Raw genomic sequence first — 54,812 nt, 5'->3', positions numbered from 1 at the left:
CCTCGATCCCTCTCGACGCCGGTGCGCCGACGGGATCGTGGGACGGCTTTTGTTGCGGCGGGCGTCCCGTCCTCCCGGGGGTCGCGCGCGTCGCTCCGGCATCGTCCGACGCAGCCCGTCCGGCCACGGCCGGCACCGTGCTCCTCGGAGCGGCGCCGGAACCGCTGGACCGCCCCGCCGGATCGCCGTCCGCTGCACTCGTCCGGTCCGCGGCCTCCGGGTCCGTCTCCGGCCGGTCGGCGCTCGCCGTCGCTCCTCCGCTCGACGCCGGCGCAACCGCCTCGGCCGTTGCGCGCTCGTCCACCCGCGCGGAGGCGTCCTCCGCCGCCACGAGCGCGCCGCCCCCGTTCCCGGACAGCAGCACCGCCGCGCTGACGACTCCCGCGACCGCGAGTGCCGCCGCAGCGGACGCGGCGACGACCACTCCTGTTCCACTGCCCGCTCTCGACGCTCGGACCGCGCTCGACGCTCGAACCGCGCTCGACGCCCGGACCGCGCTCGGCAGCGGACCGGAGGCCGCGCCGGAGCCCCCGCCCGCCGCCCAGGCGGCCGCACCGCTCACGCCGGCCGAGAGCGGCAGCAGCACCGACGCGAGGCGGCGCGCAGTGCTCTCGGCCTCCGCCAGCGCCTCCCGGCAGGAGAGGCACCCGTCCAGGTGCCGGTCGATGCGGTGCCTGTCCCGGACGGGGGCTCGTCCTCGCGCGTACGTCCCCGCCCGCTCGAGCACCCACTCGCACTCGCCCGTCGCCGAGGCGTCCGCCACGTGCTCCCGGATCCACCCGGAGCGCAGCCCCTCCCTCGCCCGCACCCCGAGCGCTGCGACCGCGTTGGGCCGCAGGCCCATCAGCGGCGCGGCGGCGGCGGGGGACAGGCCCTCCACCTCCGTGTACCAGAGCACCTCCTGCCAGCGCGGCGGCAGCGCCCGGAACGCGCGCGCGCCCAGGTCGCGCTCGAGGGCGGCGAGGGCGTGCGCCTCGGGATCGGGGCCGGCAGAGGGGAGGGCGCGGTCGGCCTCGTCGAACGGCCGCTCGTGCCGGTCCCGCCGGGCCCAGGACCCCGCGACGTTGCGGACGGCGGTGAAGAAGTAGGGGCGGAAGGCGCCCTCGGGTCCGCCGCCGCGCTCGATCGCCCGCAGGACGCGGAGGAACGCCTCCGAGACCAGGTCGTCGGGGTCGGAGCTGCTCGCCCACGCCCGGGCCACGGTGCGCCCGGCCGAGGAGTGGCGGCGCCAGAGCTCGGAGACGGCGTCGGTGCGGCCCTCCCGGACCAGCGCGACGAGCTCCTCGTCGCTGCGGCCGTCGACGCGCTCGGAGCGGCGTCGAGGACCCACGGCGACGCCCTCCCTCCCGGTCCCGCGCCGGGACCGCCCGAGGGATCGTCGCACGATCGCGCGTGCCCGCCCCCGACTGGCGCGACTCCCGCGCCACCCGGCCCGCTTGCTAGAGTGAGCCCGCCGCGACTGGCGTTCGGATGGGTGACCATCAGGGAGCGGCACCTCCTCCGGGGCAGCGCCCCGGACACTTTTCCCGCCGCACGCCTGGGCTGGAACGGATACCGTAGATCGGGTCGCCCGAACGAGCCGTGTCGCGCCGCAGCGACCTGCCGGGCCCCTTCCGTTTCCCAGCCAAGGAGCGTCCGTGTCCTCTTCCCCCGCCAGCCCCGGCGTCGCCGCCTCGTTCGACCAGCCCGTGTCGGTGGTCGACCCCGAGATCGCCGCCGTGCTCCAGCAGGAGCTCGACCGCCAGCGCGGCTACCTCGAGATGATCGCGAGCGAGAACTTCGTGCCGCGCGCGATCCTCGAGTCGCAGGGCTCCGTCCTGACCAACAAGTACGCCGAGGGCTACCCCGGCCGCCGCTACTACGGCGGCTGCGAGTACGTCGACATCGCCGAGCAGCTCGCGATCGACCGCGCCAAGGCCCTCTTCGGCGCCGAGTTCGCCAACGTCCAGCCGCACTCCGGAGCCTCCGCCAACGCCGCGGCGCTCGCCGCGCTCGTGCAGCCCGGAGACACCATCCTCGGCCTCGAGCTCGCGCACGGCGGCCACCTGACCCACGGCATGAAGCTGAACTTCTCGGGCAAGCTCTACAACGCGACCGCGTACGGCGTCGACCCGCAGACCTTCCGCATCGACATGGACGCGGTCCGCGAGAAGGCCCTCGAGGTCCGCCCGCAGGTGCTCATCGCCGGCTGGTCCGCCTACCCCCGTCAGCTCGACTTCGAGGCGTTCCGCGCCATCGCCGACGAGGTCGGCGCGAAGCTCTGGGTCGACATGGCCCACTTCGCAGGCCTCGTGGCGGCGGGGCTGCACCCGTCGCCGGTGCCCTACGCCGACGTCGTGACCACCACCGTCCACAAGACGCTGGCCGGCCCGCGCTCGGGGCTCATCCTCGCGAAGCAGGAGTACGCCAAGAAGCTGAACTCGGCCGTCTTCCCCGGCCAGCAGGGCGGCCCGCTCATGCACGTGATCGCCGCGAAGGCGACCGCGTTCAAGCTCGCCGGCGAGCCCGAGTTCGCCGATCGCCAGGCACGCACCATCCGCGGCGCGCAGATCCTCGCCGAGCGCCTCACGGCGGCCGACTCGAAGGCCGAGGGCATCGACGTCCTGACCGGCGGCACGGACGTCCACCTCGTCCTCGCCGACCTGCGCGACTCGCCGTTGGACGGCAAGCAGGCCGAGGACCGCCTCCACGAGGTCGGCATCACGGTCAACCGCAACGCCGTGCCGTTCGACCCCCGCCCGCCGATGGTCACCTCGGGCCTGCGCATCGGCACGCCGGCGCTCGCGACGCGCGGCTTCGGCGATACGGAGTTCACCGAGGTCGCCGACGTCATCGCCGAGGCGCTCAAGCCCTCGGCCGACCTCGAGGCGCTGCGCGGCCGTGTCGCCCGCCTCACCGACGACTTCCCGCTCTACCCCGGGCTGTAGTCGATCCGCTGCACCACCCGCGCGGCGGAGGACGGGGCACCGCCCCCCTCCGCCGCGCCACGACCGAGGAGCCCGAGATGACGGCACAGGTACTCGACGGCGTCGCGACGGCGACGGCGGTCAAGACGGAGATCGCGGAGCGGGTCGCCGCTCTGCGCGAGCGGGGCATCGTGCCCGGGCTCGGCACGCTGCTGGTGGGGGACGATCCCGCCTCCCGCTCGTACGTCGCGGGCAAGCACCGCGACTGCGCGGAGGTCGGGATCGAGTCGATCCGCGTGGACCTCCCCGCGACCGCGTCGGCGGACGACATCCGCGCCGCCATCCGGCAGCTCAACGACTCGGAGGCCGTGACCGGGTACATCATCCAGCTCCCGCTGCCGAAGGGCATCGACGAGAACGCGATGCTCGAGCTCATGGATCCGGACAAGGACGCCGACGGCCTGCACCCCACCAACCTCGGCCGCCTGGTGCTCGGCGTCGAGGGTGAGCTGGCCAGCCCGCTGCCCTGCACGCCGAACGGGATCGTCGAGATGCTGCAGCGCCACGGCATCCCGACCTCGGGCCGGCATGTCGTCGTCGTGGGCCGCGGGCTCACCGTCGGCCGTCCGCTCGGGCTCCTGCTCACGCGGAAGGGCCTCGACGCCACCGTGACCCTCACCCACTCCCGCACGGCCGATCTCGCCGCGGAGGTGCGCCGCGCCGACATCGTGGTGGCCGCCGTGGGCGTGCCCGGGCTCATCCGCGCCGACTGGGTGAAGCCCGGCGCCGCCGTGCTCGACGTGGGAATCACGCGGGTCGAGAACCCGGAGACGGGCCGCGCGAAGCTGACCGGCGACGTCTCACCGGAGGTGGCGGAGGTCGCGGGCTGGCTCTCGCCCGTGCCCGGCGGCGTCGGCCCGATGACGCGCGCGATGCTCATCCACAACGTGGTGACGGCGGCCGAGCGCGCCCTGCGCTGACCGGTCCCGCGCCACAGGACCCGCGCCGGACCGCGCTCGGGGGCGACGTCCAGTCGCCTGCCGGTAGCGTGGCCCGGCGCTCTCGCGTCCCCCACCCCGTCGGACACGTCCTCGGAGCGCGCCCCGCCCTACGAGGAGAACCCATGCTCACCGTCACCGCCTACGCCGCCCCCTCCGCGACCGAGCCGCTCGTCCCCACCACCATCGAGCGCCGTGACGTCGGACCGCACGACGTGCTCATCGAGATCGCCTACTCCGGCATCTGCCACTCCGACATCCACACCGTCCGCGGCGACTGGGGTCCGGTGGCGTACCCGCTGACCGTCGGCCACGAGATCGTCGGCGTCGTCGCCGAGGTCGGCTCCGAGGTCACCAAGCACTCCGTCGGCGACCGCGTCGGCGTCGGCTGCATGGTGAACTCCTGCCGCGAGTGCGAGAACTGCCTCGCGGGCGAGGAGCAGTACTGCCTGAAGGGCAACACCGGTACCTACGCCTCCGTCGACCGCGACGGCACCATCACCCAGGGTGGCTACTCCACGCACGTCGTCGTCGTCGAGGACTTCGTGCTCCGCGTCCCGGAGTCGATCCCCTACGAGGCAGCCGCCCCGCTGCTGTGCGCGGGCATCACGACCTACTCGCCGCTCTCGCACTGGGAGGCGGGCCCCGGCAAGCGCGTGGCCGTCGTCGGCCTCGGCGGGCTCGGCCACATGGCCGTCAAGTTCGCGCACGCGATGGGCGCCGAGGTCACCGTGCTCTCGCAGACCCTCAGCAAGAAGGAGGACGGCCTCCGTCTGGGCGCCGACCACTACTACGCGACGCGCGACGAGGCGACCTTCACCGATCTCGCGAACACCTTCGACCTGATCGTCAACACGGTCAGCGCGCCCCTCGACCTCGACGCCTACCTGGGGCTCCTGCGCCGCAACGGCACGATGGTGAACGTGGGCGCTCCGGCCGAGGCGCTGCCGTTGCACGTCTTCACGCTCTTCGGCGCCCGTCGCTCCTTCGCGGGCTCGGGCATCGGCGGCATCCGCGAGACCCAGGAGATGCTCGACTTCTGTGCCGAGAAGGGCATCGCGAGCGAGGTCGAGGTCGTCTCGGCCTCGCAGATCAACGAGGCCTACGAGCGCGTCCTCGCCTCGGACGTCCGCTACCGCTTCGTGATCGACGCCTCCACGTTCGAGAAGTGAGCGCGGCCGGGGCGCTAGCCTCGGCGGCATGAGCGAACGGAGCCACCCGGCCGTCGACCGCGTCCTCGCCGACCTCGACCGGCACGGCGTGCACCCGACCGTGCGCTGGCTCGATTCGGCCGCGTCGACGGCGGCACTGGCGGCCGAGGCGCTGGGCGTCGACGTCGGCCAGATCGCCAACTCGCTCGTGTTCCTGATCGACGGTGCGCCGCTGCTGGTCCTGACCAGCGGCGGCCACCGCGTCGACACCGCCTGGCTGGGCGTGCAGCTCGGCGGATCGATCACCCGGGCGCCGGCCGCGGAGGTGAAGTCCGCGACGGGCCAGACGATCGGCGGGATCGCGCCGGTGGGCCATCCCGCGCCGCTGCGCACCGTGGTCGACACGGCCCTCGCCGCCTACGACGTGGTCTGGGCTGCGGCCGGGCACGCGCACACCGTCTACCCGACGAGCTTCGCCGAGCTGGTCCGGGTCACCGGGGGAGAGGCGCGCGCTGTCGTTCCGCCGGATCCGGCGCCGTAGCGGCTGGACGAGGAACGCCCCCTGCGACGCGAGGTCGCAGGGGGCGTCGACGGAAGCAGAGGTCAGAGCACCCGACCCGCGCCGTCGGCGGCCGTGACCAGGAAGAGCTCCGGAGTCGTGAAGCCCTTCTCGGCGAAGGCGGCGAGGACCGCGGCGCGGACCTCCTCCTCCTTCTCCACCGGGGTGAGGGCGATCGCGGAGCCGCCGAAGCCGCCGCCGGTCATCCGGGCGCCGATCGCTCCGGCGCCGCGCGCCGCCTCGACGGCGGTGTCGAGCTCGGGCACCGAGATCTCGAAGTCGTCGCGGAGGGAGACGTGGCCGGCGTCGAGCAGATCGCCGATCGCCCGGGGACCGTGCTCGCGCAGGGTGCGGACGGTCTCGAGCACGCGGGCGTCCTCGGTCACGACGTGCTTCACGCGCCGGTAGGTGACGTCGTCGAGGAGCTCCTGGGCGCGCGGCAGGTCGTCGACCGTCAGCTCGCGGAGCGACGGCACGCCGAGGGTCGCGGCGCCGAGCTCGCAGGAGGCGCGCCGCTCGGCGTAGCCGCCGGTGGCGTGCGCGTGCTCGACGCGCGTGTCGACGACGAGCAGGACGAGGCCGGCCTCCTCGAAGCCGAGGGGGACGACCTCGGTGTCGAGGCTGCGGCAGTCCAGGAACACCGCGGCGTCGCGCTTCCCGAAGAGGGAGGCGGACTCGTCCATGATCCCGGTGGGGGCGCCGACCGCGACGTTCTCGGCGCGACGACCGACGCGGGCCATCGTCGCGCGGTCGAAACCGAGGTGCCAGAGCTCGTCGAGGGCGACGGCCATCGCGCACATCAGCGCCGCCGAGCTCGAGAGCCCCGCGCCGACCGGCACGTCGGAGCCGACGTACGCGTCGAAGCCCGAGCGGGAGCCCAGGTCGACGCCGTACTCGGTGAGCGCCCAGACCACGCCGAGCGGGTAGGCCGACCAGCCGGTCACGGCGCCGGGGCCGAGCTCGTCGAGAGCGACCTCGACCACTGTGGGGGAGAATGCGCTGCTGATCCGGATCAGGCGGTCCTCCCTCGGAGCGACGGCCATCGCCGTGGCGCGGTCGATCGCGAAGGGGAAGACGAAGCCGTCGTTGTAGTCGGTGTGCTCGCCGATCAGGTTCACGCGGCCGGGGCCGGCCCAGACGCCGGCGGCGGGGCGGCCGAAGGTGCGCTCGAAGGCGGAGGCCGCGCTCTCGGCGACGGCGGTCAGGGAGGCGGGAGCGGTGGTCATCGGTTCTCCTCGGCGATGTCGGCGGCGGTGGTGGCGGGAGTGGCGGCGCCGCCGGGAAGCGAGTCGTCGCTGTGCGCGGCGACCGGCAGGGCCGCGCCGGGGCGCTGTGCGACCCCGGCCTCGAGCACGGCCGCGTCGGCCCGCCCGATCGCCGCGCGCAGGGCCGCGGCGCTCGTCTCGGGAGCGATGTCGCCGATCCAGGCGCCCATCGCGGCCTCGCTCCCCGCGAGGTACTTGAGCTTCGTCTCGGCGCGGCGGGGCGAGGTGATCTGGAGCATCAGGCGCACCTCGTCGCGGCGCTCGTGCACCGGGGCCTGGTGCCAGGCGGCGATGTAGGGCGTCGGGGTGTCGTAGAGGGCGTCGATGCCGCGGAGCAGGCGCTGGTACATCACAGCCAGCTCGTCGCGCTCCTCCGGGGTCGTCGCCGCCAGGTCCGGGACGTGGCGGTGCGGCAGGAGGTGCACCTCGACGGGCCAGCGCGCGGCGAACGGCACGAACGCGGTGAAGTGCTCGCCGCGGAGGAGGACGCGCTCGCCGGCCTGCTCGAAGGCGAGGACGTCGGCGAACATCGACGGCCCGTAGCTGTCGAGCGAGGCGAGCAGGCGGGTCGTGCGCGGCGTGACGTAGGGGTAGGAGTAGATCTGCCCGTGGGGGTGGTGCAGCGTGACGCCGATCGCCTCGCCGCGGTTCTCGAACGGGAAGACCTGCTGCACACCGGGAAGGGCCGAGAGGGCGCCCACGCGGTCGGCCCAGGCCTCGACCACGGTCCGGGCGCGGGAGGCGCTGAGCGTGGCGAACGAGCCCTCGTGCTCGGGGCTGAAGCAGACGACCTCGCAGCGGCCGACGCTGGTCAGCGTCCGGCCGAGCCCGAGAGTGCGCAGGTCCTCCAGGGAGGCGGGCGCGTCCGCGTCCTCGAGGAGCGGGCCGAAGGAGGGGGAGCGGTTCTCGAAGACGGCGACGTCGTACCGGCTGGGCACCTCCGACGGGTTCGTCGGCGACGCCGGGGCGAGCGGATCGAGCTCGGCCGGCGGCAGGAACACGCGGTTCTGGCGCGACGCGGCGATGGAGACCCACTCGCCGGTCAGCACGTCCTGGCGCATCCGCGCGGTGGCGGGGCGGGGGTCGAGGTGGCGTGCGTCGGCGGCGCGCTCCGGGGGGAGGGTCGTGTCGGCGTCGTCGAAGTAGAGGAGCTCGCGGCCGTCGGCCAGCGTGTGCGGGCGCTTGACGACGCCGGCGGAGAGTGTGATCGCTTCGTTCATGGCAGGAGTCAGACTAGGGCCGCATCTTCGAAAAGGAAAGCTCGTTTTCCCTTTGACAAGTCCACCGGCCCGCGGGCACGATGGGCGGATGAGGACGGACGGCGAGCAGGAGTCCACGTCGGCGATCGAGCGCCGGCTGCGGCTGCGTCTGGCCGCCGAGAGCTCGGGCTTCGTCGGGGTCGCCCCGATGGCCGACATGCTCGGGGTCTCGGTCGTCACGGTCCGCTCCGATCTCGCCCTGCTCGCGAGCGAGGGCGTCCTCCAGCGGGTGCGCGGAGGGGCGATCCCGGCGCCGAGGCCCACCGGTGAGCGCTCGCTCGAGGAGGGCCTGAGCGCCGCCTCCGACGAGAAGGCCGCGATCGGCGAGGAGGCCGCCGCCTCCGTCTCCTCCGGGCAGAGCATCGTGCTCGACGTAGGCACCACCCCGCTCGCCATCGCGCACGCGCTCGTGGCGCGGGAGGAGCTGCGCGACGTCACGGTGATCACGAACGGCCTCTCCACGGCGCTGGCGCTCGAGCCGGCCGTCCCGCGCTTCACGGTCGTCGTCACCGGGGGCACTCTGCGGCCGCTGCAGCACTCGCTGGTCGAGCCGCTCGCGTCCGAGCTGCTCGAGCGGATCCGCGCCGACATCGCCTTCATCGGCTGCACCGGCGTGCACCCCGAGGCCGGCGTCACCAACGTCAACCTCCCGGAGGCGACCCTGAAGCGCCGGATGCTGCAGGCGGCGACCCGCCGGGTCGTGGTCGCGGACTCCTCGAAGCTCGGAGTGGTCGACCTCGGCCGGGTCGCCGCTCCCGACGAGTTCGACCGTCTGCTCACGGGGGCGGGGGCCGCCGACGGAGTCGTCGCCGCTCTGGAGGAGGCGGGGCTCGCGGTCACCCGCTGCCGGACGCTCGGCGAGCGCGTCAGTCCGTAGGATCGAGGAATGGCCGACTTCACCCCCGCCCCCGCCACCGGGCGCCAGTTCTCGCTCGACCTCACCGCCGAGGGACGCACCCTGCACGCCGTCGTGACGGAGGTGGCCGCAGCGCTGCGCCACCTCTCGGTCGACGGAGTGGAGATCACCGCCTCCTACCCGGAGAGCACCGTCCCGCCGTTCGGCTCGGGCATCGTCCTGATGCCCTGGCCCAACCGCGTCAAGGACGGGCGCTGGCACCACCGCGGCGAGACGCTCCAGCTCGCGATCACCGAGCCGAAGTACCACAACGCCATCCACGGCCTCCTGGTGAGCACCCCGTACCGCCTCGTCGACCAGGGCCCGTCCTTCGTCGAGCTGGCCGCGCCGGTCGTGCCGCAGGCGGGCTACCCGTTCCACCTCGAGACCTCGGTCCGCTACGAGCTGCAGGCCGACGGGCTGAAGGTCGTCCACCGCGTCGTCAACGTCGGAGCCGACGAGGCGCCCGTCGCCATCGGCACGCACCCCTTCCTCGCCATCGGCGACGTCCCGACCGACGAGCTCGAGATCACCGTCGACGCGGCGGTGCACATCGAGGTCGACGAGCGCCTCAACCCCACCGTGCAGAACCCGGTCGAGGGCACCGAGTGGGACCTCCGCTCCGGCCGCCGCATCGGTGACCTGGAGCTCGACGACGCCTGGGCCGACGTCCGGATGGTCGACGGCGAGAGCGTGCACGGCCTCCGCGCCGCGGACGGCCGCCGCGTGCTCCTCTGGGCCGACGCCTCGCACAACTTCATCCAGGTCTTCATCACCCGGATCTTCCCCGACGGCGACGACGTGAAGACCGCGATCGCCGTGGAGCCGATGACCGCTCCGGCAGAGGCGTTCAACAGCGGGCAGGGCCTGCGCTGGCTCGAGCCGGGCGAGGAGTGGACCGTCGCGTGGGGCATCCGCCACGAGGGGTTCCCCACCGCGTCATGACCTCCCTCGCGGCCGTCGGGCGCGACGACGAGGCCAAGCGCGTCGCCCTCGTCCGGATGAAGCGGCTCGCCACGGGCCTGCTCGTGGTGATGGCCGTCGTCTTCGCCGTGTCGTTCGCCCTGCAGGAGCGCTACCCGTGGCTGCAGTGGGTCCGGGCCGCGAGCGAGGGCGGGATGGTCGGCGCGCTCGCCGACTGGTTCGCCGTGACCGCGCTGTTCCGGCGGCCGCTGGGCCTGCCGATCCCGCACACCGCGATCATCCCGACCAAGAAGGACGAGATCGGCGCGAGCCTCGCGCAGTTCGTCGAGGAGAACTTCCTCCGCGGCGCCATCGTGCGCGAGAAGCTCGACTCCTTCGGGATCGCCCGGCGGGCGGGGCTGTGGCTCGCCGAGCCGGAGAACGCGCACCGGGTCGGCGGCGAGAGCGCCGCGGCCGTCCGCTCGGCGATCGCCCTGCTGGACGACTCCGACGTGCAGCGCGTGATCGAGGCGCTGGCGCGGCGCCACCTCCTCGACCCGCAGTGGGGCCCGCCGCTGGGCTCGCTGGTGGGCAGCGTGGTCGAGGCGGGCCACCACCGGCGCCTCGTGGACACGCTGGTGGAGCAGGCGGAGGCGTGGCTGACCGCGAACCCGCAGAGCTTCACCCGCATGGTCAGCGGCCGCCTGCCGAGCTGGCTGCCCTCCGCGGTCAGCCGAGCGGTGGACGAGCGGCTGTACCGCGAGGCGCTCGTCTTCGTCGCCGCGGTGCGCGAGGACCAGGTGCACCCGTTCCGGATCGCGATCGACGGCTACCTCGCCACGCTGGCGCAGGATCTGGGCACCGACCCCGACCTGATCGCCCGGGTCGAGGAGATCAAGAACCGCGCCTTCGACAGCCCGCGCGTCCGCGAGCTCGCCGGGGACGCCTGGGAGGCGACGAAGGCCTCCCTCCTCGGCGCGATGGACGACCCGTCGAGCCCCCTCCGCGGCAGCATCGAGTCGATCGTGGTCGATCTGGGCCGCCGGCTCTCGACCGACGCCGGTCTCGCGGCGACCGTCGACTCCTGGATCGGATCGGTCGCGGCCAACCTGGTCGACCGCTACCGCACCGACATCGCCAGCATCATCGGCGACACCATCCACCGCTGGGACCCGCGCGAGACGTCCGAGAAGCTCGAGCTGCAGGTCGGGAAGGACCTCCAGTTCATCCGGATCAACGGCACCGTCGTGGGCTCCCTGGCCGGGCTGGTCATCTTCACCGTCGCGCACGCGCTGCTCGGCTCGTGAAGCGGGGCGCCCGGGCCCGCTCCGCAAGCCCTCGTCGGCGTCGGTGGTCGGGCGTACGGTCGCACCATGAGCGATGACAACACCACCGATCCCGATGTCAAGACCGAGGGCGACGTCCTCGGCGCCCGTGCCGACGACGGCAGCGACACCAGCGCCAGCAAGGACCCGTCCGACTGGGTCACCGGCGATGAGCCGATGACCGGCCCGCAACGCAGCTACCTCGACACCCTCGCGCGCGAGGCGGGCGAGACCCTGCCCGCCGACCTCACCAAGGCCCAGGCCTCCGAGCACATCGACCGCCTGCAGTCCTCCACGGGCCGTGGCGACGGCAGCAACGGGCACGACTGATCCCGCCGGGGCGCCCCGGGGCTGAGCATCAGTCCCCGTCGGCGCCCCCGTCCGGGGCGCGCACACCGCGCCCCGGCGTCCCTAGGGTTCCGTCATGGCGATCTCCCGCACCACGCGCAACGCCCTCGACCTCATCGACGCGATCCGGATCCCCGGCCGCATCGATCCCCGTCTGGCCCGGCAGGTGACCCTGTCCCTCCGCCAGCTCCTCGAATCCGGAGCCTTCGGCCCGAGCGAGCGGCTCCTCCGCCGCCGCGCGAGGAGGCTCCGCTCCCGCACCCGCGAAGCGGCCGCGTTCCGGCAGACGCGCTCGGCCGGCTGCACCGTCCACCCCTGAGCCTGCTGAACGGAGCCGCTCCGCTGTGACCGGCGACGGGACAGACACCGTCCGCGCGGTCGTCTAGAGTTCCTGGCATCCGGTCCGCCGGATGCCCGCCGCAGTCTCCCGGCCGGTCGACAACGGAGTCGTCCCGGCGCGGGTCATCCCCCCGTTCGCGCGTCGAACGCTCCGCTGGTTCCAGCACCCCGCTCCCTCCTCGAGAAGGGACTCCCGCGATGACGACTCGCGTCTCGCACACTGCGACGACCGTCCGCCTCGTCCGCTGGTACCGGATCGACTCCGACTGGCTCTCGGAGGTCGTCACCGGCCGCCTGCTCGAGCACCAGGACGGCCGCTGGCGCCTGCTCGTCGGCGAGAAGGTCCGTGACTACCCGGACGAGGTGTGGTCGCTCTGCCACGAGTGACGTCGTCGCGGAGCACTGCGGCCCGGACGAGGCGTCAGAGGTAGAGGTAGTACGTCTTCGCGCAGTCCGTCGAGCAGAACGGGTCACGGCGGCGGGCCGGCCGGACGCGGCACGCCTCGCACAGCCGAGGCCGGCGCAGGAGGACGCGGAGGACGGTCAGCACCTCTGCACGGTAGTGCGGCGACCTGGCTGCGCCCTGGCACTGTCCGGAAAGCGCGACCAGGCGGTCGTGTGGTGGGCCCCGTCGGGCTCGAACCGACGACCCGCGGATTAAAAGTCCGCTGCTCTGCCAACTGAGCTAGAGGCCCGCGCGCTCCAGGGTAGCGGGCCGTCGACGCCCCCCGGAGCAGGTGCGGCCCGGAGCAGGTGCGGCCCGGAGCGCGGACGATCCCGGAGCGGACCGCGTCCTCCGCGCGGGCATACCCGCCCAGCCGCGGGCGTTACCCTCCTCGAACCCCCTACGGAGCGCGAGCGCGAGAGCGTCCGCGCGCACGACCGCGGAAGGCGGCCCCATGACAGACGGCTTCCACAAGCCGACCAAGTTCCCCTCCCACGTCTTCGAGGCGTTCCAGGGAGGAGAGGACCCGGCGCAGATCAGCCGCGTCGCCCACGAGACCGCGATCGCGCTGCTGAGCCGTGTCCGGAACGACCCCGACCCGGTGGTCATCGACCGCCTGGTCGAGTACACCGACCACAACGGCATCGACGCGCTGGCCGAGCTCTGGGCGCGCTCCAGCGCGGCGAGCCTGCCGGGCGCCCTCTGGCGGATCTACCTGCTGCGGCTGGTCATCCGGCAGGACCCGGAGAGCACGAGCTTCCTCTACCAGCGCGGAGTCGAACTGTCCGCCACGATCGACCCGGTGGTCGCCGGAGCCAGCACTCCCACGGGGCCGGCCGAGATCACCGAGCTGGCCGACCGGATCCTCCGCGGCGTCTTCGACGGCGACTTCGCGGTGGCACTGGACCGCGCCGCGGCGTTCTGCCGCGTGAGCGCCTCCGGAGCCGTCTCGGTCGCCGACGACGTGGAGCCGGTGAACCCCGTCCGGGCGAGCGAGCTGACCACCCGCGCCCTGCGCCTCTCGACCACCGCGGCCGAGCTCGTGAGCTGCGCGCGGCTGTGGCGGAGCGACTCCCTGGAGTGACGCGCAACCCGCGTTCACCCACTGCGAACGCCGCTCGCCGCCACCGCGGAGGCCTTTGGTAGACTGGCGGAAGCCGGATCGCAGTAACCCCGGGCTCCACTTATAGCCGCTTCGAGCGGCCTCGCGCCGAGAGGCGTTCCTGCGGTCCGGCCCCTTCTCTGCTCGCATCGCCGCCACGGTGCGCGAGGCGAGGGCCCAGGAGGAGTCGATCCTCGCCCGAGTCCCCATAGACAGGCGCCAGCGGAATGAAGAACAGCAGAGCTCTCCGGATCGGCGCGCGCGTCTGGGCGGGGGCGGGGCTGCTGGTCGTCGCCGCCCTCTACCTCCTCGCCGCCCCGAGCGTCGACGACGCGGAGGGCGCCCAGTTCGCCGCGGGGGTCTCGCTCTCGCAGGGCACGGTGATGCGCGTCCTCGCGGTCCTCGACGTGCTCGCCGGGCTCTGGGTCCTCATCCGCCTGCGCAGCTATCCGGGCATCACCGCTGCGGCGGTGGCCGTGATCTCGCTCTGGCTGGCCCCCCGGCTGGGCGACCCCGCGCTCGTGCCGATCGGCACGTTGGCGCTGGATGTCCGATTCGTGACGCATCCGATCGAGGTGTCGGTCGTCGTTGCAGGCCTGGCCGTGACAGCCTTCTGGATGACGCGGAATCTTTCAGCCCGGGCGCGGGCGAGGCGGGGCTGATGACGGACGACACCACTGCGGAGGCGGCTGTCCTCCTCGAGCGCATCGCCGGGGGAGAGCAGGCCGCGTTCGCCGCGCTCTACGACCAGATGGCCGGCCGGGTCCTCGGCCTGATCATCCGCGTCCTCGTCGACCGCTCCCAGTCCGAGGAGGTGGCCCAGGAGGTCTTCCTCGAGATCTGGCAAACCGCTGGGCGTTTCGCTCCGAATAAAGGAAGCGCGACGACCTGGATCCTCACGATGGCACACCGCAGGGCCATCGACAGGGTCCGCGCGGCTCAAGCCGGCCGTGATCGGGACATGCGCATCGGAATCCGAGACCTCGGACGCGACTACGACCAGGTCTCCGAGCAGGCGGAGGTGTCCCTCGAGCACGAGAAGGTCGCGGCCGCCATGGGCCGCCTGACGGAACTGCAGCGGCAGGCGCTGCAGCTCGCTTACTACGGCGGATACTCGCACAGCGAGATCGCGGGGATCCTGCAGTGCCCCGTGGGAACCGTCAAGACACGCCTGCGTGACGGAATGATCAGACTTCGAGAAGAGATGGGGGTGGCCCTGTGAACGATGTGCGACTCCCCGACGGGATGGAAGACGCGCGCGATCTCGCGGCGGGTCACGCACTGGGCATCCTGACGCCCGAGGAGCAGGAGCGCTACGAGCGCTTCCTCTCCGAGCACCCGGAGGCGCGCGGCGAGGCCGACGCGTTCGCCGAGGTGGCGGAGGCGCTGGTCGCCGACGCACCCGCCGTGGAGCCCTCGCCGGGCTTCAAGGCCGACCTGATGGCGCTCATCGCCACCACTCCGCAGCTGCCGCTGGAGGAGCCCGACGAGGACCACGAGGCGCCCGCCGCGCCCCGTCTGGTCCCCGTCGCCTCCGAGGGCGAGCGGAGCGGTCCGACGGCTCGCCGGGACGGTGGCGGCAGCGCCGCGAACCGCGCCCGGAGCCGCTGGTTCGCCCGCCCCGCGGTCTACCTCTCGGCTGCCGCGGCCGCCGCGGTGATCGTGGTCGGCGGAGTGACCCTTCCGCCGCTGCTCTCGTCCGGCCCCGGCCAGACGCAGCAGCAGACGGCTCTGGAGCAGATCCGCAGCGCCCCCGACGCGCAGGAGACGACCGGCACGGTCGCCACCGGCGAGCAGGCGACGCTGGTCTGGTCGAGCTCGCTCGGCCGCTCCGCCCTCGTGGTGGACGACCTGGCGCCGCTGCCGGAGGACAAGACCTACGAGCTCTGGTACATCGGCTCGTCCGGTCCGGTCGCCGCAGGGACGTTCGACGGGGGAGAGGGCAGCACCGTGGCCCCGCTCGAGGGGAGCCTGACCGAGGGCGGAGTCGTCGCCGTGACGGTCGAGGACGCCGGCGGCTCGCCGACTCCGACCACCGATCCGATACTGGCGATCGACATCGCCTGACGGCCCGAGCACGAGAAGAGCCGCACTCCCATGACGGAGTGCGGCTCTTCTCGTTCCCGGAGGGAACGCGGTGGAACGAGAGCGAGCCGCGACCCCGGAGGGACGCGGCTCGCTCTCGTCTGCGGCTGATCAGCCGAAGCGGCCCGAGACGTAGTCCTCGGTCGCCTGGACGGACGGGCGCGAGAACATCGTCGCGGTGTCGTCGTACTCGATGAGCTTGCCCGGCTTGCCCGTGCCCGCGATGTTGAAGAACGCGGTGCGGTCCGAGACGCGCGAGGCCTGCTGCATGTTGTGGGTCACGATGACGATCGTGTAGTCGTTCTTGAGCTCCTCGATGAGGTCCTCGATCGCGAGGGTCGAGATCGGGTCGAGGGCGGAGCAGGGCTCGTCCATCAGGAGGACGTCGGGGGAGACGGCGATCGCGCGGGCGATGCACAGACGCTGCTGCTGGCCGCCGGAGAGACCGGAGCCCGGCTTGTCGAGGCGGTCCTTCACCTCGTTCCAGAGGTTCGCGCCCTGGAGCGAGCGCTCGACGAGCGCGTCCGCGTCCGACTTCGAGATGCGGCGGTTGTTGAGCTTCACGCCGGCCAGCACGTTGTCCCGGATGGACATCGTCGGGAACGGGTTGGGGCGCTGGAAGACCATGCCCACCTGCCGGCGGACCTGCACCGGGTCGACGCCCGGGCCGTACAGGTTGTTGCCGTCGATCAGGACCTCGCCCTCGACATGCGCGCCGGGGATGACCTCGTGCATGCGGTTGAGCGTGCGGAGGAAGGTCGACTTGCCGCAGCCGGACGGGCCGATGAAGGCGGTGACCGTGCGGGGCTCGATGGCGAGCGAGACGCCCTCCACCGCGAGGAACTGGCTGTAGTAGACGTTGAGGTCGTTGACCTCGATGCGCTTGGACATTGCTTCCTTCGGGGATTCCGGCCGGAGCCGAGTGGTGGGTGTCAGCGGCCGAGCTTGGGGGCGAAGATCTTCGCGATCAGGCGGGCGACCAGGTTCAGCGCCATGACGATCAGGATGAGGGCCAGCGCGCCGGTCCAGGCCCGGTTGAGGAACGCCTCGGCGTCGGGACCCTGGTTCGCGTACTGCGTGTAGACGAAGACCGGGAGGGTCATCATCCGCTCGCTGAAGAGGTCGTAGTTCATCGACGCGGTGAAGCCGGCGACGATGAGCAGCGGGGCGGTCTCGCCGATGACGCGGGCGATCGCGAGGGTGATGCCCGTCGTGATGCCGGCGATGGAGGTCGGCAGCACGATCTTGACGATGGTCAGCCACTTCGGCACGCCGAGGGCGTAGGACGCCTCGCGCAGCTCGTTCGGGACCAGCTTCAGCATCTCCTCCGACGACCGGACGACCACGGGGATCATCAGCACGGCGAGGGCGATCGAGCCGGCGAAGCCCATCCGGACGCCGGGGCCGAGGAGTAGCGCGAAGAGCGCGTAGGCGAACAGGCCCGCGACGATGGAGGGGATGCCCGTCATCACGTCGACGAAGAAGGTGATCGCCCGGGCGAGGTGGCCGCGGCCGTACTCGACGAGGTAGATCGAGGTGAGCAGGCCGATCGGCACCGAGATCAGCGCGGCCATGGCCGTGATCTCGAGCGTGCCGATGATCGCGTGGAGGGCGCCGCCGCCCGCGTCGATGACGTTGCGCATGGACGAGGAGAAGAAGAGCGGATCGAACCGCGCGACTCCGTTGGAGACGACCGTGTAGAGCAGGGAGATCAGCGGGAGCAGCGCGATGATGAACGCGGTCGCGACCAGCGAGGTCACGAGGCGGTCGACAGCCTTGCGGCCGCCCTCGACCAGGCGCGAGACCACGTAGATGGCGACGTCGAAGAGGACGGTGCCCCAGAAGATCGCGCCGACGAGGCTGAAGTCGTTCATCATGCCGGCCGCCTGGAGGATCAGGAAGACGGCGGCGAACACGACCCAGCTGCCGACGAGCAGCATCCAGGGAGTGCCCTTGGGCAGCTTGCCCGCCTGCAGCGAGAAGGGCATCGACGAGGTGGCGGCGGACATCAGTTGGCTCCCGAGAAGGCCTTGCGGCGGTTGACGATGAACCGCGCGACCGAGTTCACGACGAGGGTGATGACGAAGAGGATGAGGCCCGAGGCGACGAGGACGTTCACGCCGACTCCGCTCGCCTCCGGGAACTGCAGCGCGATGTTCGCGGCGATGGTGTTCGAGTTCTGCGAGGTGAGCAGGAGGAAGGAGACGACCGTCGCGGGCGAGAGCACCATCGCGACGGCGAGCGTCTCGCCGAGGGCCCGGCCGAGGCCGAGCATGGCGGCCGAGACGATGCCCGGAGCGCCGAAGGGCAGGACGGCCATGCGGATCATCTCCCAGCGGGTCGCGCCGAGCGCGAGCGCCGCCTCCTCGTGCAGGCGCGGGGCCTGGAGGAAGATCTCGCGGCAGACCGCGGTGATGATCGGGATGACCATGACGGCCAGCACCACCGAGGCGGTGAGGATCGTCTTGCCGGTGCCCGACGCCTGGCCGCCGAAGAGCGGGAACCAGCCGATGTTCACGTTGAGGAAGAGGTAGAAGGGCTGCACCATCGGCGCCAGCACGGTCGCGCCCCAGAGGCCGAAGACCACCGAGGGGACGGCGGCGAGGAGGTCGACCACGTAGCCGAGGGCCATCGCGATGCGGCGCGGCGCGTAGTGCGAGATGAAGAGGGCGATCGCGATCGAGAGCGGCAGGGCGATCACCAGGGCGATCACCGCCGACCAGACCGTGCCGAAGACCAGGGGGCCGACGTAGGCCCAGAAGCTCGTCGCGTCGCCGGGGAGGCTGCCGGCCGGCGCGGTGAACGCGGGGATCGACTGCGCGATGAGGAAGATCGCGACGGCGGCGAGGACGAGGAGGATGAGGGAGCCGGCGGCGACGGTCGAGATCGAGAAGACCCGATCTCCGACACGCACCTTCGCCTTCGGGCGGACGACGGTCTCAGTTGCCATTCCAGGGGACTCTCTTCAGACGAGGGGGTTCGGCGGGGCGCACAGGGAGATGCTAGGGCTCGGAGGGGGCGTCCGGTGGGTCGAGCCCGGCACAGGCGGGGCCCGTCCCGCGGATCGTGCTGCGAGACGGGCCCTGCCGGTGGGACTACTTGATCGACTCGATCGCGGTGGCGACGGTCGAGGCGAGCTCGGAGCTCAGGGGAGCGGAGCCGGCCTGAGCGGCGGCGGCCTCCTGGCCCTCCTCGCTCGCGACGTAGGAGGCGAAGGACTTGACGACCTCGCCCTTGTCGGCGTCCGCGTACTCCTGGCACACGATGAGGTAGCTGACCAGGACCATCGGCCAGGCGTCCGCCTCGGTGCCGGTGCGGTCGATCTTGATCGCGAGGTCGTTGTCCTCGCGGCCCTCGGCGATGGGCGAGGCGGCGACGACCGCCGCGGCTCCGTCGGCCGAGATGGTCGAGAACGCGTCGCCGACCTTCAGCTGCGCCATGTCCATGCCCTGGGCGCCGGACTCGTCGGCGTAGCCGATCGTGTTGGTGCCGTTCTTGACCGCGTCGACGACACCCGAGGTGCCCTTGGCGCCGTCACCGCTCTGGTACGGGAAGGTCTGCGCGGCGGGAGCGTCCCAGACGTCGCTCGCGGTGGCCGCGAGGTAGTCGGTGAAGTTCTGCGTGGTGCCCGAGTCGTCCGAGCGGTGCACGGAGGTGATGTTCGCCGACGGGAGGGTCGCGTCAGGGTTCAGGGCCTTGATCTCCGGGGCGTCCCAGGAGGTGATGGTGCCCTTGAAGATGCCCGCGATGGTGGCCGCGTCGAGCTTGAGCTCGTCGACGCCCTCCACGTTGAAGATGACCGCGATCGGCGAGATGTAGACCGGGAGGTCGATCGCCTTGGTGTCGGGGGCGCAGGCGGCGAAGGTGCCCGCGAGCTCCTCGTCCTTGAGCGCGGAGTCGGAGCCGGCGTAGTCGGCGGCGCCGTCGATGAAGTTGGTGCGGCCGGCGCCGGAGCCCTGCGGGTCGTAGTTGACCGTGACCTCGGGGTTCGCGGTCTGGAATGCGGCGGCCCAGGTGGTCTGCGCGGTGCCCTGAGCGGACGAGCCGATCCCGGTGATGGTGCCGGAGAGCGTGGAGGTGGTGGCGGAGCCGGAGCTGCCGCCTGCGGCCGGTGCCTCGTTGGCAGCGCAGGAGGTCAGCGTGATCGCTGCGACGGCGGCGACGACGGCCGCCTGGCCGAGACGCGAGAATCTCACAAGTATCCCTTTCGGGTAGGAAAGCGTGGAAAACAGAACAGGGCCTGGTGCAGCCCGCGAGCGAGAGTACGGAGGGGTCGTGTCCTGGCACCGACCGCTCGGTGAACGCGCGGTGAACGGGTCCGCCCAGGGGATTGCGGAGCGGAGGGGCGGCGGGGAAGGCGCGGTGCGTCGGGCGCGTCCCGGCTGCGCGACCGGCCCGGTCCGGAGGGATCCGTCGAGCCGGTCGCTCAGCGCGGCCCGGGCGGGTCAGGCCAGCGGCGTGTGCGTCTCGATCGCGACGATGCCGGAGCCGGGGTGACCGGTGGAGAGGTGCACCACGGCGAAGCCCCCGGTCGGGAGCGCTGCCGCCTCGTCGAGGTAGGCGCCGAGAGGAGTCGCCGTGGCGAGGGCGATCTCCCGCAGGATCTCGGGGATCACCGGCCGGTGACTGCAGAGGACGGCGGTGCGGCGGGCGCGGACCCGCTTGCCGACGAGGGCGCGGACGTCGGCGGTGCCCTGCTCGTGCGCCTCCTGGCTGAGGTCGTCGCGCAGCTTGACCGGCTTCCTGACCAGACCGGACAGCGGGGCGATGGTCGACCGGCAGCGCTTGGCGGTGCTCGAGACGAGGCGGCGCGGGCGCCAGGCGGCCACGGCCTGAGCGGCGGCCGCGGCCTCGACCCGGCCGCGCCCGGTGAGGCGGCGGGTGGAGTCGCGGCCGTCCCAGGAGGAGGCGGGCACCGCCTTCGCGTGCCGCAGGACCACGATCGCGAAGGTCTCGAGCGCACCGCGTGCGGCGATCCGGGCGAACTCGTCGACGATCGTCACGTCGTGCGGATAGGTCAGGTAGCTCCGGGCCCGCTTGAGCGTCACCCACTCGAGCGCCTCGACCTCGTCGTTCGGGAGGAAGTCGGACGCCAGGACGGCCTTCTCGGTCACCTGCGCCGCCCAGTAGTAGACGGCCTTCGGGCGCCCGCTCGGCAGCGTGTACTCGGTGCACCCCAGCGGCACCCCGAGCGCCACCGAGAGCCCGGTCTCCTCGCGGATCTCGCGGACCGCGGTCTCCGGGAGGGACTCGCCCGCGTCGACCTTGCCCTTGGGCAGGCTGACGTCCCGGCGGTGCGGCCGGTGGATCACGAGGATGTGCGGGCGGCCCTCGATGATCCGCCAGCACACCGCTCCTGCTGCGTAGACGGTGCCCGTCACGGGCGTCAGCGGCTGGAGGCCCGGTTGGCGGACCGTGTCGCCGCGCGCTTGCGATGGGTGATGTGCTGCATCAGCTGGTTCTGCAGGTCGGCGAGCGGAGCGCCCTCCTCGTCGAGGTGGTGCCGCGTCCAGTCGCCGTCCGGGCCGAGCCACCAGGAGGCGGTCCGCTCGTCCATCGCCCGCTCGAACATGTCGTCGATCTCGCTGAGGTGCGCCGGCTCGACGATCCGCACCAGAGCCTCGACGCGGCGGTCGAGGTTGCGGTGCATCATGTCGGCGCTGCCGATGAAGACGTCCGGCTCGCCGCCGTTGACGAAGCTGAAGATGCGGGAGTGCTCGAGGTAGCGGCCGAGGATCGAGCGCACGCGGATGGTCTCGGAGAGCCCCTCCTGGCCGGGCTTCAGCCCGCAGATGCCGCGCACCCACACGTCGACCGGCACGCCGGCCTGGCTGGCGCGGTAGAGCGCGTCGATCACGGACTCGTCGACGATCGAGTTGACCTTGATCCGGATGCCCGAGGGGTGCCCCGCGCGGGCGTTCTCGGTCTCGGCGGCGATCCGCTTGAGCAGGCCCTTCCGCAGGTGGCGCGGCGCGACGAGCAGGCGCTTGAACTTCTTCTCGATCGCGTAGCCCGAGAGCTCGTTGAACAGACGCGTGAGGTCCTTGCCGACCTCGGGGTCGGCCGTCAGGAGTCCGAGGTCCTCGTAGATGCGCGAGGTCTTCGGGTTGTAGTTGCCGGTGCCGATGTGGGAGTAGTGGCGGAGCACTCCGCCCTTCTCCTGGCGGATGACGAGCGCGAGCTTGCAGTGGGTCTTCAGCCCGACGAGCCCGTAGACCACGTGCACGCCCGCCTTCTCGAGCTTGCGCGCCCACGAGATGTTCGCCTGCTCGTCGAAGCGCGCCTTGATCTCGACCAGGGCGAGCACCTGCTTCCCCGACTCGGCCGCGTCGATGAGCGCCTCGACGATGGGGGAGTCGCCGGAGGTGCGGTAGAGCGTCTGCTTGATCGCGAGCACGTCCGGATCGGCCGCCGCCTGCTCGAGGAACGACTGCACGCTCGTCGCGAAGGACTCGTAGGGGTGGTGCAGGAGCACGTCGCCGCGGGAGACCGCCTTGAAGACGTCCTGCCGCTGGTTGGGCTCGCTGGGCGAGAGCTGCACCGCCGTCGTCGGGACGTGGTTGGGGTACTTCAGGTCCGGGCGGTCGATCTTCTGCAGGCTGAAGAGCCCGCTGAGGTCGAGCGGGGCCGGGAGCTTGTAGACCTCCTGCGTCGTGATGTCGAGCTCGCGGACCAGCAGGCCCAGCGTCTCGTCGTCCATGTCGTCGGTGACCTCGAGGCGGATGGGCGGGCCGAACCGGCGGCGCAGCAGCTCCTTCTCGAGGGCCTTGATCAGGTTCTCGGTCTCGTCCTCGTCGACCTCGACGTCCTCGTTGCGCGTCACCCGGAACACGTGGTGGTCGAGGATCTCCATGCCGGGGAACAGGTCGTCCAGCTGGTTGGCGATCAGGTCCTCGAGCGAGATGAACCGCATCGGCTCGCCCGGCGCCGCGACGCCGGCGATCCGCACGAAGCGGGGGAGCATCTGCGGCACCTTGAGGCGCGCGAACTCGACCTTCTGCGTCTTCGGGTTCCGCACCCGCACCGAGAGGTTGAGCGAGAGGCCGGAGATGTAGGGGAACGGGTGCGCCGGGTCGACCGCGAGCGGCATCAGCACCGGGAACACCTGGGCCGAGAAGTAGTCGTCCAGCACAGTGCGCTCGGCGTCGCTCAGCTCGTCCCAGCGGACGAGGTCGATGCCGCCGTCGCGCAGGGCGGGCTCGACGAGCTCCTTGAACGCTCGGGAGTGGCGCTGCTGCAGCAGGTGCGCCTTCTCCGAGATGTCGGTCAGCACGTCGACCGGCACGCGCCCGATGTTCGTCGGCAGGGCGAGCCCCGTGAGGATGCGGCGCTTGAGGCCGGCGACCCGGACCATGAAGAACTCGTCGAGGTTGGACGAGAAGATCGCGAGGAAGTTCGCCCGCTCGAGCGCCGGAACCAGCGGATCCTCCGCGAGCTCGAGCACGCGCTGGTTGAACGCCAGCCAGCTCAGCTCCCGGTCGAGGTAGCGGTTGTCGGGGAGGAGCGGGTCCGAGTGCTCCTCCTCGTCGTCGAAGTCGTCGTCGAGGTCATCGCTGAGACCGTCTTCGAGAAGCAGGTTGTCGCCGTCCATGCGACCATCCTGGCACCGCGTCCGTCCGCTCCGCGCCGCCGCTCGTGAATGCCGGATGAACGGGGCCGGGGGAGGCCCTGTGGAGGAGTGCCGGTTCAGCGCAGCGGCGCGGCCCGCTGCAGGTACTGCACGTCGACGGAGGCGTCCGTGAACCCGAGCGAGCGGTAGAGCGCCACCGCCGACCGGTTCTCGGCCTCGACGTAGAGGTCGGCCGCGGTGCAGCCGCGCTCGAGCATCCGCGCGAGCCCGGCGTTCAGCAGGGTGCGGCCGAGTCCCCGTCCGGCCGCCTCGGGGGCGACCCCGAGGACGTAGATCTCGCCGGTCGTCGATCCGGGCTCGATCTTGAGCCAGTCGTATCCGAGGAGCGTTCCGTCGACGTCGCGGAGCAGGAGGAAGTCGCCCTCGTCGAACCACGGCTCGGCGCGGCGGGCCGCCAGGTCCTCCTCCGTCATCCGCCCCTGCTCGGGGTGCGCGGCGAAGACCCGCGCGTTCAGGGCGATCCACTCGGCCGGAGCGAGGTCGCGGGCGTCCGAGAGGACGACGCCCTCGGGGATGCGGACCTCGGGGGCGGCGAGCGGCTCGAGCTCGAGGTGCAGGAGGGTGCGCACCGGGGCGAAGCCGTGGGAGGCCGCGAGGGCCCGGGCGGCGGGGTGGTCGCCGTGCGCCCAGGCGAGCAGGCCCGTCCGGCCGCTCGCGAGGACCTGCTCCAGGGTCGCGGTGCCGAAGCCGACCCCGCGCCACTCCGGATCGACGACGAACTCCAGCTCGCCCTGCCCGAGGATCGCCGCCGCCACGACCACGTCGGCGCGCAGCCCCACGAGGAGGGTGCGCGAGCCGGCCCGGGCGTCGACGAGGGTCTGATCGCTTAAGGGGGGCTGGTGGTCGAACCAGGCGGCGCGCCCGATCAGGTGCTCGAGGCCGGCCGCCACCGCGGGATCGGCCAGGTCCTCAACGGACAGGTTGAGCGACTCGCTCATTGTCCTCTTCGTACACGTTGAAGCGGTATCCGACGTTGCGGACCGTGCCGATCAGCGACTCCAGGTCGCCGAGCTTCGCGCGGAGGCGCCGCACGTGCACGTCGACCGTGCGGGTGCCGCCGAAGTAGTCGTAGCCCCACACCTCGCTCAGCAGCTGCTCGCGGGTGAAGACGCGCGAGGGGTGCGTGGCGAAGAAGCGGAGGAGCTCGAACTCCTTGAAGGTGAGGTCGAGCGGGCGCCCGTGCACCTTGGCGGAGTAGCTGGCCTCGTCGATCACGACGCCCGAGGCCTGGATGCGCGAGGTCGACTGCTCCTGCGCCAGCCGGCCGATCACCAGGCGGATGCGGGCGTCGACCTCGGCGGGGCCGGCCGAGTCGAGGATGACGTCGTTGACGCCCCAGTCGGCCGAGACGGCCGTGAGCCCGCCCTCCGTGAGGATCAGGATGAGGGGGACGTTGATGCCCGTGGTCGTGAGGATCTTGCAGAGCGACTTGGCGCTGGCGAGGTCCTGCCGCGCATCGACCAGGATCAGATCGCAGCTCGGGGCGTTCACGAGCTGGGCGGGCTCCGCGGGGATCTGCCGGGTCCGGTGGCTGAGGAGCCCCAGTGCGGGGAGCACCTCGGCGCCTCCCGCCGAGGTCAGTATCAACAACTGCGCCACGGATCCTCCAGAACTGGTCTGCCCGCAATACTAGCGGCGGGCCGGGAGGGGCGTCCGCCTGGGGCACAATTGTCGGATGGGCAGGGATCGGGTGGGCATCGGAGTCGTCTGGGCGCTCGCACTCGCGGGCTCCGTGCTGACTCTGGCGATCGCCGCTCCGGAGTCCCGGCAGCTCTGGCTCGCGCTGACGTTCGGCGGATGCGTGCTCGCGACCTTCGCGGTGCAGCTCGCCGTGGCCCGCGCCGAGGGGTACCTCCTCCGCGCGATGACGAGCATCGTCGGGGCGATGGCCGTGGTCGCGGTCGCGAGCGGGATCGCCCTCCTCCTCCCCGCCTGAGCGGTCGCGCCCTCCCGTCCCGAGCGCCCGGATCCGCACCGCCTGAGCGGCCGCGTCCGCCCCGCCCCTGCGTCGGAGGCGGCGGGTAGGATGAGCGCATGCTTCTCGCCCTGGAACTCTTCTACCTCGGTCTGCTCGGGCTCGCCTCCCTCGCCATCGCGTGGGTCTCCGGCGTGGTCGTCTACAAGCTCTACCGCGGCCAGCGCTAGCCGCCGCCGGAGCCCGAGTGATCTCGCTTCCGTCGGGCCTGCCGCCCGAGCTCGTCCCCCTGTCCTGGCTTCTCGGCGTCTGGGAGGGCTCGGGCGTCATCGACTACACGATCGGCGACGACTCCGTCCAGGCCGAGTTCGGCCATCGCATCAGCTTCAGCTACGACGGCCTCCCGTACCTCAACTACAACTCCTACACGTGGCTGATCGAGGAGGGCGCCGAGGAGGCGCCCCGGCCGCTGGTCACCGAGACGGGCTACTGGCGCCTCAGCCGCGCTCTGACCGACTCCGACGCCGGCCCGGGAATGCTGCCCGGCCGCGGCGCACCCGCCTTCCCCGACGCGGAGTCCGTCGAGACGCTGCGCAACGCCGCCGGCGGGTTCGACATCGAGGTCTCGCTCGTGCACCCGGACGGGGTCAGCGAGCTCTACCTCGGTCAGGTCAAGGGGCCGCGGATCGACCTCGCGACCGACGCGGTGATGCGCACCGCCGCGGCGAAGGACTACGCCGCCGCCACGCGCCTCTACGGCCTGGTCGACGACCACCTGCTGTGGGCGTGGGACATCGCCGCGCTCGGCCAGGGCCTGCGGACCCACTCCTCCGGACGGCTCGCCCGTGTCGACTGACGCGCTCTCCCCGCTCCTGGCCGCCCCGGGCGCGGTCGCGACGACGAGCGCCGCCGAGCCCGGCGTCGCCGCCCACTACGGCGAGCCCTTCCGCGAGCAGCGCGCTCTCGCCGCGGGCACCGCGCTCGTCGACCTCTCCGGCCGCGGCGTCGTGACCGTCACGGGGCCGGACCGTCTCACCTGGATCGACTCGCTCACCAGCCAGGCCGTCTCGCGCCTCGCTCCCGGCGCGTCCGCCGAGACGCTCCTGCTCGACCCGACCGGCCGGATCGAGCACGTCATCCGCCTCGTCGACGACGGCGAGACCGCCTGGCTCCTGCTCGACCGCGACGAGACGGCCGGCCTGGCCGCCTGGCTCGACCGGATGCGCTTCATGCTCCGCGTCGAGGTCGCCGACCGCACCGACGACTTCGCGACCCTCGCCGCCCTCGGCGACGGGCCGGCCCTGACGCTCGCTCTGTCCCTGGCCGAGGAGCCCGTCGTCTGGAGCGACCCGTGGTCGCAGGTCCAGCCGGGCGGCTGGCAGTACGCGCTGACCACAGAGCACCCCGGGGCCTCCTGGGAGCTCCGCGAGGTCCTGGTCCCGCGAGCGGCCCTCGAGGCCCTCGCGGAGACGGCCGTCGGGGTGGGAGTGGCCCTCGCCGGGGTCGACGCCCTCGAGGCGCTGCGCATCGCCGCCTGGCGCCCGCGCCACGCGACCGAGGTCGACGAGCGGTCCATCCCGCACGAGCTCGACCTCCTCCGCTCGAGCGTGCACCTCGCCAAGGGCTGCTACCGGGGCCAGGAGACGGTGGCGAAGGTGCACAACCTCGGCCACCCGCCGCGGCGCCTGGTCCTGCTGCAGCTCGACGGCTCCGACTCGGTCCTCCCCGCCCACGGCGACGTCGTCACGGCGCTCAAGGGCGGCGAGCCGGTCGAGGTCGGCACGGTCACCTCCAGCGCCTGGCACTACGAGGACGGACCGGTCGCCCTCGCGGTCGTCAAGCGGAGCGTCCCGGTGGACCTCGAGCTGACCGTGCTGGCCGGCGACTCGCGCGTGGCCGCGGCCCAGGAGGTCGTGGTCCCGCCCGGAGCCGGAGCGGAGGCGGGAGTGCCCCGCCTGCCCCGCCTCGGGGCGACGACCAGGTAGGCCACGCCGTGGTGGCCGCACGTCCCGCCGAGCGGGGCCGGGCGGCCGAGCGGCTGCGCGGTCTCGTCCGGATCCCCGAGCTGAGTCCCGCGCGCGCCCTCGCCCGCGCGGGGGCGTCGCTCCCCGCCGTGCTGCAGATCGTGCTCGCGGCGACCCTCGCCTACTCCGTCGCGCACTTCCTCCTCGGGCACCCCGCGCCGGTGCTGGCGCTGACGGCCACGATCTCGAGCCTCGGCATCGCGCGCGACACCCGCCCCAAGCAGGTGGCCGAGACAGCGACGGGGATGCTCATCGGCATCACGGCCAGCGAGGTCCTGCTCCTGCTGTGGGGGAGCGGCGTCTGGCAGCTCGCCGTCGTCCTCGCGATCGTCTTCACGCTCGGCCGGGCCCTCTCGCCCTCGCCGGGGTTCGCCGTGGCCGCCGGGACCCAGGCGATGCTGGTGATGGTCCTCCCTGCGCCGGACGGAGGCGTCTTCACCCGGAGCGTCGACGGCCTGATCGGCGGGCTCGCGGCGCTGCTCTGCACGGCGATCGTGCCCCGCCCGCCGCTGCGCACGGCGCGGGCCGAGGCGCATCGGCTCCTCACCGCGCTCAGCCGGACCGTGGAGGAGCTGGCCGAGGCGCTCCGCCGGGGCGACTCCTCGGCGTCCACCGCAGCCCTCGAGCGGATCCGCGGGACGCAGCCGGTCATCGACGGCTGGACCGCGGCGCTCGACTCCGCGACCGGCGTCGCCCGGATCTCGCCGTTCGTCCGTCGGCACCGCGGCGAGCTCTCCCGCCAGGCCGTGATGCTGTCCGCGCTGGACCTCGCGACCCGGAATCTGCGCATCGTCGCGCGCCGCACCGACTTCCTCGTCGGGGACGGCGCCCCGCGGCCGGCGCTCGCCGGAGCGGTCGCCGCCCTCGGCCCGGGCATCGCGCTGCTCGGCCGCGCGGTCGCCGATCCGTCGGTGCTCGCCCTGGCGCGTCAGGACCTCGTGCTGCTCGCGACCACGCTCGACCCCCAGCTGCTGGTCCCGGAGGCGCGCCTCGCCGAGAAGACGGTGCTCGTCCTGCTCCGCCCGCTCGTCGTCGACCTGCTCACGGCGACAGGCGCCGCTCCCGCCGAGGCGCGGGCCGCCCTGCCCCCGCTCGCCTAGGGCTCAGGAGGTCCGATGCTCAGGCCCGGCGCTCAGCAGGAGGGGGCGACCGCCTCCCACGCGACCGTCACCTCGCCCAGGCGCCAGCGCCGCGGCCCGCCGAGGACCGGCCACTCCGGCCGGAGGTCCCGGACCGTCGCGATCCACCGCTGACCCGGACCGTAGACGGCGAGAGGGGCGTTCAGCGTCCACGCCCGCTCGAGGGCGGAGAGGAAGGCGTGCACGCCCTCGCCGGGCACGTTGCGGTGGATGAGGGCCTTCGGCAGGCGCTCGGCCGCCGTCATCGGCGAGGGGATCGTCGCGAGCCGGAGCGAGAGGGTCAGCGAGCGCGGGCCCTCCCGGCCGACCTCGACCCAGGTGCAGATGCGGCCGATCTCGTCGCAGGTGCCCTCGACCAGGACGCCGTCGGGCTGCAGGCGGTCCGTCATCGTCGCCCAGGCTGACTGCACCGCGTCCTCGTCGTACTGGCGGAGCACGTTGAAGGCGCGGATGACGCCCGCCCGCCGCCCCGCGGGCAGGGGAACCTCGAAGCCGCCGCGCTCGAAGCGCACGCGCGCGTCCGCGGGGAACGGCGTGCCGCCCTCCCTCACCCGGGCGAGCTGGCGTCGAGCGGTGTCGACCCGGGCGGGCTCGATCTCGAGGCCGAGCACCTCGACGTCGGGCGCGGCCCGGACGAGCCGGCGGTGCAGCTCGAGCGTGGTGACCGCGCTCGCCCCGAAGCCGAGATCGACGACGAGCGGGGAGGCGGTGCTGCGCAGGACGGGCAGCTCGGCGAGCCGGCGGTCGACCCGGCGGAGGCGGTTCGTGCCCGTCGTTCCGCGGGTGACGGCTCCGATTGGCATGCTCTCCAGCGTATCCGCGGGCGAGGGGGCCGCCTCTAAGCTGGACGCATGTCCGAGACCTACACCCTCATCCTCGTGCGCCACGGCAACAGCGAGTGGAACCAGAAGAACCTCTTCACCGGCTGGGTCGACGTGCGCCTGACCGAGCAGGGAGTCGCGGAGGCCACCCGCGCCGGCGAGCTGCTGACCGAGGCGGGCCTGCACCCCGACATCGTCTACACGTCGCGCCAGACCCGTGCGATCCAGACCGCCAACATCGCCCTCGAGGTCGCCGACCGCCTGTGGATCGACGTCAAGCGCTCCTGGCGCCTCAACGAGCGCCACTACGGCGCCCTGCAGGGCAAGGACAAGGCGCAGACCCTCGCAGAGTACGGCCCCGAGCAGTTCCAGACCTGGCGCCGCTCCTTCGACGTGCCGCCGCCCCCGCTCGACGACGACGACCAGTACTCGCAGGCGCACGACGAGCGCTACGCCGACCTCGGCGACGCCCTGCCCCGCACCGAGTCGCTGAAGCTCGTGATCGAGCGGATGCTCCCGTACTGGGAGTCCGACATCAAGCCGGACCTCGCCTCGGGCAAGACCGTCATGATCACCGCGCACGGCAACTCCCTCCGCGCGCTGGTGAAGACGCTCGACGGCATCTCGGACTCGGACATCGCGGAGCTCAACATCCCGACCGGGATCCCGCTCGTCTACGAGCTGAACGAGGACTTCGAGCCGATCGGGGAGGCGCGCTACCTCGACCCCGAGGCCGCGGCCGCCGGTGCCGCCGCCGTCGCCGCCCAGGGCGCCAAGAAGTAGCACCGCCCCGCACGCGTGAACGGCCCGCCCGAGTCCTCGACTCCGGCGGGCCGTTCACGTAGCCCCGGAGGCGGAGCGCACGGACACGTCCGGCCCGCAGGAGACGATCGTTCCTGCGGGCCGGACGGCGAGACGGGCCGGAGCCCGAGGTGTCGACTAGGAGTAGTCGCCCGAGATCAGGTACTGGACCTTCTTGGCGATCGACACGGCGTGGTCGGCGAAGCGCTCGTGGTAGCGGCTGGCGAGGGTCGCGTCGACGGTGTCGGCGGCCTGGCCCTTCCACGCCTCGCTGAGCACCTTGTCGAAGACGCTGACGTGCAGCTCGTCGATCTTGTCGTCCTCGTCGCGGATCTCCTCGGCGATGCGCGGGTCCTGCGAGCGGAGCAGGTCGGTCAGCTTGTGCGCGACGACCACGTCGAGGCGGCCCATCTCGACGAACGTCGGACGCAGGCTCTTGGGGACCACCTTGTCGGGGAAGCGATAGCGCGAGAGCTGGGCGATGTGCTCGGCGATGTCGCCCATCCGCTCGAGCGACGCGCTGATGCGCAGCGCCGAGACGACGATCCGCAGGTCGCGGGCGACCGGGTTCTGCCGGGCGAGGATGTCGATCGCGAGCTCGTCGAGGCTGATGGCCAGCTCGTCGATGCGCGCGTCGCTCGCGATGACCTCCTCCGCGAGGGTGACGTCGGAGTGGTTGAACGCCTGGGTCGCCTTCTCGATGGCGATCTCGACGAGTCCGGAGATCTCGACGAGTCGTTCCTGGACCTCGGCCAGCTCCTGCTGGAAAACTTCGCGCATCTGTGTTCGACCCTCTCTACGGCGCGCGCGGACGACGGCGCCGGATCTGCGGCGAGCACCTCGCACGCCGCTGCGACTGCACTCCGTGGGCGCAGGCGCAGTCATGATGACCACGGCAGGTTAACGGACGGTGCCGGGCGTTTGAACAGTACTCGACCCCCGGAGGATCGACGGGCGTCCGGTAGGGGGACGCCCGGTGGATGGTTAGCCTGGGTCCGTGGATTCGGGCTTGATCGTGGTTCTGTCGCTCGTTCTCGGTGTCGCGATCGGGATCCTACTGACGACCGTGCTCACGCTCGCCGCCCGCCAGGGCCGCATCGCGCAGGACGTGATCTCGGTCGGGCTCCCCGAGGGGATCGAGGCGATCATCGACGCCGTCGGCTCGCCCGCCTTCGTGACCGACCCGTCGCACAACGTGCTGAAGGCGTCCACCCGCGCCGTCGCGCTCGGCCTGGTCTCGCAGGACACGCTGCTCCACCCCGACCTCGCCGCCATCGTCGACCGCGTCCGCCGCTTCGGCGACGACATCGTCCAGGACCTCGAGCTCGCGACCAGCCCGCTCTCCGACGCCGCCGTGACGCTCGTCGTCCACGCGACCCGCCTCGGCTCCCGCTACGTCCTCGTCATCGCCGAGGACCACACCGAGGCGCGCCGGCTCGAGGCCGTCCGCCGGGACTTCGTCGCCAACATCTCCCACGAGCTGAAGACCCCGATCGGCGCAGTCGGCCTGCTCGCCGAGGCCCTCGACTCCGCCGCCGACGACCCCCAGCAGGTGCGCCGCTTCGCGCACCGGCTGACCCAGGAGTCGCACCGCCTCGCGAAGATCACCCGCGAGATCATCGAGCTCTCCCGCCTCCAGGCCGCCGACGTCGCCGGCTCCGCCGAGATCATCCGCGTCGACGACGTCGTCACGGCGGCGCTCGAGACCACCCACGTCATGGCGGAGTCGCACGACGTCACCCTGGTCAAGGGCGGGATGAAGAAGGCCTACGTCGTGGGGCAGGAGAAGATGCTCGTCTCGGCGCTGCACAACCTCCTCGCCAACGCCATCCAGTACTCGCCCGCCGGCTCCCGCGTGGGCATCGGCGTCCGCTCCACCGGCGGCGTCGTCGAGATCGCCGTCACCGACCAGGGCATCGGCATCCCGGAGGAGGACCTCGACCGGGTGTTCGAGCGCTTCTACCGCGTCGACCAGGCCCGCTCCCGCCACACCGGCGGCACCGGCCTCGGCCTCAGCATCGTCAAGCACGCCGTGCAGAACCACGGCGGCGACGTCCGCGTCTGGTCCAAGCCCGGCCGCGGCTCCACCTTCACCATCCGGCTCCCCGAAGCCGACCCCGCCCGGACGCCCTTCGCGGCGACCGCCCCGATAGGAGAACACGCGTGACCAGCATCCTGCTCGTCGAGGACGAGAGCGCCCTCAGCGAGCCCCTCAGCTACCTGCTCGAACGCGAGGGCTACGACGTCTCCGTCGCCGAGGACGGCAACCGCGCCGTCGCCGCCTTCGACGAGGGCGACTACGACCTGATCCTCCTCGACCTCATGCTGCCCGGCATGCCCGGCACCGAGGTCTGCCGCGAGATCCGCACCCGCTCCTCCGTCCCGATCATCATGGTCACCGCCAAGGACTCCGAAGTGGACATCGTCGTCGGCCTGGAGCTCGGCGCCGACGACTACGTCACCAAGCCCTACTCCACCCGCGAACTGCTCGCCCGCATCCGCGCCGTCCTCCGACGCCGCACCGAGGAGCCCGGCGAGGAGCGGATCGTCGTCGCCGGCCCCGTCCGCATGGACATCGAACGCCACACGGTCGAAGTCGACGGCGTCGAGACCCCGATGCCCCTCAAGGAGTTCGAGCTCCTCGAGATGCTCCTCCGCAACGCGGGCCGCGTCCTCACCCGCGGCCAGCTCATCGACCGCGTCTGGGGGAGCGACTACTTCGGCGACACGAAGACCCTCGACGTCCACGTCAAGCGCATCCGCTCGAAGATCGAGAAGACGCCGAAGGAGCCGGTGCTCCTGGTTACTGTCCGCGGCCTCGGCTACCGCTTCGACGCTTGATCGCGGGCCCTGGCGGGGCGATCTGCGGCGTTGTCGTCGGTTGCGATACCGCTGGTATCGCGCCCTCCTCCGCCTTGCAGCTCACCCCGCCAGGACCCGCGATCAACCCTGTACTGGAGGGGTGGGGGACGAGGCCGTCGCTGCGCGACGAGCCGGGCGGGGGCGTCGCTCAGGGCGTGGTGCTCGAGTGGTCGGCGGAGTCGGTGTATCGAGACGCGCGGGGACGACGAAGGGCCGCCCACCGGGGTGGACGGCCCTCGAGGGCGGAGGGGGCTACTCCGCGGTGGGAGCGTCGACGCCGGGCTCGGCGGTGGGAGTGGGGAGCGCGGTCCGGGCGGGGTCGGCCGTCGGGGTGACGGTCGGCGTCGCGGAGGGAGCGGGGGTCAGCGTCGAGTAGGCCTCGAGGGCGTTCGTCAGGACGGGGACGAGGAGCTCCTTGCCCTGCTCGGAGCCGTACTGGAAGTAGACGGGGAGCAGGCCGCCGGGGATCGTGTCGATGTCGTCCATCTGGACGGCCTCGGTGCTGTCGGGGCGGACCTCGGTGCGGCCGGGGACGGCGTCGACGGTGTCGCTGGTGCGGCCCGCGGAGCCCTCGTACTGCACCTCGACGCTCAGCGCCTCATCGGTGGAGTTCACGAGCGTCACGATCAGGGTGCCGGCCTCGCCGTCGTCCGAGACGATCATCGCGTTGCGGATGGCGAGATCGCCGATCGTCGCGCCGACTCCGTCGCTCGGGTCGTAGATCTTGCGCGTCGCCTGCGGGGCGACGAGGTTGCAGCCGGCGGTAGCGAGGGCGACGCCGACCGCGAGAACGACGGATGCAGCGATACGCGCCTTCACAGGAACCTCCAGATCGTCGGCCCCGCTCGCCCCGGACAGGGCGACTTCACTGTGCACGAGCCGACACCAGGCTAGCGTAGCGAGCACCGCGGCTCCGCCCGTCCGGACTCCCGTCCCGCTCGGCGCGCATGGTAATCTGTCCGCCGCTGAAAGGACGTCGCATGCAGTTCGAGGTCGGAGAGACGGTCGTCTACCCCCATCACGGAGCCGCCACGATCGCCGAGGTGAAGACCCGGACGATCAAGGGCCAGGAGAAGACGTACCTGAAGCTCCGCGTCGCGCAGGGCGACCTCGTCATCGAGGTGCCCGCCGACAACGTCGACCTGGTCGGCGTCCGCGACGTGATCGGCCGCGAGGGCGTCGAGCGCGTGTTCGAGGTCCTGCGCGCCGAGGTCGTCGAGGAGCCGACCAACTGGTCGCGCCGCTACAAGGCCAACCTCGAGAAGCTCGGGTCCGGAGACGTCGTCAAGGTCTCCGAGGTCGTCCGCGACCTCACCCGCCGCGACCGCGACCGCGGCCTCTCGGCGGGGGAGAAGAGCATGCTCGCCAAGGCCCGCCAGATCCTCGTCTCCGAGCTCGCCCTGGCCGAGAAGACCGACGAGGACGCCGCCTCCGTGCTCCTCGACGAGGTCCTCGCATCCTGAACGGTCCGGCCGGCGCGCCGACCGCGGCCGTCGTCGTCGTCGCCGCCGGCAGCGGCACGAGGCTCGGCCGCGAGCGCCCCAAGGCCTACGTCGACTGCGCGGGGAGGACGATCCTCGAGCGCAGCCTGCGCACGGTGCTGCTGCTTGCGGAGCCGGTCCAGATCATCGTCGTGGCTCCCGCCGCCCTCCTCGAGGAGACGGCCGCTCTGACGCACGCCGCCGGAGCCCCGGACGGCTCCGTCAGCGTCGTCGCCGGAGGCGCCAGCCGCCAGGAGTCGGTCGCTCGAGGGCTCCGGGCGCTCGGTCCGGCCATCGAGACGGTGCTCGTGCACGACGCCGCCCGCGCCCTCACGCCCGTCGACCAGTTCGAGCGGGTGATCGCGGCGGTCCGGGAGACGGGCGGCGGAGTGATCCCGGGTCTGCCGGTTACCGACACGATCAAGCGCATCCGCGCCGACGGCGGGATCCTCGGCACGGTGGACCGCTCCGAGCTCGCCGCGGTGCAGACGCCGCAGGGCTTCCCGCGCGCGCTCCTCGACGAGGCCTACGCCTCGGCGGAGGAGGACTTCACCGATGACGCGGCGCTCCTCGCCTCGCGCGGCAGTCCCTCGATCGTCGTCGCCGGCGACCCGCTCGCCTTCAAGATCACCACCCCCTGGGACCTGGCCCGCGCCGAGCAGGTGCTCGCACCGCCGCCCGTCGTCGTCGTGCCGCGCGTCGGCATCGGCACGGACGTGCACGCGTTCGACGACGCGTCGCCGCTCTGGCTCGCCGGGCTGCACTGGCCGGGGGAGCGGGGCCTGTCCGGGCACAGCGACGGCGACCCGGTCGCCCACGCGATCTGCGACGCGCTCCTGGCGGCGGCGGGTCTCGGCGATATCGGCTCCCGCTTCGGCACGGCCGACCCGCGCTTCGCGGACGCCCACGGCGAGGTCTTCCTCCGCGCGACCCGCGAGCTGGTGGAGGCCGCCGGCTTCGCCATCGGCAACGTCTCGGTGCAGCTCATCGGCAACCGCCCGAAGTTCTCGCCGCGGCGCGAGGAGGCGCAGAGGCTGCTCTCGGAGCTGCTCGGCGCACCGGTCAGCGTCGCCGCCACCACCTCGGACGCGCTGGGGTTCACCGGCCGGGGCGAGGGGGTCGCCGCGACCGCGACGGCACTCGTCCTCCCCACCCCCGCTGTCGCCCGGTAGTCCCCGGGCGGAGCCGCCGACCCGGCCGGGAGCGGTCCGCCCGGTAAACTCGCCCGCGTGACTCTGCGACTGCATGACTCGAAGGCCCAGGCCCTCGTCGATTTCGTCCCCCTCCGCGAGAACGAGGTCGGGATGTACGTCTGCGGACCCACCGTGCAGTCCTCGCCCCACATCGGGCACCTGCGCTCCGCCCTCGCCTACGACCAGCTGCGCCGCTGGCTGGCGTACCGCGGCTTCCAGGTCACCCTGGTGCGCAACGTCACCGACATCGACGACAAGATCCTCGCCATCGCCGAGGACGCGCGGCGTCGGGCGCCCGAGGGCGCGCCGGTCGAGCAGTGGTGGGCCCTCGCCTACCGCGTGGAGCTCGAGTTCACCGCCGCGTACACGGCCCTCGGCATCCTCCCGCCGACCTACGAGCCGCGCGCGACCGCGAGCATCGCCGAGATGATCACGCTCATCCAGACCCTGATCGAGCGCGGTCACGCCTACCCGGCGCCCGACGACTCCGGCGACGTCTACTTCGACACGCGGTCCTGGCCGGACTACGGCTCGCTCACCCACCAGCGCCTCGAGAGCATGGAGGCGGCGACCGACGCCGACCCGCGCGGCAAGCGCGACCCGCACGACTTCGCTCTCTGGAAGGGCGCCAAGCCGGAGGAGCCCGAGTCGGCCGCCTGGGCCTCGCCGTGGGGCGCCGGCCGCCCCGGCTGGCACATCGAGTGCTCCGCGATGTCGACGAAGTACCTCGGCACCCAGTTCGACATCCACGGCGGCGGGCTCGACCTGCGCTTCCCCCACCACGAGAACGAGCTCGCCCAGTCCAGCGCCGCCGGCCACGCCTTCGCCAGCTACTGGCTGCACAACGGCCTCGTGTCCGTCATCGGCCAGAAGATGAGCAAGTCGCTCGGCAACTCGGTGTTCGCCTCCGAGCTGCTCGAGGCGGCCCGCCCGCTCGTCGTCCGCTACTACCTCGGCTCGGCCCACTACCGCTCCACCCTCGAGTTCCACGACGGGGCCCTCGAGGAGGCCGAAGCGGCGCTGGAGCGGATCGAGGGCTTCCTCGAGCGCTCCCGCCGCCGCCTCGACGGCACGCGGTTCGCCGCGCTCGGCGAGCCGGTGGTTCCGGAGGAGTTCGCCGAGGCGATGGACGACGACCTGTCCGTCCCGCAGGCCATCGGCGTCCTGCACGAGACCGTGCGCGCCGGCAACGCCGCCCTCGACGCCGAGGACCTCGGCTCCGTCTCGGCCCTGCGCACCCAGGTGCTCGCGATGGCGGCCGTGCTCGGCATCGACCCGGAGGCGCCCGAGTGGGCGCGCTCCGACGACGAACCCTCGTACCGCGCGCTCAGCGTGCTGGTCGACCGCCTGGTCGCCGAACGCCAGACCGCGCGCGAGCAGCGCGACTGGGCGAGCGCCGACCGCATCCGAACCGATCTCGCCGCGGCGGGAATCACGATCGAAGACACCCAGACGGGTGCGCATTGGAGTCTCGATGGCGAATAAGCCCGGCCGCCCCGGAGCGGTCCGAAAGAAGAGCAAGGGCAAGGCCGTCGGTTCCGGCGGTCAGGGCCGTCAGGCCCTCGAGGGCAAGAAGCCCACGCCCAAGGCCGAGGACCGGCCCTACCACCCCGCAGGCAAGGCGAAGCTCGCGCGCGAGCGCTTCGTCGCCGCCGGCGGCAAGGGCCGCCCCGGCGGAGCCCTCTCCGCGGCCGCCCGCGGACAGGGGCGGCCCGCCCCGTCGCGCAAGCCCAAGAGCGGCGACGACTTCGAGATGGTGACGGGCCGGAACTCGGTCCTCGAGGCGCTGCGCGCCAGCATCCCGGCCACCACCCTCTACCTCGCGACCCGCATCGAGATGGACGACCGGGTCAAGGAGGCGCTCAAGATCGCCACCGCCCGCGGCCTTCCCGTGCTCGAGGTCATGCGCCCGGAGCTCGACCGCCTCGCCGGCCCCGACTCCGTGCACCAGGGCCTCGTGCTGAAGGTGCCGCCCTACGAGTACGCCCACCCGAGCGACCTGCTCGAGCGCAGCGTCTCCCGCGGAGCGGTCCCCCTCCTCGTCGCCCTCGACGGCATCACCGACCCGCGCAACCTCGGAGCGATCATCCGCTCCGTCGCCGCGTTCGGCGGACAGGGCGTCATCGTCCCGCAGCGCCGCTCCGTGGGCCTCAACTCCGCCGCCTGGAAGACCTCCGCCGGAGCCGCCGCACGCATCCCCGTTGCGATGGCGTCCAACCTCACCGCCATGATCAAGGACTTCAAGCGCGCGGGCGTCTTCGTCATCGGACTCGACGGCGACGGCGAGGTGATGCTCCCCGGCCTCGAACTCGCCGACCGGCCGCTCCTCGTCGTCGTCGGCAGCGAGGGCAAGGGCCTCTCCCGCCTCGTCACCGAGCAGTGCGACGCCGTCGTCTCCATCCCGATCAGCTCCGCCACCGAATCCCTCAACGCCGGGATCGCGGCGTCGGTCGCGCTCTACGAGATCTCCAAACTCCGCTCCGCCTCCGAGTAGCGCGGGCGCCGGCACGGCGATCTGCGGCGTTGTCGTCGGGCGCGATACCGCCGGTATCGCTTCCTCCTCCGCCTTGCAGCTCCCCGCGCGGGCGCCGGCACGGCGATCTGCGGCGTTGTCGTCGGGCGCGATACCGCCGGTATCGCTTCCTCCTCCGCCTTGCAGCTCACCGCGCCGGCACCCGCGCTACGGGTCTGGATGTCACAGGCGCCGCCTGCGGCGAGCGGATCGAGGGGCGCCGCCTGCGGCGAGCGAGCCGGGGGAATGCGGAGAGGGCCCGTGCTGACAGCGCGGGCCCTCTTGCGGTGGTGGGGGGGGGGTCAGACGTTCTTCGTCCAGTCGACGTCGGCGTCCTCGTCGGTGAGCTCGGCGTCGCCGGACTCGTCGAGGACGAGGTTCGGGAGGGTCAGCGCCTCGGTGGGAGGAGCGATGACCGTCGCCTCGTCGCGGCGGTGACGCAGGATGTCGTTCACGTAGGCGGTGACCGCCTCCGCCAGGGGGACGTCGCGCGCCTGCTGCTGCGACATGAACCAGCGGTGCTCGAGCAGCTGGTGGAACATCTCGGCCGGCTCCAGGCGGCCCTTGAGATCACGGGGGATCGAGCGGATGACCGGCTCGAACACCTGCGCCAGCCACTCGTGCGCCACCATCTCCTCGTCCAGGCCCTGCTTGTCGTAGGTCGCCGTGTACGAGTCGAGGTCGTTGAGCAGGCGCCGCGCCTGGTTCTCCTGCGCGTCCAGCCCGGTGAGACGGAGCAGCCGCCGCTGGTGGTGGCCGGCGTCGACCACCTTCGGCTGGATCCGCACCGTGGACCCGGCCTCGTCGGTCTTGATCGCGAGCTCCTCGATGTCGAAGCCCAGCTCGTTCAGCCGGTTCACGCGGTCGTTGATCCGCCAGCGCTCCGAGGTCGCGAACGACTCGGCACCGGTCAGCTCCTTCCAGAGGCTGCGGTACGCCGCGACGATGCCGTCGGAGACCGTGATCGGATCGAGGTCGTCGTCGACGCGTCCGCCGGCCTCGAGGTCGAGCAGCTCGCCGGCGATGTTGACGCGGGCGATCTCCAGATCGTTCTCGCGCTGGCCGTTCGAGAGGCCGCCCGAGTAGAGCTGCCCGGTCTCCGCATCGACCAGGTAAGCGGCGAAGGCGCCGGCATCGCGCCGGAAGAGAGTGTTCGAGAGCGAGACGTCGCCCCAGAAGAAGCCGATCACGTGCAGGCGGACCAGGAGGAGCGCCAGCGCGTCGACCAGGCGGGTCGCCGTGTCCGGCCGCAGCGTCTGCGAGAAGAGCGCCCGGTAGGGGAGCGAGAACTTGAGGTGACGGGTGACCAGCACGGCGGGCAAAGCCTCGCCCTCGTCGTCGGTGCGGTTCGTGATCACGGCGCCCGGCACCACGCACGGCACGTCGAGGCGCTGCAGCGTCTTCAGCATCTCGTACTCGCGCCGCGACATCTCGGCGGTCGTCTCCTTGACGGCGACGACGTGACCGGAGAGGTGGGCGAAGCGGACCGTGTGCCGCGAGATGCCCTTCGGCAGGGCGGCGATGTACTCGTCGGGCCAGTCGTCGAGCCGCAGGTTCCACGGCAGGTCGAGCAGGGCCGGGTCGACGGTGGCCGAGGTGATGTTCAGGGAGCCGGACATGGTGCGCCGTTCGTGTCGCGTGTCGGACGGTGGGGGAGCCGCAGACGACGCTGCCGCCGCCCTGGAGGGGACGGCGGCAGCGTGCGGTGCAGGAGGAGGCTCAGGAGAGGCGCTCGCCCGACTCCGCGTCGAAGATGTGCACGCGGTGGTTCGCGGTCACGTACACGCGGTCGCCCGCGGTCGGGTGCACGCGGCCGTCGACGCGCGCGACGATGTCGGTGCGGCGGCCCTCGACCTCGGTGTGGCCGTAGAGGTAGCCGTCCGAGCCGAGCTCCTCGATGAGGTCGACCTCGATTGGCAGTCCGCCGGGCTGGGTCGAGACGGTGACGTCCTCGGGTCGCACGCCGAGCGTGACGACCTTCTGGCTCGTCTTCGCGAGCGCCTCGCGGGCGATCGGGAGGACGGTGTCGCCGAACTTGACGCCGCCGTCGGTGACGTCCGCGTGGAACAGGTTCATCGCGGGCGAGCCGATGAAGCCGGCCACGAAGACGTTGTTCGGGTTCTCGTACAGGTCGCGGGGCGAGCCGACCTGCTGGAGGAGGCCGTCCTTGAGGACCGCGATGCGGTCGCCCATGGTGAGCGCCTCGGTCTGGTCGTGGGTGACGTAGACCGTGGTGATGCCCAGGCGGCGCTGCAGCGTGCCGATCTGGGTGCGGGTGGACACGCGGAGCTTGGCGTCGAGGTTCGACAGCGGCTCGTCCATGAGGAAGACCTGGGGCTTGCGGACGATGGCGCGGCCCATCGCGACGCGCTGGCGCTGGCCACCGGAGAGCGCCTTCGGCTTGCGGTTCAGGTAGGGCTCGAGATCGAGCATCTTCGCGGCCTCGAGGACCCGCGCGGCGCGCTCGTCCTTGTTGACGCCGGCGATCTTGAGCGCGAAGCCCATGTTCTCGGCGACCGACATGTGCGGGTACAGCGCGTAGTTCTGGAAGACCATCGCGATGTCGCGGTCCTTCGGCGGAACGTCCGTGACGTTGCGGTCGCCGATGAGGATGCGGCCCTCGTTGACCTCTTCGAGGCCGGCGAGCATGCGGAGGGAGGTGGACTTGCCGCAGCCGGAGGGGCCGACGAGGACGAGGAACTCGCCGTCGCCCACCTCGAGGTTGAGCTTGTCGACGGAGGCGCGAGTGGCCCCGGGGTAGACGCGGGACGCGTGGTCGAAAGTTACGGACGCCATTGTTCTTGCTCCTTCACCGGCAGGTACGTGCCGGACGATCCGAGTGAATGGAAGTGATGGTCATCATCGCGTGGGCGACTCCGACCAACCGTCACAGTATGCCACGGGGCCGACAGTCGTCGGTCGGGCACCGCGTATCCGTCGTTTGGAGGTTTCCCAGGGCTCGCGCGTAGGATTCCGGCGAGTCGCGCCCGGCGACCCCCTTCTTCCCCCTCTCTCATTCGGAGCGTTCTTGTCATGACCACCGGCGGAGCCAACGACCGTCTCTCGAAGAACCAGCGACGAGAGGCCGCCCGAGAGAAGGCGCGCCGCCTGCGCGAGCAGCAGAAGCGCCGCGACCGCGTGAGCCGCTTCGCCCTGCAGGGCGGGCTCGCCGCCGTCGTGATCGCGGTCGTCGTGATCGTGGTCTTCGCCGTCACCTCGAGCATCCGCCCCGCGGGCCCGGGCCCGGCGAACATGGCGAGCGACGGTGTCGTCATCGGCGAGAACATGGTCGCGCAGACGAGCGGTGCCGTCGCCGCCGACGGGACGCCCACCCCCAGCGCGCTCGACACCTCGGCCGGCACGGTCGACATCCGGGTCTACCTCGACTACCTCTGCCCCTACTGCGGCCAGTTCGAGAAGACCAACGGCGACCAGATCAAGGAGTGGGTGACCAGCGGTGCCGCGACGGTCGAGATCCACCCGATCGCCATCCTCACGACCCGCTCGAACGGCACCAAGTACTCGGAGCGCTCGGCCAACGCCGCCGCGTGCGTCGCGGACCGCTCGCCCGACTCGTTCTTCGACTTCAACTCCCTGCTGTTCGCCAACCAGCCGGCGGAGGGGACAGACGGACTCTCGGACGACCAGTTGAAGGACTACGCCTCGCAGGCGGGCGTCGAGGACACGGCGGCCGTGAACACCTGCATCGACGACCAGAGCTTCGTGAGCTGGGTCCGCGCCGCGACTGAGCGCGCCACATCGGGTCCGCTGCGCGGCACGGACGTGCCCGCTGTCACGGGCACCCCGACCGTCCTGGTCAACGGCGAGGCGTACTCGGGCTCGCTGACCGACCCGGACGCCTTCAGCTCCTTCGTGCTCTCGGCCGCCGCCGACTCCTACTCGTCGGCGACTCCCGCGCCCACCTCCTCCGAGACCCCGGCGCCGAGCGACACGCCCGCCTCGACCGAGACGCCCGCGTCGACCGAGACCCCGGCTCCCGGCGACGCCCCGGTCTCCACCGACGCCCCGGTCTCCACCGAGGCTCCGGCCTCCTCCGAGCCCACTCCGGCCGCCGCGGGCTGAGCCCCGGACGCGCAGGAGCCCCGCGCATGCAGAAGGCCCCGACCGCACACAGCGGTCGGGGCCTTCTGCTCTCCTGAGCCGACGACGGGACTTGAACCCGTAACCGCCCGATTACAAGTCGGGTGCGCTACCAATTGCGCCACGTCGGCAGGTGCGCTCGCGCGCCCGGCCACCCTATCGCGGGCCCCGGATCCGCCCGGATCGGGGCCCGCCGCGTCTCACGGCTCGAGGATGCTGAGGTGCCGCTCGGCGGGAGCGGGACGCTTGGGGCCGCCGATCTTCCCGTCGGGACGGCCGACGTAGAGCCAGCCGAGCAGCTCCTCGCCCTTCTCGAGGCGATGCGCCTTCCGCACGGCCTTGTCGCGCGTGTAGGAGCCGGTGCGCCAGAAGACGCCCCAGCCCGCCTCGTCGAGCAGCAGGCTCAGGAGGTGGGCGACACCCGAGGCGACGGCCTCCTGCTCCCAGGCCGGCACCTTCGACTTCTTGACGCTGACCACGACGGCCAGCAGCAGGGAGGCGCGGTGCGTCTTCTCGATGTACTTCCGCGGGTCCTTCTTCGCCCCCGAGGCGACCGCGAAGCTGCGGCCGACCCGGTCGCGGGCGGCGCCGCGGATCTCGATGACCCGCCACGGGCGCAGCGAGCTGTGATCGGCGAGACGCGACGCCGCCGAGACGAACGCCGCGATCTCGTCGTGCCCCGGAGCCTCCGGCGTCACCTTCGAGCGCGATCGGCGCGCGAGGACGGCCTCGAGCACGGGGGAGGAGGACACGGTCACTCGCCCTCGGCCTGGAAGTTCAGGGCGATCGAGTTCATGCAGTAGCGGTCGCCGGTGGGCGTGCCGAAGCCGTCGGGGAAGACGTGTCCCAGGTGGGATCCGCAGTTCGCGCAACGGACCTCGGTGCGGACCATGCCGAGGGTGCTGTCCTCGATCAGCTGGACCGCGTCCGGGTTCACGGACTCGTAGAAGCTCGGCCAGCCGCAGCCGGAGTCGAACTTGGTGCCGCTCTTGAAGAGCTCGGCGTTGCAGGCGGCACAGGTGTAGAGGCCGGAGCGGTGCTCGTCGAGCAGCTCGCCGGTCCACGGGCGCTCGGTGGCCGCTTCGCGCAGGACCGCGTACTGGTCGCGGTCGAGCTCCTCGCGCCACTCGGCGTCGGACTTGTTCACGGAATACGACGACATGGGTCTCCCTCGGAATCCTCGTCAGTGTACGGGGGCGGTCGCGCCCCTCCACCTGGTCCAACCCCCGGGGCGACGGCTCCATTCCGCCTCCGCGGGCTGTGGAGGAGACTCCCCGCCTCCATGCCGCGACACGGTCACGAGGTGTTCGGAGCGCCTCCCCGGCGGCGGCCGTGGGCCTGCCTACCCTGGGGGGATGAGCAGGACGACGGACCCGAGGCCGGGCACCGGTCTGTCCGAGCGCGAGCTGCGGGTGCTCGCCTTCGAGCGCGAGTGGACGGCCCGCTCCGGGGACAAGGACGACGCCATCCGCTCCCAGTTCGGACTGTCGGCCGCCCGCTATTATCAGGTGCTCAGCGCGGTGCTCGCCTCTCCGGCTGCCCTCGGGCACGACCCGATGCTCGTCACGCGGCTGCAGCGCATCCGCGACCAGCGCGCCGGCGCCCGCGCCTCGCGACGCCTCGGGCGCCTCGAGTAGACGAGCTGCTCGAGTCCACCAACGGAAGGCCGGCCGTACCCCCGATGTCGAACACGCACCCGAGAGACCGCTTCGACGAGGTCCCGGCGACGGAGGCGCGCGTCGGCGCCCACCGCCGGCCGCCGGCCCCTCACGCCCGCGCCGTCGCCCTCGCCTGGGCCGCGCTCGCCACCGGAGTCATCGTCCTGCTCGGCTTCATCGGGCTGCTGGTCATCGACGACCGGGTGCAGTTCACAGACGTGTTCACTCCGCCCACCGCGACCGCGGAGGCGACTCCGACCGCTGCCGCGACGCTCGATCCCGAGCTCGCCGTCGCCATCCTCAACGGCACCGCCACCGTCGGACTCGCCGCCAGCGCCGGCGACGCCCTGACGACGGCCGGCTGGAGCGTCCCGACCGTCGCGAACGCGAACACCGAGGACATCGCCGCCACGACCGTCTACTTCACCGACCCGGCGCTCGAGGGAGCGGCCCTCGGTCTCGTCGACTCGCTCGGAACGGGGACCGTCCTGCTCTCGCAGGACTTCGTCGAGACGGGCTCCGTCGTCGTGGTCCTGGGGGCCGATTACGCGTCCGAGCAGGGCTGATCGGGGCCCTCTGTTACGGGCACGTTTCCTCCGTGTTGAATCCCGGGCAACTCTTCCCCGCGAGGCCCTCTCCCGCCCCTCCCGGGGCCGATAGCCGGATTAGTATTCCTGACCAGGCACCAGCACATCGCTCGTGCCGCGGGCATCACAGCACTGGGGAGTACAGAGATGGCGAACGGAACCGTCAAGTGGTTCAACGCTGAGAAGGGCTACGGCTTCATCACGGTCGACGGCGGCGGACAGGACGTCTTCGTCCACTACTCCGCGATCGACATGTCGGGGTACAAGGTCCTCGAGGAGGGGCAGCAGGTCGCGTTCGAGGTCGGCACGGGGTCGAAGGGCCCCCAGGCCGAATCGGTCCGCCCGGCCTGACCGCCGAGCCTCCCGGGAGCCGTCGTCCGCCTCGTGCGGGCGGCGGCTCCTTCGTGTCGGAGCGCGTGCCGGTCGCTTGCACTCGTCCACCGCGAGTGCCAGAATCGACCTTGGCACTCGCTCCGGTCGAGTGCCAGCACAGACATTTCACGACGTCCGGGAGGGACGAGAAACACACATGGCCAAGATCATTGCTTTTGACGAAGAAGCCCGCCGCGGCCTCGAGCGTGGACTCAACACTCTGGCCGACGCGGTCAAGGTGACCCTCGGCCCGCGCGGCCGCAACGTCGTCCTCGAGAAGAAGTGGGGCGCTCCCACCATCACGAACGACGGCGTCTCCATCGCCAAGGAGATCGAGCTCGACGAGCCGTACGAGAAGATCGGCGCCGAGCTCGTCAAGGAGGTCGCCAAGAAGACCGACGACGTCGCCGGCGACGGAACCACCACCGCGACCGTCCTCGCTCAGGCGCTCGTCCGCGAGGGCCTGCGCAACGTCGCGGCCGGCGCCGACCCGATCAGCCTCAAGAAGGGCATCGAGAAGGCCGTCAAGGCCGTCACCGCCGAGCTCATCGCCGGCGCGAAGGCGATCGAGACCAAGGAGGAGATCGCGGCGACCGCCTCCATCTCCGCCGCGGACCCCGAGATCGGCGCGATCATCGCCGAGGCGATCGACAAGGTCGGCAAGGAGGGAGTCGTCACCGTCGAGGAGTCGAACACCTTCGGCACCGAGCTCGAGCTCACCGAGGGCATGCGCTTCGACAAGGGCTACCTGTCGCAGTACTTCGTGACCGACCCCGACCGCCAGGAGGCGGTGTTCGAGGACCCCTACATCCTCATCGTCAACTCCAAGGTCTCGAACATCAAGGACCTGCTCCCGGTCGTCGACAAGGTGATCCAGGCGGGCAAGCAGCTGCTGATCATCGCCGAGGACGTCGACGGCGAGGCGCTGGCGACCCTGGTCGTCAACAAGATCCGCGGCATCTTCAAGTCGGTCGCCGTCAAGGCCCCCGGCTTCGGCGACCGTCGCAAGGCGCAGCTCCAGGACATCGCGATCCTCACCGGCGGCCAGGTCATCTCCGAGGAGGTCGGCCTCAAGCTCGAGAACGTCACCCTCGACCTGCTCGGCTCGGCCCGCAAGGTCGTCATCACCAAGGACGAGACCACGATCGTCGAGGGTGCCGGCGACGCCGAGGCCATCGCCGGCCGCGTCGCGCAGATCCGCGGCGAGATCGAGAACACCGACAGCGACTACGACCGCGAGAAGCTCCAGGAGCGCCTCGCGAAGCTCGCCGGCGGCGTCGCGGTCATCAAGGCCGGAGCGGCGACCGAGGTCGAGCTCAAGGAGCGCAAGCACCGCATCGAGGACGCCGTCCGCAACGCGAAGGCCGCCGTCGAGGAGGGCATCGTCGCCGGTGGTGGCGTCGCCCTCATCCAGGCCGGCAAGCTCGCCTTCGAGAAGCTCGAGCTCGTCGGAGACGAGGCGACCGGCGCGAACATCGTCAAGGTCGCCATCGACGCTCCGCTCAAGCAGATCGCCCTCAACGCGGGCATGGAGCCCGGCGTCGTCGCTGCGAAGGTCCGCGAGCTGCCCACCGGACACGGCCTCAACGCCGCGACCGGCGAGTACGTCGACCTCATCGCCGCGGGCATCATCGACCCGGTCAAGGTCACGCGCTCCGCTCTGCAGAACGCGGCGTCGATCGCCGGTCTCTTCCTCACCACGGAGGCCGTCGTCGCCGACAAGCCCGAGAAGAACCCGGTCGCCGCGGGCGGCGACCCCACCGGAGGCATGGACTTCTAGTCCGTCCCCCCACCACGCAGAAGGCGGTTCCCCTCCGGGGGGGCCGCCTTCGGCGTTTCCGGAGGCATCTGAGCGAGCAGCAGGCGACCGGACCGGCAGGTGGTTCTGAATCCGCTCCGCGACCACAACGGCGGTCCTCCTGCGGTGGCACAGCCCTCCGCGCCGCCTCGGTCTCCTCAGCGGACACCGGCACCAGAAGCGCGTGGGGTGCGCCGGTGCGGGTCGCGACGTACGGGGTCAGGGCGGAGATGTCTTCGGCCGAACGGATGCGGACGGCGATGCCGCAGGATCCGGTGACGCGGCATCCGTCGAGCGTCGGGTCTCATCTCCAGCGGTCTGGGCGGGCTCGCCGCCCGTTGGTCCCCAAGAGGAGAGAGTGAGCCGTGCGCGGCCGTGCGGGCCGGGTCGGCGAGGTCACGGTCGCTCGAGCGGATCGATCTGTGCCGCTCGCGGACGTCGACGGGAGAGCTCGGACCGAAGGGGCCCCCGAGGAAGGACGGACCGCGGTGCAGATCAGACCGAGGCGGGGGAGGTCTCGCCGTTCTGGCCGACCGTCAAGAGCGGCAGCGCGACGCGGAAGGTCGCGCCTCCGCCCGGCGTCTCGACGACGTCCACGCGGCCCTTGTGTGCGGCGACGATCGAGGACACGATCGCCAGCCCGAGGCCGCTGCCGCCGGTCTCGCGGGTCCGCGAGGTGTCCGCGCGCCAGAAGCGCTGGAAGATCTTCTCGCGGATCTGCGGCGGGATGCCCTCGCCGTGATCGATGACCTCCAGGAGTGCGAGGCGGCGGGAGCGGTCGACGGCGACGCCGATCTCGATCGGAGTGTCCTCGGGCGTGTAGCGGACGGCGTTGCCGATCAGGTTCGTCAGGACCTGGCGAATCTTGTTCTCCTCCGCCATCACCATCGCCGGCACGCCCGGCTCCTCGGGGGCGGTGGCGGTGCCGGCGGCGATCTCCTCGGCGTTGACCCGTCGCGGACGCCGGCGGAATCGGGCGAGCCTCGCTCCTGCAGCGGCGATCGGGCCGGTGAGCCCGGGGTTCGTCAGCTCCATGGTCTGCGTGGCGGAGGCGCCGGCCTCGTCGGGCTCGAGCGCGGGCGTCTCCACGGGGGTGTCGTCGCGGGTCTCGACGCCGAAGTCGCGGTCGGGCCAGGAGGCTATCGCGTCCATCGCGGCGTCGCGGGCGAGCGGCATCAGATCGACGGGCGCGAGTGCGAGAGGCTTCGTCTCGTCGAGGCGGGCGAGCTCGAGGAGGTCCTCGACCAGGCCGCCCATCCGGATCGCCTCCTTCTCGATGCGCTCCATCGCCTGGCCGACGGCCTCGGGCGTCTGCAGAGCGCCCATCCGGTACAGCTCGGCGTAGCCGCGGACCGAGACCAGCGGCGTTCGCAGCTCGTGGCTGGCGTCGCCGACGAAGCGGCGCATCTGGTCGATCGTGCGGGCGCGGTCGCGGAAGGCGGAGTCGATCCGCCCGAGCATCGCGTTCAGGGAGCGGTTGAGGCGTCCGACCTCGGTGTTGGGTGTCGTGCCGTCCAGGCGCTGGCTGAAGTCGCCGTCGGCGATGGCGGCGGCGGTCTGCTCGACCTCGCGCAGCGGGGCGAAGGTGGTGGTGACCAGCAGGCGGGTGAGGAGTGCGCCGATCACGACGATCGCGACTCCGAAGCCGAGGAAGATCGTGAGGTACGTCGTCATGATGACGTCGACGCTGCGGGTCGACACCGCGAGCAGGAGCGTCTGATACTCGGTGCCCCTCGTGAACACCGTCGACATGACGTGGTACTCGACCTTGCCGTTGGAGCTCCAGATCTCCATCGGCTTGTCGCCGCCCTGCAGCGCCTGCTCGAGGGTGAAGGTCTGCGGGAAGGCGGGGTCGGCCGCGCCGGACGCGTTCGTGTTGTCGAGCGTGCCGTACTGGTCGTAGACGGCGCCGAAATCGGCCTTGGACTCGTCGATCGCGGCCAAGTCGTTGACGGAGAGGTCGCTCGCCGTCCGCTGGACCTGGTCGGCCAGCTGTGCGTCGAGCTGGGCGACGAGCTGCGGCTTCAGCATCGTCATCGTCCCGATCCCGGAGACGAGGAGTCCCAGCGTGAGCAGGAGGACCGTGACCGCGGTGATCTTCGTGCGCAACGAGATGGAGTTCCACCGCTCGGCCAGACCCTGGTGCATGGCGGTGGAACTCCCTCGGGATCGGCGGGCGCCGCGCCTCCGGCGGGAGGTGGCGCCGAGGTGGCGGAGGCTAGGCCTTCGCGACCTTCAGCATGTATCCGAATCCTCGCTTGGTCTGGATGAGCGATTCCTCCGAATGCGTGTCGAGCTTACGTCGCAGGTACGAGATGTAGGACTCGACGATGCCCGCATCGCCGTTGAAGTCGTACTCCCAGACGTGGTCGAGGATCTGCGCCTTGCTGAGCACCCGGTTCGGGTTGAGCATCAGGTAGCGGAGCAGCTTGAACTCGGTGGGGCTGAGCTCCACCGGCTCGTCGCCGACGAGGACCTCGTGCGTGTCCTGGTCCATGGTCAGCTCGCCGGCCCGGATGACCGCGTCCTCCTCGGCGTGCATGGTGCGGCGGAGGATCGCCTTGATGCGCGCGACGATCTCGTCGAGGCTGAACGGCTTCGTGACGTAGTCGTCACCGCCGACGGTGAGGCCCGTGATCTTGTCCTCGGTGTCGTCCTTCGCCGTGAGGAAGAGGATGGGGGAGGTGTACCCGGCCGAGCGGAGGCGCTTGGTCACGCCGAACCCGTTCATGTCGGGGAGCATCACGTCGAGGATGATCAGGTCCGGCTCCTCCTCGAGGACCGCCGAGATCGCCTGGGCCCCGTTGCCGACCGCACGCACGGCGAAGCCGGCGAAGCGGAGGCTCGTGGTGAGCAGGTCTCTGATGTTGGGCTCGTCGTCGACGATGAGAATGCGGGGTCCGTCCATGCAGGACAGTATCTGGCCGTCGGCTGTACGGAGTCTGGGAGTCGGTTGTCCGGGCGCTCGGTGCCGGCTCGGCGGCGGGGAACGCCGGCTCGGAGGCGGTGCGGCGGGAGGAGAGCGCGTCCGATCAGGACTGCCCGCGGCGGCGCCGGACCCCCACGATGAGCATCGCGATCATCATGAGGAACGCGATGGGCAGGCCCACCAGCGGCACAGCGAAGACGAACTGCCAGAACGGGCCGGCGTACTCGCGGATCCCGAGCGCGGGGGCGACCAGGATCGCGAGGAACGCGAGGACCGTCACGACGATGATCGCGATGAACATGTAGGCGAGCGTGCGCTCCGCGCGTCCGACGCCCGCCGGCTCCTGTGGCTTCACCCGTCAAGGATAGGGCGGCCCCGGTCGACTAAACTGATGGCTGCTTCATTTCCAGGAGGGGTCTGCATGCCTACCGGCAAGGTCAAGTTCTACGACGAGGAGAAGGGCTTCGGCTTCATCAGCACTGATGACGGCCAGGAGGTCTTCCTGCACGCTTCCGCGCTGCCCTCCGGGACCGCGGTCAAGGCCGGCACCCGCCTCGAGTTCGGCATCGCCGACGGCAAGCGCGGGGCGCAGGCGCTCTCGGCGCGCGTCCTCGATGCCCCGCCGAGCCTGGTGAAGCTCAACCGGAAGTCCGCGGACGACATGTCCGTGATCGTGGAGGACACGGTCAAGCTGCTCGACGGGATCGGCGCGGGGCTCAAGCGCGGCCGCTACCCCGACAAGGCGCACGGGCGCACGATCGCGGCGCTCCTGCGCCGGGTTGCGGACGAGCTGGATGCCTGACGCCGACGGCACGACCGACGAGCAGGGCCCGGTCGAGGAGACCGTCGCCGCTCCGACCACGGAGGACGCTCGCGTGGAGCAGTCCTCGGAGGAGGGCGACTTCAGCGCCGAGCCGGACACGACTCCCGCCGAGGAGGACTCCTCCGCCCAGGACGCGAGCGGAGCCGACGAGGAGATCAACGCTGACGAGGCGGCTCCTGTCGACGAGGCTCCCTCCGGCGAGGGTAAGAGCGACGTCGCCCTCCCGATGACCGGGGCTCTTGGAGACGACTCCGCCTCTGCGGAGGAGACTCTTCCGGCCGACGATGTCGCCGCTGAGGCGAGGGCTCCCGGCGCGGACACGGATTCTGCTGCCGTGCCGGCTCCTGCTGAGGACGCGGCCCTCGCTGACGATGCGGTTCCTGCTGACGACGCGGGAACACCTGAGGACTCGGCTCCTGCTCAGGACACGGTTCCTGCTGACGGCTCGGCTCGTGCTGAGGACGGGACTTCTGCTGGGGCCGCGGCGCTTGCTGAGGACGCGACTTCTGCTGAGGCCGCGGCGCTTGCTGAGGACGCGACTTCTGCTGAGTACTCCGGTCCCGTCATCGCCGAACCATCCGAGGCTGACGACGACGCTTCCACGGGGGAGGCGGACGAGGCCGCCGCAGACGAGGCTCCCGAGCCCGTCTACGAGGCGGACGCCGTGCTTGCCGGGTCTCTCGATGTCGCTCGCGCCGCGCTCGCCGAGATCGCCCCCGAGGGGACGATCGGCGAGCTGGTCACGACTCTGGCGCAGGACGAGCACGTCGTGTCGCTGCAGTTCGCGAACCTCATGCGCGGGTACCCGGGTTGGCTGTGGACGGCGACGCTCTCCCGGATCGACGAGACCGAGGACGTGAACGTCCTGGAGGTCGAGCTGCTGCCGGGCGAGGGCGCGGTCCTCGCTCCGGACTGGGTGCCGTGGTCCGTGCGTCTCGCCGACTACCAGACCGCGCAGGACGCGCTCGGCGAGGAGGTCGAGGACGCGGACGAGCTCGAGGACGCCGAGGAAGACGACCTCGACGACGAGTCGGACGACGACTCCGACGAGGACGAGGACGCGGGCGACGACGACGACTCGGATGACGACGACGACTCGGAGGACGATTCCGACGACGACGACTCGGACGACGAGGACTCGGACGAGGACGACTCCGACGACCCGGACGACGACTCCGACGACGAGGACTCCGACGACGTCGAGCCCGAGCCCGCTCCCGCCCCGACGACCCGTCGCCGTCGACGTCGCCGCTGATCCGGTCCGGCGCCGCCCGATGAGCATCGACTCCGACACCCGCATCGCTTATCCCGACGGCGCCGTGCGCTCCTCCGGGCGCGTGCAGCACGTGGGCCGGCTGGAGGACGGCCGCTGGGCGGTCGTCCTCGATGCGACCTCCGCTCACCCGTCGACCCGACCTGGCCCGACCAGGGGCCCGACCGCGGCGCGCTGGTCGTGGCGGGGGAGCGGCATCCCCTCATCGACTGCCGCATCGGGGCGTGGCAGGGCGGCGAGCTGCACGTCGGCGCGCGGCTCCCGGCGCGGCTCGGCACTCCGGAGTGGAGCTTCGTCGTCGTCCACATCGTCGACGACGCCTCCTCACTCCACGTGGACGACGAGGTCGACGTCGAGGTCGACGCGGAGCACCGGCACGAGCTCTCCCGTGGGCACACCGCCTGCCACCTCGCCTCCCTCGCCCTGAACGCCGCTCTGGCCTCGTTCTGGTCGAAGCCGGCGCGCACCGATGCTCTCGGGAACCCGGACTTCGACCAGGCGGCGATCCAGACCTCGCGGATCCGCGAGTCCGGCTCCACCGACGTCTACCGCCTCGGCAAGTCCCTCCGACGCAGCGGGATGGACACCGCCCGCCTGCTGGCGGAGATCGTCGAGGTGCAGGAGCGGGTGAACGCCCTCCTCGCCGAGTGGATCGCCTCGGACGCGGAGGTGCGCATCGAGCGCGACGACGACCTCCTCAGCACGCGGCGGACATGGCGCTGCACCCTCCCCTCGGGGGACGCCGCGATCGCGTGCGGCGGCACCCACGTCGAGCGCCTCGGCGAGTTCACCGGCCTGCGCGTCCGTCTCGAGCCCGAGGCCGACGGCACCGGACTCCGGATGGAGACCGACGCGGTCTAGCGGCGGTTGCGGCTGTAGAACAGCCCGATCGTGCCGAGGACCAGTCCGATCACGAAGGTCGACAGGACGACCGGCTCGATGACGGCTCCGACGGCCGTCGCCACGAGCACGGCCACGAGCGCGACCGCCCAGACGACGCACCCGACCAGCAGAGCCGTCGCGTCGTCGCTCGCGTAGGGCGGCGGCGCGGGCCGCCGCTCCTCCTCGCGCAGCCACAGCCGCATGGCGTGCCTCAGACCGCCAGGCGCTCGAGGACGTGGTCGATGCAGCCGAGCAGCGAGCGGACGTCGTCCGGCTCGATCGCGACGAACGTCGCCACGCGCAGCTGGTTGCGGCCGAGCTTGCGGTACGGCTCCGTGTCGACGATCCCGTTCGCGCGGAGGATCTTCGCGACGAGAGCGGCATCGACGGAGGCGTCGAAGTCGACGGTCGCGACGACCTGGGAGCGGTGCTCGGGCACCTCGACGAACGGGGTGGCGAGGCTCGAGGCCTCGGCCCAGTCGTAGATCGCGGAGGAGGACTCGGCCGTGCGCGCCGACGCCCAGGCCAGGCCGCCCGCGGCGTTCATCCACTCGAGCTGCGACTCCATCAGCAGGAGGGTCGAGAGGGCCGGAGTGTTCAGCGTCTGGTTCAGGCGCGAGTTGTCGACGGCGTTCTTGAGGCTGAGGAACTCGGGGATGTAGCGGCCGCTCGCCGCGATGCGCTCGATCCGCTCGATCGCGGCGGGGGAGAAGAGGCCGAACCAGAGTCCGCCGTCGGAGGCGAAGTTCTTCTGCGGGGCGAAGTAGTAGACGTCGGCCTCGGCGATGTCGACGTCGATGCCGCCCGCCGCGCTGGTGGCGTCGATGACGGTGAGCGCGCCCTCGTCGCCGCGGACCCGGCGGACCGGGGCCATCACTCCGGTGCTCGTCTCGTTGTGGGGCCACGCGTACACGTCGATCCCCTCGACGATCTCGACCTCGCTTCGGGACCCCGCCGGGGCGGAGACGACGTGGGCCGGCTCGAGGAACGGCGCGGAGGCGGCGGCCGCGAACTTCTGGCCGAACTCGCCGAACGTGAGGTTCTCGGCGCGGCGCTCGATGAGGGAGAAGGCCGCGGCGTCCCAGAAGGCGGTCGAGCCGCCGTTGCCAAGCAGGACCTCGTAGCCCTCGGGGATGCGGAACAGCGTGGCGAGGTGCTCCCGCACGCGCCCGACGAGGTCCTTGACGGGCGCCTGGCGGTGCGAGGTCCCGAGGAGGTGCGCGCCCTGCGTCGCGAGGTGGGCGAGCTGGTCGTGCCGCACCTTGGACGGGCCGCAGCCGAACCGTCCGTCGTGGGGGAGCAGCTCGCGAGGAATGGTGAGGTCCGGCATGCGTTAATACTAGGGTTCCCGGCCCGCACCCCTCCTCCGAGCGACGGAGGCCTGCGTCGCGCCGCAGCGCCGATGCTGCGTCGTGGCGACCACTAGGGTGGACCGCGCCGAGACGGGAAGGCTGAGATGACGGATCTGATCGACACCACCGAGATGTACCTGCGCACCATCCTCGAGCTCGAGGAGGAGAACATCATCCCGCTGCGCGCGCGCATCTCGGAGCGGCTCAGCCACTCCGGGCCGACCGTGTCCCAGACCGTCGGTCGCATGGAGCGCGACGGCCTCGTCGTCGTCTCGGGCGACCGCCACCTCGAGCTCACCTCCGACGGCCGCCGCAAGGCGATCCACGTCATGCGCAAGCACCGCCTCGCCGAGCGGCTCCTCCACGACGTCATCAAGCTCGACTGGGAGTTCGTGCACGAGGAGGCCTGCCGCTGGGAGCACGTGATGAGCGAGCAGGTCGAGCGCCGTCTCCTCGAGATGCTCGACCACCCGACGGAGTCGCCCTACGGCAATCCGATCCCGGGCCTGGACGAGCTCGGCGACACCCCCGCCTCCCGCTTCGCCGACGGCGTCATCAGCCTGCCGCGCTTCGTCGCGGGGTCGAGCGAGCCCCGCCGCGGCGTCGTCCGGCGCCTCGGCGAGCCGGCGCAGGTCGATCCGGAGCTCCTTCTCCAGCTCAAGCAGGCCGGCGTCGTCCCCGGTGCCGAGGGCGAGTTCTCGGCCCTCAACGGCTACGTGCTCGCTCGCATCGACGGCGCCGAGGCGGGCATCGAGCTGCCGAACGAGGTCGCGGCGCACATCTTCCTCGTCGTCTGACCCGCGTCTCCCTGGGAGCGGCCCGTACGGGCCCCTACCGCATCCGGTGACCGGAGGCGAACGGGAGAGCGGTCTCTTCCCGCCGAGAAGGTGACAAATCGGTAACGGTCGCTTACGCTCTGTGGAGCCCTGCGGCCGAGCCTCGGTCCCAGGGCGCGGGATCCGACGCCCCCACACCCGTCTCGGATCCTGTGCACACCGATGCTTCGTGCATGAGACGGGACAGCTGCCTGGGCTGAGGGGACGTCGGAGGATCTCCCCCTTGCCCCAGAACCCCCTCAC

General features: G+C 71.8%; 58 protein-coding genes and 2 tRNA genes (1 of these 60 running past the window's edge). 34 read left to right on the top strand and 26 right to left on the bottom strand.

The features are described 5' to 3' along the window. Positions 1–1,330, bottom strand: the 5' portion of a protein-coding gene (locus tag C5C95_RS11985; protein ID WP_146087082.1) for a sigma-70 family RNA polymerase sigma factor. The gene continues 872 nt to the left of window position 1, outside the view; 1,330 of the gene's 2,202 nt are visible here — the first part of the coding sequence; the start codon lies at positions 1,328–1,330; its stop codon lies beyond the left edge, outside the window. Positions 1,331–1,637: 307 nt separating this feature from the next. Between C5C95_RS11985 and glyA the strand changes: the two genes are divergently transcribed. The 4 genes from glyA to C5C95_RS11965 all read left to right on the top strand — a co-directional run bounded on the left by glyA (position 1,638) and on the right by C5C95_RS11965 (position 5,596). Next, positions 1,638–2,927, top strand: coding sequence for a serine hydroxymethyltransferase (gene glyA, locus C5C95_RS11980; RefSeq protein ID WP_104224723.1), 1,290 nt, complete (start codon positions 1,638–1,640; stop codon positions 2,925–2,927). Between the two features lie 77 nt (positions 2,928–3,004). After that, positions 3,005–3,886 (top strand): bifunctional methylenetetrahydrofolate dehydrogenase/methenyltetrahydrofolate cyclohydrolase, encoded by an 882-nt coding sequence (locus tag C5C95_RS11975; protein WP_104324507.1) that lies wholly within the window; start codon positions 3,005–3,007, stop codon positions 3,884–3,886. Between the two features lie 143 nt (positions 3,887–4,029). Beyond that, a complete protein-coding gene (locus C5C95_RS11970) occupies positions 4,030–5,076 on the top strand; it encodes an NAD(P)-dependent alcohol dehydrogenase (protein ID WP_104233905.1) in 1,047 nt (348 codons plus the stop codon). Positions 5,077–5,104: 28 nt separating this feature from the next. Beyond that, positions 5,105–5,596: a YbaK/EbsC family protein gene (locus C5C95_RS11965; protein WP_104224720.1), complete on the top strand. Its 492-nt coding sequence runs from the start codon at positions 5,105–5,107 to the stop codon at positions 5,594–5,596. Positions 5,597–5,658: 62 nt separating this feature from the next. On the opposite strand, the gene galK is transcribed toward C5C95_RS11965, so the two are convergent. Together galK and galT are read right to left on the bottom strand one after the other, a co-directional pair. Continuing rightward, on the bottom strand, positions 5,659–6,840 hold the full coding sequence (gene galK, locus C5C95_RS11960; protein ID WP_104324506.1) for a galactokinase: 1,182 nt from the start codon (positions 6,838–6,840) through the stop codon (positions 5,659–5,661). Beyond that, positions 6,837–8,099 (bottom strand): galactose-1-phosphate uridylyltransferase, encoded by a 1,263-nt coding sequence (gene galT / locus C5C95_RS11955; protein WP_104324505.1) that lies wholly within the window; start codon positions 8,097–8,099, stop codon positions 6,837–6,839. Before galT ends, galK begins: the two co-directional genes overlap by 4 nt. Positions 8,100–8,187: 88 nt before the next feature. Between galT and C5C95_RS11950 the strand changes: the two genes are divergently transcribed. The 6 genes from C5C95_RS11950 to C5C95_RS11925 all read left to right on the top strand — a co-directional run bounded on the left by C5C95_RS11950 (position 8,188) and on the right by C5C95_RS11925 (position 12,335). After that, complete coding sequence (locus tag C5C95_RS11950; RefSeq protein WP_104324504.1) at positions 8,188–9,015, top strand: DeoR/GlpR family DNA-binding transcription regulator; 828 nt, start codon at positions 8,188–8,190, stop codon at positions 9,013–9,015. A gap of 9 nt (positions 9,016–9,024) precedes the next feature. Then, the gene (locus C5C95_RS11945; RefSeq protein WP_104263066.1) at positions 9,025–9,978 is read left to right on the top strand and encodes an aldose 1-epimerase family protein; all 954 of its coding nucleotides are present in this window, start codon (positions 9,025–9,027) and stop codon (positions 9,976–9,978) included. Beyond that, positions 9,975–11,243: a DUF445 domain-containing protein gene (locus C5C95_RS11940; protein WP_104324503.1), complete on the top strand. Its 1,269-nt coding sequence runs from the start codon at positions 9,975–9,977 to the stop codon at positions 11,241–11,243. Before C5C95_RS11945 ends, C5C95_RS11940 begins: the two co-directional genes overlap by 4 nt. A 66-nt stretch (positions 11,244–11,309) precedes the next feature. Continuing rightward, entirely contained in the window at positions 11,310–11,591 is a 282-nt protein-coding gene (locus C5C95_RS11935; RefSeq protein WP_104224714.1) for a DUF3072 domain-containing protein, read from the top strand. A gap of 94 nt (positions 11,592–11,685) precedes the next feature. After that, a complete protein-coding gene (locus C5C95_RS11930; RefSeq protein WP_104324502.1) occupies positions 11,686–11,928 on the top strand; it encodes a hypothetical protein in 243 nt (80 codons plus the stop codon). Positions 11,929–12,146: 218 nt separating this feature from the next. Beyond that, entirely contained in the window at positions 12,147–12,335 is a 189-nt protein-coding gene (locus tag C5C95_RS11925) for a hypothetical protein (protein WP_104224712.1), read from the top strand. 34 nt (positions 12,336–12,369) lie between these two features. Here the strand turns inward: C5C95_RS11925 and C5C95_RS17855 are convergent, their stop codons facing one another. Together C5C95_RS17855 and C5C95_RS11920 are read right to left on the bottom strand one after the other, a co-directional pair. Continuing rightward, positions 12,370–12,498, bottom strand: coding sequence for a hypothetical protein (locus tag C5C95_RS17855; RefSeq protein WP_258059535.1), 129 nt, complete (start codon positions 12,496–12,498; stop codon positions 12,370–12,372). A gap of 69 nt (positions 12,499–12,567) precedes the next feature. Then, positions 12,568–12,643: transfer RNA gene (locus C5C95_RS11920), tRNA-Lys, on the bottom strand. Positions 12,644–12,847: 204 nt separating this feature from the next. On the opposite strand from C5C95_RS11920, the gene C5C95_RS11915 reads away from it, so the two are divergent. The 4 genes from C5C95_RS11915 to C5C95_RS11900 all read left to right on the top strand — a co-directional run bounded on the left by C5C95_RS11915 (position 12,848) and on the right by C5C95_RS11900 (position 15,562). Then, positions 12,848–13,477: a DNA-directed RNA polymerase subunit beta gene (locus C5C95_RS11915; RefSeq protein ID WP_104261007.1), complete on the top strand. Its 630-nt coding sequence runs from the start codon at positions 12,848–12,850 to the stop codon at positions 13,475–13,477. Positions 13,478–13,722: 245 nt separating this feature from the next. After that, on the top strand, positions 13,723–14,157 hold the full coding sequence (locus C5C95_RS11910; protein ID WP_104324501.1) for a hypothetical protein: 435 nt from the start codon (positions 13,723–13,725) through the stop codon (positions 14,155–14,157). Next, positions 14,157–14,717: an ECF RNA polymerase sigma factor SigK gene (sigK, locus tag C5C95_RS11905; protein ID WP_104224709.1), complete on the top strand. Its 561-nt coding sequence runs from the start codon at positions 14,157–14,159 to the stop codon at positions 14,715–14,717. The genes C5C95_RS11910 and sigK overlap by 1 nt, the downstream gene beginning before the upstream one ends. A 23-nt stretch (positions 14,718–14,740) precedes the next feature. Beyond that, the gene (locus C5C95_RS11900) at positions 14,741–15,562 is read left to right on the top strand and encodes an anti-sigma factor domain-containing protein (RefSeq protein WP_104324500.1); all 822 of its coding nucleotides are present in this window, start codon (positions 14,741–14,743) and stop codon (positions 15,560–15,562) included. Between the two features lie 129 nt (positions 15,563–15,691). Here the strand turns inward: C5C95_RS11900 and pstB are convergent, their stop codons facing one another. The 8 genes from pstB to C5C95_RS11860 all read right to left on the bottom strand — a co-directional run bounded on the left by pstB (position 15,692) and on the right by C5C95_RS11860 (position 24,809). Next, positions 15,692–16,471, bottom strand: a complete 780-nt coding sequence (gene pstB, locus C5C95_RS11895) for a phosphate ABC transporter ATP-binding protein PstB (protein WP_104224707.1) — start codon at positions 16,469–16,471, stop codon at positions 15,692–15,694. Between the two features lie 41 nt (positions 16,472–16,512). Further along, positions 16,513–17,589 carry a phosphate ABC transporter permease PstA gene (gene pstA / locus C5C95_RS11890; protein WP_104224706.1) on the bottom strand — a complete coding sequence of 359 codons (1,077 nt, stop codon included), beginning with the start codon at positions 17,587–17,589 and terminating at the stop codon, positions 16,513–16,515. After that, positions 17,589–18,530: a phosphate ABC transporter permease subunit PstC gene (gene pstC / locus C5C95_RS11885; RefSeq protein WP_104227270.1), complete on the bottom strand. Its 942-nt coding sequence runs from the start codon at positions 18,528–18,530 to the stop codon at positions 17,589–17,591. Before pstC ends, pstA begins: the two co-directional genes overlap by 1 nt. 145 nt (positions 18,531–18,675) lie before the next feature. After that, positions 18,676–19,776 carry a phosphate ABC transporter substrate-binding protein PstS gene (gene pstS, locus C5C95_RS11880; protein WP_104233897.1) on the bottom strand — a complete coding sequence of 367 codons (1,101 nt, stop codon included), beginning with the start codon at positions 19,774–19,776 and terminating at the stop codon, positions 18,676–18,678. Between the two features lie 249 nt (positions 19,777–20,025). Further along, entirely contained in the window at positions 20,026–20,961 is a 936-nt protein-coding gene (locus C5C95_RS11875; protein ID WP_104224703.1) for an NUDIX domain-containing protein, read from the bottom strand. 5 nt (positions 20,962–20,966) lie between these two features. Then, positions 20,967–23,171 (bottom strand): RNA degradosome polyphosphate kinase, encoded by a 2,205-nt coding sequence (locus C5C95_RS11870; protein WP_104324499.1) that lies wholly within the window; start codon positions 23,169–23,171, stop codon positions 20,967–20,969. Between the two features lie 95 nt (positions 23,172–23,266). After that, positions 23,267–24,148 (bottom strand): mycothiol synthase, encoded by an 882-nt coding sequence (mshD, locus tag C5C95_RS11865; protein ID WP_104324498.1) that lies wholly within the window; start codon positions 24,146–24,148, stop codon positions 23,267–23,269. Next, positions 24,120–24,809, bottom strand: coding sequence for a winged helix-turn-helix domain-containing protein (locus tag C5C95_RS11860; protein ID WP_104224700.1), 690 nt, complete (start codon positions 24,807–24,809; stop codon positions 24,120–24,122). Before C5C95_RS11860 ends, mshD begins: the two co-directional genes overlap by 29 nt. 76 nt (positions 24,810–24,885) lie before the next feature. On the opposite strand from C5C95_RS11860, the gene C5C95_RS11855 reads away from it, so the two are divergent. From C5C95_RS11855 to C5C95_RS11840, 4 genes are all read left to right on the top strand, one after another. Continuing rightward, a complete protein-coding gene (locus tag C5C95_RS11855; protein WP_146076503.1) occupies positions 24,886–25,146 on the top strand; it encodes a hypothetical protein in 261 nt (86 codons plus the stop codon). Positions 25,147–25,372: 226 nt separating this feature from the next. Next, on the top strand, positions 25,373–25,981 hold the full coding sequence (locus tag C5C95_RS11850) for an FABP family protein (RefSeq protein ID WP_104224698.1): 609 nt from the start codon (positions 25,373–25,375) through the stop codon (positions 25,979–25,981). Beyond that, positions 25,971–27,110 carry a folate-binding protein YgfZ gene (locus tag C5C95_RS11845; protein WP_104324497.1) on the top strand — a complete coding sequence of 380 codons (1,140 nt, stop codon included), beginning with the start codon at positions 25,971–25,973 and terminating at the stop codon, positions 27,108–27,110. The genes C5C95_RS11850 and C5C95_RS11845 overlap by 11 nt, the downstream gene beginning before the upstream one ends. A gap of 8 nt (positions 27,111–27,118) precedes the next feature. Beyond that, complete coding sequence (locus tag C5C95_RS11840; RefSeq protein WP_104324496.1) at positions 27,119–28,249, top strand: aromatic acid exporter family protein; 1,131 nt, start codon at positions 27,119–27,121, stop codon at positions 28,247–28,249. A 32-nt stretch (positions 28,250–28,281) separates the two neighbouring features. On the opposite strand, the gene C5C95_RS11835 is transcribed toward C5C95_RS11840, so the two are convergent. Beyond that, positions 28,282–29,091 (bottom strand): class I SAM-dependent methyltransferase, encoded by an 810-nt coding sequence (locus C5C95_RS11835; RefSeq protein ID WP_104324495.1) that lies wholly within the window; start codon positions 29,089–29,091, stop codon positions 28,282–28,284. Positions 29,092–29,139: 48 nt separating this feature from the next. Here C5C95_RS11835 and C5C95_RS11830 point away from each other — a divergent pair, with 48 nt between their 5' ends. After that, positions 29,140–29,892, top strand: coding sequence for a phosphoglyceromutase (locus C5C95_RS11830; RefSeq protein ID WP_104224694.1), 753 nt, complete (start codon positions 29,140–29,142; stop codon positions 29,890–29,892). A 156-nt stretch (positions 29,893–30,048) separates the two neighbouring features. Here the strand turns inward: C5C95_RS11830 and phoU are convergent, their stop codons facing one another. Then, positions 30,049–30,690 carry a phosphate signaling complex protein PhoU gene (gene phoU / locus C5C95_RS11825; RefSeq protein WP_104224693.1) on the bottom strand — a complete coding sequence of 214 codons (642 nt, stop codon included), beginning with the start codon at positions 30,688–30,690 and terminating at the stop codon, positions 30,049–30,051. A gap of 217 nt (positions 30,691–30,907) precedes the next feature. Between phoU and C5C95_RS11820 the strand changes: the two genes are divergently transcribed. Together C5C95_RS11820 and C5C95_RS11815 are read left to right on the top strand one after the other, a co-directional pair. Beyond that, positions 30,908–32,077: a cell wall metabolism sensor histidine kinase WalK gene (locus C5C95_RS11820; RefSeq protein ID WP_104224692.1), complete on the top strand. Its 1,170-nt coding sequence runs from the start codon at positions 30,908–30,910 to the stop codon at positions 32,075–32,077. After that, positions 32,074–32,751, top strand: a complete 678-nt coding sequence (locus C5C95_RS11815) for a response regulator transcription factor (RefSeq protein WP_104324494.1) — start codon at positions 32,074–32,076, stop codon at positions 32,749–32,751. Before C5C95_RS11820 ends, C5C95_RS11815 begins: the two co-directional genes overlap by 4 nt. A 273-nt stretch (positions 32,752–33,024) precedes the next feature. On the opposite strand, the gene C5C95_RS11810 is transcribed toward C5C95_RS11815, so the two are convergent. Then, positions 33,025–33,591, bottom strand: a complete 567-nt coding sequence (locus tag C5C95_RS11810) for a hypothetical protein (protein WP_104224588.1) — start codon at positions 33,589–33,591, stop codon at positions 33,025–33,027. Between the two features lie 161 nt (positions 33,592–33,752). On the opposite strand from C5C95_RS11810, the gene C5C95_RS11805 reads away from it, so the two are divergent. From C5C95_RS11805 to rlmB, 4 genes are read left to right on the top strand one after another with little or no spacing between them, the layout of a single operon-like run. After that, positions 33,753–34,235, top strand: a complete 483-nt coding sequence (locus C5C95_RS11805) for a CarD family transcriptional regulator (RefSeq protein ID WP_104224589.1) — start codon at positions 33,753–33,755, stop codon at positions 34,233–34,235. Beyond that, positions 34,229–35,425, top strand: coding sequence for a 2-C-methyl-D-erythritol 4-phosphate cytidylyltransferase (gene ispD, locus C5C95_RS11800; protein WP_104324512.1), 1,197 nt, complete (start codon positions 34,229–34,231; stop codon positions 35,423–35,425). Before C5C95_RS11805 ends, ispD begins: the two co-directional genes overlap by 7 nt. A 57-nt stretch (positions 35,426–35,482) precedes the next feature. Further along, on the top strand, positions 35,483–36,931 hold the full coding sequence (gene cysS / locus C5C95_RS11795) for a cysteine--tRNA ligase (RefSeq protein WP_104226483.1): 1,449 nt from the start codon (positions 35,483–35,485) through the stop codon (positions 36,929–36,931). Beyond that, the gene (gene rlmB / locus C5C95_RS11790) at positions 36,921–37,940 is read left to right on the top strand and encodes a 23S rRNA (guanosine(2251)-2'-O)-methyltransferase RlmB (protein ID WP_104324493.1); all 1,020 of its coding nucleotides are present in this window, start codon (positions 36,921–36,923) and stop codon (positions 37,938–37,940) included. The genes cysS and rlmB overlap by 11 nt, the downstream gene beginning before the upstream one ends. A gap of 320 nt (positions 37,941–38,260) precedes the next feature. On the opposite strand, the gene C5C95_RS11785 is transcribed toward rlmB, so the two are convergent. Both C5C95_RS11785 and C5C95_RS11780 read right to left on the bottom strand, forming a co-directional pair. Continuing rightward, positions 38,261–39,577, bottom strand: a complete 1,317-nt coding sequence (locus tag C5C95_RS11785) for a DUF4032 domain-containing protein (RefSeq protein ID WP_104226481.1) — start codon at positions 39,575–39,577, stop codon at positions 38,261–38,263. A gap of 100 nt (positions 39,578–39,677) precedes the next feature. Then, a complete protein-coding gene (locus tag C5C95_RS11780) occupies positions 39,678–40,754 on the bottom strand; it encodes an ABC transporter ATP-binding protein (protein ID WP_104224593.1) in 1,077 nt (358 codons plus the stop codon). Positions 40,755–40,991: 237 nt separating this feature from the next. Here C5C95_RS11780 and C5C95_RS11775 point away from each other — a divergent pair, with 237 nt between their 5' ends. Next, a complete protein-coding gene (locus C5C95_RS11775; RefSeq protein ID WP_104324492.1) occupies positions 40,992–42,041 on the top strand; it encodes a thioredoxin domain-containing protein in 1,050 nt (349 codons plus the stop codon). Positions 42,042–42,117: 76 nt separating this feature from the next. On the opposite strand, the gene C5C95_RS11770 is transcribed toward C5C95_RS11775, so the two are convergent. The 3 genes from C5C95_RS11770 to msrB form a co-directional block, all read right to left on the bottom strand. Next, positions 42,118–42,190 (bottom strand) — tRNA-Thr (locus tag C5C95_RS11770). A 69-nt stretch (positions 42,191–42,259) separates the two neighbouring features. Then, positions 42,260–42,817 (bottom strand): nitroreductase family protein, encoded by a 558-nt coding sequence (locus C5C95_RS11765; RefSeq protein WP_104226480.1) that lies wholly within the window; start codon positions 42,815–42,817, stop codon positions 42,260–42,262. Further along, a complete protein-coding gene (gene msrB / locus C5C95_RS11760) occupies positions 42,814–43,221 on the bottom strand; it encodes a peptide-methionine (R)-S-oxide reductase MsrB (protein ID WP_104255437.1) in 408 nt (135 codons plus the stop codon). Before msrB ends, C5C95_RS11765 begins: the two co-directional genes overlap by 4 nt. Before the next feature lie 193 nt (positions 43,222–43,414). Here msrB and C5C95_RS11755 point away from each other — a divergent pair, with 193 nt between their 5' ends. From C5C95_RS11755 to groL, 4 genes are all read left to right on the top strand, one after another. After that, positions 43,415–43,696 (top strand): DUF3263 domain-containing protein, encoded by a 282-nt coding sequence (locus C5C95_RS11755; protein ID WP_104324491.1) that lies wholly within the window; start codon positions 43,415–43,417, stop codon positions 43,694–43,696. Between the two features lie 44 nt (positions 43,697–43,740). Then, the gene (locus C5C95_RS11750) at positions 43,741–44,283 is read left to right on the top strand and encodes a LytR C-terminal domain-containing protein (protein WP_104266885.1); all 543 of its coding nucleotides are present in this window, start codon (positions 43,741–43,743) and stop codon (positions 44,281–44,283) included. Positions 44,284–44,451: 168 nt separating this feature from the next. Continuing rightward, entirely contained in the window at positions 44,452–44,655 is a 204-nt protein-coding gene (locus C5C95_RS11745) for a cold-shock protein (RefSeq protein ID WP_104224599.1), read from the top strand. A gap of 178 nt (positions 44,656–44,833) precedes the next feature. Then, positions 44,834–46,456 carry a chaperonin GroEL gene (gene groL, locus C5C95_RS11740; protein ID WP_104224600.1) on the top strand — a complete coding sequence of 541 codons (1,623 nt, stop codon included), beginning with the start codon at positions 44,834–44,836 and terminating at the stop codon, positions 46,454–46,456. A gap of 513 nt (positions 46,457–46,969) precedes the next feature. Here groL and C5C95_RS11735 read toward each other — a convergent pair. From C5C95_RS11735 to C5C95_RS11725, 3 genes are all read right to left on the bottom strand, one after another. Further along, positions 46,970–48,622: a HAMP domain-containing sensor histidine kinase gene (locus C5C95_RS11735; RefSeq protein ID WP_104324490.1), complete on the bottom strand. Its 1,653-nt coding sequence runs from the start codon at positions 48,620–48,622 to the stop codon at positions 46,970–46,972. A gap of 70 nt (positions 48,623–48,692) precedes the next feature. Further along, complete coding sequence (locus C5C95_RS11730; protein ID WP_055787731.1) at positions 48,693–49,382, bottom strand: response regulator transcription factor; 690 nt, start codon at positions 49,380–49,382, stop codon at positions 48,693–48,695. A 124-nt stretch (positions 49,383–49,506) separates the two neighbouring features. Beyond that, positions 49,507–49,758, bottom strand: coding sequence for a hypothetical protein (locus tag C5C95_RS11725; protein ID WP_258068853.1), 252 nt, complete (start codon positions 49,756–49,758; stop codon positions 49,507–49,509). 66 nt (positions 49,759–49,824) lie between these two features. Between C5C95_RS11725 and C5C95_RS11720 the strand changes: the two genes are divergently transcribed. The 3 genes from C5C95_RS11720 (at position 49,825) to C5C95_RS11710 (ending at position 52,360) form a co-directional block, all read left to right on the top strand. Further along, positions 49,825–50,205: a cold-shock protein gene (locus tag C5C95_RS11720; RefSeq protein WP_104224602.1), complete on the top strand. Its 381-nt coding sequence runs from the start codon at positions 49,825–49,827 to the stop codon at positions 50,203–50,205. Next, a complete protein-coding gene (locus tag C5C95_RS11715) occupies positions 50,198–51,481 on the top strand; it encodes a DUF3027 domain-containing protein (protein ID WP_258071960.1) in 1,284 nt (427 codons plus the stop codon). The genes C5C95_RS11720 and C5C95_RS11715 overlap by 8 nt, the downstream gene beginning before the upstream one ends. A 198-nt stretch (positions 51,482–51,679) precedes the next feature. Further along, positions 51,680–52,360, top strand: a complete 681-nt coding sequence (locus tag C5C95_RS11710) for a metal-dependent hydrolase (RefSeq protein WP_104324489.1) — start codon at positions 51,680–51,682, stop codon at positions 52,358–52,360. Here C5C95_RS11710 and C5C95_RS11705 read toward each other — a convergent pair. Beyond that, positions 52,357–52,584 (bottom strand): DUF2530 domain-containing protein, encoded by a 228-nt coding sequence (locus C5C95_RS11705; RefSeq protein ID WP_104324488.1) that lies wholly within the window; start codon positions 52,582–52,584, stop codon positions 52,357–52,359. The two genes, C5C95_RS11710 and C5C95_RS11705, sit on opposite strands and share 4 nt — an antisense overlap. Before the next feature lie 8 nt (positions 52,585–52,592). Further along, positions 52,593–53,711, bottom strand: a complete 1,119-nt coding sequence (gene serC, locus C5C95_RS11700) for a phosphoserine transaminase (RefSeq protein ID WP_104324487.1) — start codon at positions 53,709–53,711, stop codon at positions 52,593–52,595. Positions 53,712–53,837: 126 nt separating this feature from the next. On the opposite strand from serC, the gene C5C95_RS11695 reads away from it, so the two are divergent. Beyond that, the gene (locus C5C95_RS11695) at positions 53,838–54,530 is read left to right on the top strand and encodes a metal-dependent transcriptional regulator (RefSeq protein ID WP_104224606.1); all 693 of its coding nucleotides are present in this window, start codon (positions 53,838–53,840) and stop codon (positions 54,528–54,530) included. The last annotated feature ends 282 nt before the right edge of the window (positions 54,531–54,812 follow it).

It is taken from the genome of Rathayibacter sp. AY1B7, assembly GCF_002932735.1.
Lineage (GTDB): Bacteria > Actinomycetota > Actinomycetes > Actinomycetales > Microbacteriaceae > Rathayibacter.
The sequence above is the reverse complement of the archived record's forward strand: the minus strand, read 5'-3'. Positions and strand labels throughout refer to the sequence as shown.

Coding starts and splice junctions, on each gene's coding strand:
- C5C95_RS11975 (WP_104324507.1), top strand. CDS start 3,005: ATGACGGCACAGGTACTCGACGGCGTCGCGACGGCGACGGCGGTCAAG.
- C5C95_RS11970 (WP_104233905.1), top strand. CDS start 4,030: ATGCTCACCGTCACCGCCTACGCCGCCCCCTCCGCGACCGAGCCGCTC.
- C5C95_RS11965 (WP_104224720.1), top strand. CDS start 5,105: ATGAGCGAACGGAGCCACCCGGCCGTCGACCGCGTCCTCGCCGACCTC.
- galK (WP_104324506.1), bottom strand. CDS start 6,840: ATGACCACCGCTCCCGCCTCCCTGACCGCCGTCGCCGAGAGCGCGGCC.
- galT (WP_104324505.1), bottom strand. CDS start 8,099: ATGAACGAAGCGATCACACTCTCCGCCGGCGTCGTCAAGCGCCCGCAC.
- C5C95_RS11950 (WP_104324504.1), top strand. CDS start 8,188: ATGAGGACGGACGGCGAGCAGGAGTCCACGTCGGCGATCGAGCGCCGG.
- C5C95_RS11945 (WP_104263066.1), top strand. CDS start 9,025: ATGGCCGACTTCACCCCCGCCCCCGCCACCGGGCGCCAGTTCTCGCTC.
- C5C95_RS11940 (WP_104324503.1), top strand. CDS start 9,975: ATGACCTCCCTCGCGGCCGTCGGGCGCGACGACGAGGCCAAGCGCGTC.
- C5C95_RS11935 (WP_104224714.1), top strand. CDS start 11,310: ATGAGCGATGACAACACCACCGATCCCGATGTCAAGACCGAGGGCGAC.
- C5C95_RS11930 (WP_104324502.1), top strand. CDS start 11,686: ATGGCGATCTCCCGCACCACGCGCAACGCCCTCGACCTCATCGACGCG.
- C5C95_RS11925 (WP_104224712.1), top strand. CDS start 12,147: ATGACGACTCGCGTCTCGCACACTGCGACGACCGTCCGCCTCGTCCGC.
- C5C95_RS11915 (WP_104261007.1), top strand. CDS start 12,848: ATGACAGACGGCTTCCACAAGCCGACCAAGTTCCCCTCCCACGTCTTC.
- C5C95_RS11910 (WP_104324501.1), top strand. CDS start 13,723: ATGAAGAACAGCAGAGCTCTCCGGATCGGCGCGCGCGTCTGGGCGGGG.
- sigK (WP_104224709.1), top strand. CDS start 14,157: ATGACGGACGACACCACTGCGGAGGCGGCTGTCCTCCTCGAGCGCATC.
- C5C95_RS11900 (WP_104324500.1), top strand. CDS start 14,741: ATGGAAGACGCGCGCGATCTCGCGGCGGGTCACGCACTGGGCATCCTG.
- pstB (WP_104224707.1), bottom strand. CDS start 16,471: ATGTCCAAGCGCATCGAGGTCAACGACCTCAACGTCTACTACAGCCAG.
- pstA (WP_104224706.1), bottom strand. CDS start 17,589: ATGTCCGCCGCCACCTCGTCGATGCCCTTCTCGCTGCAGGCGGGCAAG.
- pstC (WP_104227270.1), bottom strand. CDS start 18,530: ATGGCAACTGAGACCGTCGTCCGCCCGAAGGCGAAGGTGCGTGTCGGA.
- C5C95_RS11870 (WP_104324499.1), bottom strand. CDS start 23,171: ATGGACGGCGACAACCTGCTTCTCGAAGACGGTCTCAGCGATGACCTC.
- mshD (WP_104324498.1), bottom strand. CDS start 24,148: ATGAGCGAGTCGCTCAACCTGTCCGTTGAGGACCTGGCCGATCCCGCG.
- C5C95_RS11855 (WP_146076503.1), top strand. CDS start 24,886: ATGGGCAGGGATCGGGTGGGCATCGGAGTCGTCTGGGCGCTCGCACTC.
- C5C95_RS11835 (WP_104324495.1), bottom strand. CDS start 29,091: ATGCCAATCGGAGCCGTCACCCGCGGAACGACGGGCACGAACCGCCTC.
- C5C95_RS11830 (WP_104224694.1), top strand. CDS start 29,140: ATGTCCGAGACCTACACCCTCATCCTCGTGCGCCACGGCAACAGCGAG.
- phoU (WP_104224693.1), bottom strand. CDS start 30,690: ATGCGCGAAGTTTTCCAGCAGGAGCTGGCCGAGGTCCAGGAACGACTC.
- C5C95_RS11805 (WP_104224589.1), top strand. CDS start 33,753: ATGCAGTTCGAGGTCGGAGAGACGGTCGTCTACCCCCATCACGGAGCC.
- rlmB (WP_104324493.1), top strand. CDS start 36,921: ATGGCGAATAAGCCCGGCCGCCCCGGAGCGGTCCGAAAGAAGAGCAAG.
- C5C95_RS11785 (WP_104226481.1), bottom strand. CDS start 39,577: ATGTCCGGCTCCCTGAACATCACCTCGGCCACCGTCGACCCGGCCCTG.
- C5C95_RS11780 (WP_104224593.1), bottom strand. CDS start 40,754: ATGGCGTCCGTAACTTTCGACCACGCGTCCCGCGTCTACCCCGGGGCC.
- C5C95_RS11775 (WP_104324492.1), top strand. CDS start 40,992: ATGACCACCGGCGGAGCCAACGACCGTCTCTCGAAGAACCAGCGACGA.
- msrB (WP_104255437.1), bottom strand. CDS start 43,221: ATGTCGTCGTATTCCGTGAACAAGTCCGACGCCGAGTGGCGCGAGGAG.
- C5C95_RS11755 (WP_104324491.1), top strand. CDS start 43,415: ATGAGCAGGACGACGGACCCGAGGCCGGGCACCGGTCTGTCCGAGCGC.
- C5C95_RS11750 (WP_104266885.1), top strand. CDS start 43,741: ATGTCGAACACGCACCCGAGAGACCGCTTCGACGAGGTCCCGGCGACG.
- C5C95_RS11745 (WP_104224599.1), top strand. CDS start 44,452: ATGGCGAACGGAACCGTCAAGTGGTTCAACGCTGAGAAGGGCTACGGC.
- groL (WP_104224600.1), top strand. CDS start 44,834: ATGGCCAAGATCATTGCTTTTGACGAAGAAGCCCGCCGCGGCCTCGAG.
- C5C95_RS11735 (WP_104324490.1), bottom strand. CDS start 48,622: ATGCACCAGGGTCTGGCCGAGCGGTGGAACTCCATCTCGTTGCGCACG.
- C5C95_RS11730 (WP_055787731.1), bottom strand. CDS start 49,382: ATGGACGGACCCCGCATTCTCATCGTCGACGACGAGCCCAACATCAGA.
- C5C95_RS11720 (WP_104224602.1), top strand. CDS start 49,825: ATGCCTACCGGCAAGGTCAAGTTCTACGACGAGGAGAAGGGCTTCGGC.
- C5C95_RS11715 (WP_258071960.1), top strand. CDS start 50,198: ATGCCTGACGCCGACGGCACGACCGACGAGCAGGGCCCGGTCGAGGAG.
- C5C95_RS11705 (WP_104324488.1), bottom strand. CDS start 52,584: ATGCGGCTGTGGCTGCGCGAGGAGGAGCGGCGGCCCGCGCCGCCGCCC.
- serC (WP_104324487.1), bottom strand. CDS start 53,711: ATGCCGGACCTCACCATTCCTCGCGAGCTGCTCCCCCACGACGGACGG.
- C5C95_RS11695 (WP_104224606.1), top strand. CDS start 53,838: ATGACGGATCTGATCGACACCACCGAGATGTACCTGCGCACCATCCTC.